57 protein-coding genes and 1 pseudogene (2 of these 58 cut by a window edge) are annotated in these 57671 nt (G+C 48.8%); 22 read left to right on the top strand and 36 right to left on the bottom strand.

Going from position 1 to position 57671, the window contains the following annotated elements; all coding sequences use genetic code 11:
• The 8 genes from AC1VOR_RS00550 to AC1VOR_RS00515 form a co-directional block, all read left to right on the top strand.
• On the top strand, positions 1-710 hold the final stretch of the coding sequence (locus AC1VOR_RS00550; RefSeq protein ID WP_482615075.1) for a sugar ABC transporter ATP-binding protein. The gene continues 802 nt to the left of window position 1, outside the view; the window shows 710 of its 1512 coding nt (coding positions 803-1512); the start codon falls outside the window, past its left edge; its stop codon occupies positions 708-710.
• Positions 707-1669 carry an ABC transporter permease gene (locus AC1VOR_RS00545; RefSeq protein ID WP_482615073.1) on the top strand — a complete coding sequence of 321 codons (963 nt, stop codon included), beginning with the start codon at positions 707-709 and terminating at the stop codon, positions 1667-1669. The genes AC1VOR_RS00550 and AC1VOR_RS00545 overlap by 4 nt, the downstream gene beginning before the upstream one ends.
• Positions 1666-2616 (top strand): ABC transporter permease, encoded by a 951-nt coding sequence (locus AC1VOR_RS00540; RefSeq protein ID WP_482615071.1) that lies wholly within the window; start codon positions 1666-1668, stop codon positions 2614-2616. The genes AC1VOR_RS00545 and AC1VOR_RS00540 overlap by 4 nt, the downstream gene beginning before the upstream one ends.
• A 5-nt stretch (positions 2617-2621) precedes the next feature.
• On the top strand, positions 2622-3647 hold the full coding sequence (locus AC1VOR_RS00535) for an autoinducer 2 ABC transporter substrate-binding protein (protein ID WP_482615070.1): 1026 nt from the start codon (positions 2622-2624) through the stop codon (positions 3645-3647).
• A 27-nt stretch (positions 3648-3674) separates the two neighbouring features.
• Complete coding sequence (locus AC1VOR_RS00530; RefSeq protein ID WP_482615068.1) at positions 3675-4184, top strand: ureidoglycolate lyase; 510 nt, start codon at positions 3675-3677, stop codon at positions 4182-4184.
• 11 nt (positions 4185-4195) lie between these two features.
• Positions 4196-5506 (top strand): ArgE/DapE family deacylase, encoded by a 1311-nt coding sequence (locus AC1VOR_RS00525; protein ID WP_482615067.1) that lies wholly within the window; start codon positions 4196-4198, stop codon positions 5504-5506.
• 52 nt (positions 5507-5558) lie between these two features.
• On the top strand, positions 5559-6287 hold the full coding sequence (locus AC1VOR_RS00520) for a glutamine amidotransferase (RefSeq protein ID WP_482615066.1): 729 nt from the start codon (positions 5559-5561) through the stop codon (positions 6285-6287).
• Positions 6288-6459: 172 nt separating this feature from the next.
• Positions 6460-7080, top strand: coding sequence for a hypothetical protein (locus AC1VOR_RS00515; RefSeq protein ID WP_482615064.1), 621 nt, complete (start codon positions 6460-6462; stop codon positions 7078-7080).
• A gap of 195 nt (positions 7081-7275) precedes the next feature.
• Here the strand turns inward: AC1VOR_RS00515 and xerS (AC1VOR_RS00510) are convergent, their stop codons facing one another.
• Together xerS (AC1VOR_RS00510) and AC1VOR_RS00505 are read right to left on the bottom strand one after the other, a co-directional pair.
• On the bottom strand, positions 7276-8355 hold the full coding sequence (gene xerS, locus AC1VOR_RS00510) for a tyrosine recombinase XerS (protein WP_482615062.1): 1080 nt from the start codon (positions 8353-8355) through the stop codon (positions 7276-7278).
• A 120-nt stretch (positions 8356-8475) separates the two neighbouring features.
• Positions 8476-9081, bottom strand: coding sequence for a YdeI/OmpD-associated family protein (locus AC1VOR_RS00505; protein WP_482615060.1), 606 nt, complete (start codon positions 9079-9081; stop codon positions 8476-8478).
• Positions 9082-9268: 187 nt separating this feature from the next.
• Between AC1VOR_RS00505 and AC1VOR_RS00500 the strand changes: the two genes are divergently transcribed.
• Positions 9269-9448 (top strand): small acid-soluble spore protein H, encoded by a 180-nt coding sequence (locus tag AC1VOR_RS00500; protein ID WP_018753937.1) that lies wholly within the window; start codon positions 9269-9271, stop codon positions 9446-9448.
• A gap of 101 nt (positions 9449-9549) precedes the next feature.
• On the opposite strand, the gene AC1VOR_RS00495 is transcribed toward AC1VOR_RS00500, so the two are convergent.
• The 4 genes from AC1VOR_RS00495 to AC1VOR_RS00480 all read right to left on the bottom strand — a co-directional run bounded on the left by AC1VOR_RS00495 (position 9550) and on the right by AC1VOR_RS00480 (position 13771).
• Entirely contained in the window at positions 9550-11526 is a 1977-nt protein-coding gene (locus AC1VOR_RS00495; RefSeq protein WP_482615058.1) for a GTP-binding protein, read from the bottom strand.
• 12 nt (positions 11527-11538) lie between these two features.
• Complete coding sequence (locus tag AC1VOR_RS00490) at positions 11539-12897, bottom strand: DUF711 family protein (RefSeq protein ID WP_482615056.1); 1359 nt, start codon at positions 12895-12897, stop codon at positions 11539-11541.
• An 18-nt stretch (positions 12898-12915) separates the two neighbouring features.
• Positions 12916-13185, bottom strand: coding sequence for an ACT domain-containing protein (locus AC1VOR_RS00485; RefSeq protein ID WP_018753935.1), 270 nt, complete (start codon positions 13183-13185; stop codon positions 12916-12918).
• Positions 13186-13288: 103 nt separating this feature from the next.
• Positions 13289-13771, bottom strand: coding sequence for a MerR family transcriptional regulator (locus AC1VOR_RS00480; protein ID WP_482615054.1), 483 nt, complete (start codon positions 13769-13771; stop codon positions 13289-13291).
• 219 nt (positions 13772-13990) lie between these two features.
• Here AC1VOR_RS00480 and AC1VOR_RS00475 point away from each other — a divergent pair, with 219 nt between their 5' ends.
• Positions 13991-14845 carry an SDR family NAD(P)-dependent oxidoreductase gene (locus AC1VOR_RS00475; protein ID WP_482615053.1) on the top strand — a complete coding sequence of 285 codons (855 nt, stop codon included), beginning with the start codon at positions 13991-13993 and terminating at the stop codon, positions 14843-14845.
• A gap of 23 nt (positions 14846-14868) precedes the next feature.
• Positions 14869-15723 (top strand): SDR family NAD(P)-dependent oxidoreductase, encoded by an 855-nt coding sequence (locus tag AC1VOR_RS00470; protein ID WP_482615051.1) that lies wholly within the window; start codon positions 14869-14871, stop codon positions 15721-15723.
• 56 nt (positions 15724-15779) lie between these two features.
• Here AC1VOR_RS00470 and AC1VOR_RS00465 read toward each other — a convergent pair whose 3' ends face one another.
• The 6 genes from AC1VOR_RS00465 to AC1VOR_RS00440 form a co-directional block, all read right to left on the bottom strand.
• Positions 15780-16340: a GNAT family N-acetyltransferase gene (locus AC1VOR_RS00465; RefSeq protein WP_482615049.1), complete on the bottom strand. Its 561-nt coding sequence runs from the start codon at positions 16338-16340 to the stop codon at positions 15780-15782.
• 98 nt (positions 16341-16438) lie between these two features.
• Positions 16439-17308, bottom strand: coding sequence for a VOC family protein (locus AC1VOR_RS00460; protein ID WP_482616359.1), 870 nt, complete (start codon positions 17306-17308; stop codon positions 16439-16441).
• A gap of 153 nt (positions 17309-17461) precedes the next feature.
• Positions 17462-17896 (bottom strand): Rrf2 family transcriptional regulator, encoded by a 435-nt coding sequence (locus AC1VOR_RS00455; protein ID WP_482615047.1) that lies wholly within the window; start codon positions 17894-17896, stop codon positions 17462-17464.
• 167 nt (positions 17897-18063) lie between these two features.
• Entirely contained in the window at positions 18064-18531 is a 468-nt protein-coding gene (locus AC1VOR_RS00450; protein WP_482615045.1) for a hypothetical protein, read from the bottom strand.
• A 121-nt stretch (positions 18532-18652) separates the two neighbouring features.
• Positions 18653-19738 carry an AI-2E family transporter gene (locus AC1VOR_RS00445; RefSeq protein ID WP_482615043.1) on the bottom strand — a complete coding sequence of 362 codons (1086 nt, stop codon included), beginning with the start codon at positions 19736-19738 and terminating at the stop codon, positions 18653-18655.
• An 81-nt stretch (positions 19739-19819) separates the two neighbouring features.
• A complete protein-coding gene (locus tag AC1VOR_RS00440; RefSeq protein WP_482615041.1) occupies positions 19820-20092 on the bottom strand; it encodes a hypothetical protein in 273 nt (90 codons plus the stop codon).
• A gap of 69 nt (positions 20093-20161) precedes the next feature.
• Here AC1VOR_RS00440 and AC1VOR_RS00435 point away from each other — a divergent pair, with 69 nt between their 5' ends.
• Both AC1VOR_RS00435 and AC1VOR_RS00430 read left to right on the top strand, forming a co-directional pair.
• A complete protein-coding gene (locus tag AC1VOR_RS00435; protein WP_482615040.1) occupies positions 20162-21562 on the top strand; it encodes a TrkH family potassium uptake protein in 1401 nt (466 codons plus the stop codon).
• Positions 21563-21649: 87 nt separating this feature from the next.
• On the top strand, positions 21650-22882 hold the full coding sequence (locus AC1VOR_RS00430; protein WP_482615039.1) for an aminopeptidase: 1233 nt from the start codon (positions 21650-21652) through the stop codon (positions 22880-22882).
• Positions 22883-22967: 85 nt separating this feature from the next.
• Here AC1VOR_RS00430 and AC1VOR_RS00425 read toward each other — a convergent pair whose 3' ends face one another.
• From AC1VOR_RS00425 to AC1VOR_RS00415, 3 genes are all read right to left on the bottom strand, one after another.
• Positions 22968-24248, bottom strand: a complete 1281-nt coding sequence (locus AC1VOR_RS00425) for a hemolysin family protein (protein WP_482615037.1) — start codon at positions 24246-24248, stop codon at positions 22968-22970.
• Positions 24249-24814: 566 nt separating this feature from the next.
• Positions 24815-25267 (bottom strand): spore coat protein GerQ, encoded by a 453-nt coding sequence (gerQ, locus tag AC1VOR_RS00420; RefSeq protein WP_482615036.1) that lies wholly within the window; start codon positions 25265-25267, stop codon positions 24815-24817.
• Positions 25268-25291: 24 nt separating this feature from the next.
• Complete coding sequence (locus tag AC1VOR_RS00415) at positions 25292-25714, bottom strand: cell wall hydrolase (RefSeq protein ID WP_059053066.1); 423 nt, start codon at positions 25712-25714, stop codon at positions 25292-25294.
• A gap of 268 nt (positions 25715-25982) precedes the next feature.
• Here AC1VOR_RS00415 and AC1VOR_RS00410 point away from each other — a divergent pair, with 268 nt between their 5' ends.
• Positions 25983-27308 carry an FAD-dependent oxidoreductase gene (locus AC1VOR_RS00410; protein WP_482615035.1) on the top strand — a complete coding sequence of 442 codons (1326 nt, stop codon included), beginning with the start codon at positions 25983-25985 and terminating at the stop codon, positions 27306-27308.
• A gap of 149 nt (positions 27309-27457) precedes the next feature.
• Here the strand turns inward: AC1VOR_RS00410 and AC1VOR_RS00405 are convergent, their stop codons facing one another.
• The 4 genes from AC1VOR_RS00405 to AC1VOR_RS00390 form a co-directional block, all read right to left on the bottom strand.
• Complete coding sequence (locus AC1VOR_RS00405; protein ID WP_482615034.1) at positions 27458-27877, bottom strand: DUF2500 domain-containing protein; 420 nt, start codon at positions 27875-27877, stop codon at positions 27458-27460.
• Positions 27878-28084: 207 nt separating this feature from the next.
• Positions 28085-28279, bottom strand: coding sequence for a hypothetical protein (locus AC1VOR_RS00400; RefSeq protein WP_482615033.1), 195 nt, complete (start codon positions 28277-28279; stop codon positions 28085-28087).
• A 244-nt stretch (positions 28280-28523) separates the two neighbouring features.
• Positions 28524-29834: a WD40/YVTN/BNR-like repeat-containing protein gene (locus tag AC1VOR_RS00395; protein WP_482616357.1), complete on the bottom strand. Its 1311-nt coding sequence runs from the start codon at positions 29832-29834 to the stop codon at positions 28524-28526.
• Positions 29835-29933: 99 nt separating this feature from the next.
• Positions 29934-30920: a polysaccharide deacetylase family protein gene (locus tag AC1VOR_RS00390; protein ID WP_482615032.1), complete on the bottom strand. Its 987-nt coding sequence runs from the start codon at positions 30918-30920 to the stop codon at positions 29934-29936.
• A gap of 318 nt (positions 30921-31238) precedes the next feature.
• On the opposite strand from AC1VOR_RS00390, the gene AC1VOR_RS00385 reads away from it, so the two are divergent.
• On the top strand, positions 31239-32165 hold the full coding sequence (locus AC1VOR_RS00385) for an L-lactate dehydrogenase (protein ID WP_482615031.1): 927 nt from the start codon (positions 31239-31241) through the stop codon (positions 32163-32165).
• A gap of 181 nt (positions 32166-32346) precedes the next feature.
• Here the strand turns inward: AC1VOR_RS00385 and AC1VOR_RS00380 are convergent, their stop codons facing one another.
• Together AC1VOR_RS00380 and AC1VOR_RS00375 are read right to left on the bottom strand one after the other, a co-directional pair.
• The gene (locus AC1VOR_RS00380; protein WP_482615029.1) at positions 32347-33441 is read right to left on the bottom strand and encodes a DUF3900 domain-containing protein; all 1095 of its coding nucleotides are present in this window, start codon (positions 33439-33441) and stop codon (positions 32347-32349) included.
• Between the two features lie 38 nt (positions 33442-33479).
• Entirely contained in the window at positions 33480-33935 is a 456-nt protein-coding gene (locus AC1VOR_RS00375) for a CBS domain-containing protein (protein WP_059053050.1), read from the bottom strand.
• Positions 33936-34138: 203 nt separating this feature from the next.
• On the opposite strand from AC1VOR_RS00375, the gene AC1VOR_RS00370 reads away from it, so the two are divergent.
• Both AC1VOR_RS00370 and xerS (AC1VOR_RS00365) read left to right on the top strand, forming a co-directional pair.
• Positions 34139-34795 carry a spermine/spermidine synthase domain-containing protein gene (locus tag AC1VOR_RS00370; RefSeq protein WP_482615028.1) on the top strand — a complete coding sequence of 219 codons (657 nt, stop codon included), beginning with the start codon at positions 34139-34141 and terminating at the stop codon, positions 34793-34795.
• Positions 34796-34861: 66 nt separating this feature from the next.
• Positions 34862-35944, top strand: coding sequence for a tyrosine recombinase XerS (xerS, locus tag AC1VOR_RS00365; protein ID WP_482615026.1), 1083 nt, complete (start codon positions 34862-34864; stop codon positions 35942-35944).
• Positions 35945-35978: 34 nt separating this feature from the next.
• Here the strand turns inward: xerS (AC1VOR_RS00365) and lpdD are convergent, their stop codons facing one another.
• Genes lpdD through AC1VOR_RS00350 form a run of 3 tightly spaced genes read right to left on the bottom strand, consistent with a single transcriptional unit; the run spans position 35979 to position 37985 of the window.
• Positions 35979-36323 (bottom strand): prenylated flavin chaperone LpdD, encoded by a 345-nt coding sequence (lpdD, locus tag AC1VOR_RS00360; protein WP_482615025.1) that lies wholly within the window; start codon positions 36321-36323, stop codon positions 35979-35981.
• Positions 36324-36360: 37 nt separating this feature from the next.
• Positions 36361-37293 carry a dihydroorotate dehydrogenase gene (locus AC1VOR_RS00355; RefSeq protein ID WP_482615023.1) on the bottom strand — a complete coding sequence of 311 codons (933 nt, stop codon included), beginning with the start codon at positions 37291-37293 and terminating at the stop codon, positions 36361-36363.
• Positions 37290-37985: a dihydroorotate dehydrogenase electron transfer subunit gene (locus tag AC1VOR_RS00350; protein ID WP_482615021.1), complete on the bottom strand. Its 696-nt coding sequence runs from the start codon at positions 37983-37985 to the stop codon at positions 37290-37292. The genes AC1VOR_RS00355 and AC1VOR_RS00350 overlap by 4 nt, the downstream gene beginning before the upstream one ends.
• A gap of 176 nt (positions 37986-38161) precedes the next feature.
• On the opposite strand from AC1VOR_RS00350, the gene AC1VOR_RS00345 reads away from it, so the two are divergent.
• Positions 38162-38914 carry a polysaccharide deacetylase family protein gene (locus AC1VOR_RS00345; RefSeq protein ID WP_482615020.1) on the top strand — a complete coding sequence of 251 codons (753 nt, stop codon included), beginning with the start codon at positions 38162-38164 and terminating at the stop codon, positions 38912-38914.
• Positions 38915-38973: 59 nt separating this feature from the next.
• Here the strand turns inward: AC1VOR_RS00345 and AC1VOR_RS00340 are convergent.
• The 4 genes and pseudogenes from AC1VOR_RS00340 to AC1VOR_RS00325 all read right to left on the bottom strand — a co-directional run.
• A pseudogene (locus AC1VOR_RS00340) lies at positions 38974-39321 on the bottom strand (3D domain-containing protein); the annotation flags it as partial.
• A 446-nt stretch (positions 39322-39767) separates the two neighbouring features.
• A complete protein-coding gene (locus AC1VOR_RS00335; protein WP_482615017.1) occupies positions 39768-40490 on the bottom strand; it encodes an amino acid ABC transporter ATP-binding protein in 723 nt (240 codons plus the stop codon).
• Complete coding sequence (locus tag AC1VOR_RS00330) at positions 40477-41139, bottom strand: amino acid ABC transporter permease (RefSeq protein ID WP_482615016.1); 663 nt, start codon at positions 41137-41139, stop codon at positions 40477-40479. Before AC1VOR_RS00330 ends, AC1VOR_RS00335 begins: the two co-directional genes overlap by 14 nt.
• A 98-nt stretch (positions 41140-41237) precedes the next feature.
• Complete coding sequence (locus tag AC1VOR_RS00325; protein ID WP_482615015.1) at positions 41238-42089, bottom strand: transporter substrate-binding domain-containing protein; 852 nt, start codon at positions 42087-42089, stop codon at positions 41238-41240.
• Between the two features lie 257 nt (positions 42090-42346).
• Between AC1VOR_RS00325 and AC1VOR_RS00320 the strand changes: the two genes are divergently transcribed.
• A complete protein-coding gene (locus tag AC1VOR_RS00320) occupies positions 42347-44092 on the top strand; it encodes an alpha-glycosidase (protein ID WP_482615013.1) in 1746 nt (581 codons plus the stop codon).
• 71 nt (positions 44093-44163) lie between these two features.
• Here AC1VOR_RS00320 and glgA read toward each other — a convergent pair whose 3' ends face one another.
• The gene (gene glgA, locus AC1VOR_RS00315; protein WP_482615012.1) at positions 44164-45600 is read right to left on the bottom strand and encodes a glycogen synthase GlgA; all 1437 of its coding nucleotides are present in this window, start codon (positions 45598-45600) and stop codon (positions 44164-44166) included.
• On the bottom strand, positions 45597-47516 hold the full coding sequence (gene glgB, locus AC1VOR_RS00310; protein ID WP_482616355.1) for a 1,4-alpha-glucan branching protein GlgB: 1920 nt from the start codon (positions 47514-47516) through the stop codon (positions 45597-45599). Before glgB ends, glgA begins: the two co-directional genes overlap by 4 nt.
• A 151-nt stretch (positions 47517-47667) precedes the next feature.
• On the opposite strand from glgB, the gene AC1VOR_RS00305 reads away from it, so the two are divergent.
• On the top strand, positions 47668-48888 hold the full coding sequence (locus AC1VOR_RS00305; RefSeq protein ID WP_482615010.1) for a glucose-1-phosphate adenylyltransferase: 1221 nt from the start codon (positions 47668-47670) through the stop codon (positions 48886-48888).
• Positions 48889-48981: 93 nt separating this feature from the next.
• Here AC1VOR_RS00305 and AC1VOR_RS00300 read toward each other — a convergent pair whose 3' ends face one another.
• The 5 genes from AC1VOR_RS00300 to AC1VOR_RS00280 form a co-directional block, all read right to left on the bottom strand.
• The gene (locus AC1VOR_RS00300; protein WP_482615008.1) at positions 48982-50427 is read right to left on the bottom strand and encodes a sensor histidine kinase; all 1446 of its coding nucleotides are present in this window, start codon (positions 50425-50427) and stop codon (positions 48982-48984) included.
• A complete protein-coding gene (locus tag AC1VOR_RS00295; RefSeq protein WP_059053023.1) occupies positions 50424-51122 on the bottom strand; it encodes a response regulator transcription factor in 699 nt (232 codons plus the stop codon). The genes AC1VOR_RS00300 and AC1VOR_RS00295 overlap by 4 nt, the downstream gene beginning before the upstream one ends.
• Before the next feature lie 33 nt (positions 51123-51155).
• On the bottom strand, positions 51156-52409 hold the full coding sequence (locus AC1VOR_RS00290) for a hypothetical protein (RefSeq protein WP_482615006.1): 1254 nt from the start codon (positions 52407-52409) through the stop codon (positions 51156-51158).
• A 17-nt stretch (positions 52410-52426) separates the two neighbouring features.
• Positions 52427-53161, bottom strand: a complete 735-nt coding sequence (locus tag AC1VOR_RS00285) for a phosphonate ABC transporter ATP-binding protein (protein WP_482615004.1) — start codon at positions 53159-53161, stop codon at positions 52427-52429.
• 101 nt (positions 53162-53262) lie between these two features.
• Positions 53263-54453: an MFS transporter gene (locus AC1VOR_RS00280; RefSeq protein WP_482615003.1), complete on the bottom strand. Its 1191-nt coding sequence runs from the start codon at positions 54451-54453 to the stop codon at positions 53263-53265.
• A gap of 120 nt (positions 54454-54573) precedes the next feature.
• On the opposite strand from AC1VOR_RS00280, the gene AC1VOR_RS00275 reads away from it, so the two are divergent.
• Positions 54574-55494 carry an ArsR family transcriptional regulator gene (locus AC1VOR_RS00275; RefSeq protein WP_482615002.1) on the top strand — a complete coding sequence of 307 codons (921 nt, stop codon included), beginning with the start codon at positions 54574-54576 and terminating at the stop codon, positions 55492-55494.
• A 159-nt stretch (positions 55495-55653) separates the two neighbouring features.
• The gene (locus AC1VOR_RS00270) at positions 55654-56421 is read left to right on the top strand and encodes an HAD family hydrolase (RefSeq protein ID WP_482615000.1); all 768 of its coding nucleotides are present in this window, start codon (positions 55654-55656) and stop codon (positions 56419-56421) included.
• A gap of 24 nt (positions 56422-56445) precedes the next feature.
• On the opposite strand, the gene AC1VOR_RS00265 is transcribed toward AC1VOR_RS00270, so the two are convergent.
• Positions 56446-57671: the 3' portion of a type IA DNA topoisomerase gene (locus tag AC1VOR_RS00265; RefSeq protein WP_482614999.1), read on the bottom strand. 1051 nt of this gene lie beyond the right edge of the window; 1226 of the gene's 2277 nt are visible here — the last part of the coding sequence; the start codon falls outside the window, past its right edge; its stop codon occupies positions 56446-56448.

The following is a 57671-nucleotide window of genomic DNA, read 5'->3' as shown; positions in this document are numbered from 1 at the left end:
CATTAGATGCCGAACACAAAATCAATTTTGAACTCAGAAAAGGGGAAATCCTCGGTCTGTTTGGAATTCCAGGCTCCGGTTCTCACACGGTTGCTGAACGTCTATTTGGTCTTAAGCGTGGCACTGGGGAGATCATTATAAATGGCAAGCCCGTTCAGATCGCTACGCCCCGCGATGCCAAAGAGCATAAACTGGCCTATGTCCCGCCGGACAGACACCGTCAGGGAATTATCAAGCCGATGTCTATACGCAAGAACATTACGTTTACGTTGTTACCTAGCTTATCCAAAGGTCTGGCCTTGAACAATACGGCCATTCAGCAGGTGAGCAGTGAATATATGAACAAGCTCAGAATCAAAGCGCCCCATGATGAGCAAGCCGTAGACTATTTAAGTGGAGGCAATCAGCAGAAGGTTGTCATTGGCAAATGGCTTGCTGCCAAGCCCGATATTCTTATATTGGAAGAGCCTACTCGCGGCGTGGACGTAGGAGCCAAAGCCGAGATTTATAGCATCATCCACAAGCTGGCCGAAGAGGGGTTAAGCATCCTGCTGATCTCTTCTGAAATGCCTGAGGTGCTCGGGATGAGCGACCGAATATTGGTGTTATATAAAGGCGATATCGTACACGCATTTGCCCACGGTGAAGCCGATCAGGAACAATTGCTGCAGCGAGCATCCCACCCCCGTATGGAAGGAGACGTGTTATGAAACGTTTGCTCGGTGTACACGAAGCACCCATTCTAATTTTTACCTTACTCGTTATTGTCTTATTTTCCCTCGTTACTCCCGACTTCTTCCAACTGGATAATTTCAGGCTTATTCTGGATCAGAATATCTCCATGTTTATCGTAGCGATTGGCATGACGATGGTCATTTTGCTGGGAGGTATGGATTTATCCGTGGGTTCCGTTCTGGCTGTAACCGCGACCTCGGTCGGGATATTCTTGAATCATGGCATGCCCCCGTGGGTAGCCGCTATGCTGGGCATTGGCATCGGCGTTCTCTGCGGCATGGTGAATGGATATTTTATAGCCTACAGAAAAATCCCGGATATTATTGTTACCTTGGCTACGATGTATATATTTCGCGGAATAGCCGTTGGCATCAGCGGGGGAACATGGATGAACAATTTCCCGCCAGGTTTTCGCTTTTTTGGACAAGGCACGTTCATGGGCATCTCATTTCCTCTACTGGTTGCCATACTCTTAATCGCTATATTCATTTATCTCCTGCTCTATAGCCGTACAGGCCGAAGAATCTATGCGGTTGGCGGCAACTCTTCTGCCGCAAAGCTGGCGGGAATCAATGCAGCTCGGACGAAATTCATGGTGTATGTCTTTACCGGGATGCTGGTGGGCATTGCTTCGGTCATATTCGCCGCCAAGGTGGGAAGCGTGCAGGCGTCAACGGCGGGCAATTCGCTCTCCTTTGAGGTCATGGCTGCGGTGTTGATTGGCGGAGGGAGCATTTTCGGTGGAGTAGGTACTATTGCAGGAACTATGCTTGGCGTTCTCTTCATGGGCATCGTGAAGAATGGCCTGATTATAGCTAAGGTATCTCCGTTTTGGGTGGATGCGGCGACGGGGTTCCTGATTATACTCGCCATCGTCATTAATACCCTGCAAAGAGCAAGGCAATCCAAGGGGAAGGAAGGGGATTTAATATGAGAGTGTGGATAGATCGGTTACCACTTGCACTTCGGACCAATAAACTAATCGTTCAATTGCTCCTGTTATTGTTCATTCTGGTCTTGTTTAGCTTCTTATCTCCCTATTTTCTTTCTGTAACAAATTTCATGAATGTCCTGAATCAGATGGTAGAGGTTGGGCTCATTGCTATACCGATGACGTTAATCATTATTTCGGGAGCCATGGATTTATCGGTGGGTTCCATCCTTGCCTTCTCTGCGGTGGCCATGGGCGTTGGGTTTGAAAACGGCCTGAACATCTGGCTATGTGTATTGATTGGTTTGTTCACAGGTCTGGTATGCGGTGCTATTAATGGCTATCTTATTGCAAGACACAAAATGCAGGCCATCGTCGTCACCATAGGGATGCTGGTCATGCTTCGCGGCCTCGTATACGTCATGAATGAGGGCAGGCCCATCAGTGGATTTCCGGATTCCTTCTACTTTCTAGGTCAACAATATATTGCCGGAATTCCCTTCAATGCCATCGTACTCGTCATTCTGTTTCTCATCGCTAATTTCTTCATGAACAAAACGCGTTTTGGCAGTTATGTGTACGGAATCGGTAATAACGAGGAAGTGGTGCGTTATTCGGGTATATCCGTCACTCGTATTCGATTCGTTCTGTTCATGCTAAGCGGATTGTTCTCGGCCATTGCGGGTGTATTCCTGGTATCGCGGCTGGCCAGTGCCGAAGCGACATCAGGTACCAATATAGAGCTGGATGTTATTACAGCTACTTTAATAGGAGGTACACATATTTTTGGAGGGAGGGGGAGCCTTACCGGAACTTTTGTCGGGTTACTGATTATTGTATTTTTGCGAAATGGACTCAATTTGCTAGGTGTTTCCGTATTGTATCAAGCCGTTATCTTAGGCGCGTTACTACTGCTTGCAGTAAGCAATAAAAAATTTAGTGGAGAGTGAATCCTATGAAAAAAACAACATTGGCATTACTGACAGGTCTACTATCATTGAGCTTGGCTGCTTGCGGCAATTCTGCAAATACACAAACGGGTACAGGTGGGAATTCTCCTGCTTCCGGAGCAAAAACCTACTTCATTAATCCTAAATCGATAGGTCCTGCTTATTGGGCGGCCGCTGAGAAAGGCGCCAAACAGGCTGCCGAAGATTTAAAAGTAGAGGTGGTATTTAATGCACCTACTGAAGCAGACTCCTCGAAGCAGATCAATATGATACAGGATATGCTGACACGCAAGGTAAGCGGAATCGGTGTATCTCCCAACGATGCTAAAGCAGTAGGTCCCGTCTTCAAGAAAGCAAAAGATCAGAATGTACAAATTGTTACCTGGGACAGCGATGCTCCAGACACAGACCGTCAGTATTACGTAGCACCTGCCACGGACGAAGAGATTGGCGAGCTTCTGGCAAAAACCATTGGTGAAGAGATAGGTGGAAAGGGCAAGGTGGCGTTCATGGTTGCCGGACTGGGCTCACAAAACCAAATTGCCAAATCCGATGCAGCCAAGGCTTATTTTACGGCTAACTATCCAGACATCGAACTGGTCACCACCGTATCCAGTGATGATGATCAGCAGAAAGCGTACGCCAATGCCCAGAACCTGATCCAGACTTATCCGGATTTAAGAGGAATTATAGGCTTTGCGGGTGGAGAACCCCCGGCTGCTGCTGAGGTTGTTGAGCAAGCCGTAAACGCAGGGACATTAGAGCAAGGTCAGGTCGCTATTACGGGCATTGCTGTTCCGAGCGTAGTGAAGAATTACATCAAGAACGATACGATGAAGACGAGTATTATTTGGGACCCAGGCAAGCTTGCTTATACTACCGTCTATGTTCTGGATCAATTAGCTCAGGGCAATGAGATTCAGGATGGCATGGAAATTCCGAATGTGGGGGCTGTTAAGGTAGATGGCTCCAATGTTTTTATCGGCATGCTTGAAATAACAAATGAAAATGTGGACAGCTTCGATTTTTAATTCTGGCTGCTGAAAGGGCTAATAACTATGGAAATTCAAGTACAAATAGAGAAATTATCCTCTGAAAGTTTTGCCCCATACGGTAAAGTGGTTGATATTCCGGCGACTGCCCCTTCCAAAGAGGGAGATGGCTGGGATTGCTGGAGCTATATCCAAATGCTGGACGTATCAGAACCTATTGGATTTGGCCTCGTAGAGACCAGACAACGTGAGTTCATCGTATCGGCTATGGAGCGGCATGTGAGCCGGGAAGAATTGTTACTCACCTTTGATCGGGAGATTATCCAGCCGGTGGCTCTCTGCAAAGATATCAGCAATCCAGAGGAGCAGCCAGATTCAAATACTGTGAAGTGCTTCCTTATTAAACCCGGACAAGCCATCGTTATCAACCGAGGGGTCTGGCATAGTCCAGCTTACCCGGCATCTGCAGATGCCCGTTATCTATTCGCCATCGAGAAGAAGAAGGATGCCTTTGGCGATGAGATGATTAACCCATGGGTCGATTTCACTAATGGAGATACTATTCGATTCAAGTAAAGGAGAAGCACATGACGCATGAACAACAAGTAATGAACTGGATTGACGAGCACCAGGAGGAAATTATTACATTTTTACAGCAGCTCATTCAAATTCCCAGCGTTAATCCATGGTTCTTTGACGAACCTGCTCCCTCCAAGGAGAAGGAACTACAGCAATTCATCTCAAGTAAACTCGCAGGACTCGGTGCAGAAATCGAGATGTGGGAGCCTGATAGTGATGAGCTAACGCAATATGAAGGCATGGCGGGGTATTATCCGGGAAGAGACTTTACAGGACGCCCTAACTTAGCCGGGACCTTCGGAAAGGGAACAGCGGGCAAATCCCTGTTGCTCTTCGGACATATCGATGTGGTGATGGCAGGGTCCAAGTGGTCCGTTGACCCATTCGAGGGGACAATCATTGACGGCAAGATGTACGGCCGCGGTACCGTGGATATGAAGGGCGGCGTTGCTGCCATGATTATGGCCGTGGAAGCTGTGCTTCGCAGCGGCTTGAAATTGAAGGGACCTGTCGTAGTGGGAACGGTTGTTGATGAAGAGGCGGGCGGAATGGGCGCGCTGGATTTTATCCACCATGGCTACCGAACCGATGCATGCATTCTGACAGAACCTACCTCGCTTACTATTGCGCCGTTGTGCAGAGGAATCTTGTGGGGGAAAATCCGCATTCAAGGGCGCAGTGGACACATTGAGATGCCGCAAGCGGACTGGAAGGATGGAGGAGCTGTAGATGCTATCAAAAAGGCACGGATTATACTTGAAGCCTTTGACCGTTTGAATGAACGCTGGGCCTCGACCAAGACACACCCTTATCTGTCGATTCCTTGCCAGGTGCATGTGGCTCAACTGAATGCCGGAGAGTACCCAACCTCCTTCGCTAATGAAGCAGAAATCGTATTTAACGCACAGTATCTGCCGAGAGAGCGTGATGAAAAGCTGGTCGGGGGGAATGTGAAGAAGGAATTAATCGAATTTATACGCGAGACAGCCATGCAGGACCCTTGGTTAAGTGAGCATCTGCCAGAAATAGAATGGATGGTGGATGCGGACTGCGCAGAAACGGACGTAGCTCATCCCTTTGTCCAGACGTGTGTACAGTCCTTAAAAGCGGTTGGGGAAGAAGGCATTATTGAGGGCCTGGGCTTCCATACGGACATGGGTTGGCCTGTTAATGTAGGCATTCCGACGATTAACTTTGGCCCAGGCGATCCAAGTCTGGCCCATCACAGCGACGAATTCATCCCCTTAGAGGAACTCATTCAAGCCGTGAAGATGATAGCAAAAACGACGATCGACTGGTGCGGGGTCGAGGAAGCTTAATTCGGCAATAGTCCAATCTACATGCGAAGCGAAAACGCGGAGGGAGACCAACATGAAAATATTATTTGTAGGGGAATCCTGGGTGGTTCATATGATCCATACCAAGGGATATGATAGCTTTACATCAACAAAGTATGAAGAAGGAGCGACCTATTTATTGTCTTGCTTGAGAGAGCAGGGGATTGAGGTTACCTATATGCCGGCCCATGAGGTTCAGGTTCGTTTTCCCAAGTCCCTAGAAGAGCTTAAAGCTTATGATGCCATTGTAATTAGTGATGTAGGCGCGAATACGTTCTTGCTACAGAACCCAACCTTCTATCAAATGGAGATTATCCCGAATGCCCTGGATCATATTCAACAATTTGTCGCTGAAGGGGGAGGACTGCTGATGGTTGGCGGTTACTTGACCTTCATGGGCATTGAGGGCAAGGCGAATTATGCCAATACCGTGTTATCCGACGTACTACCGGTCGTTATGCAGCAAGGGGATGATCGGGTTGAAATGCCGCAAGGCTTTGCTCCTACAGTGACACAGTCGCATCCCTTGGTGGACTTTGGAGAATGGCCACGGCTATTAGGTTATAATAAGCTCACTGCCAAACCAGAAGCTAAGGTGTTACTTGGCCATCAAGAGGATGCCATCCTTACGGTTGGCACCTTTGGGGAAGGGAAGACCGCAGCCTTTGCCAGCGATTGCTCACCTCACTGGGGCTCAATGGAATTCATGGAATGGGAGCATTACTCGGCCTTTTGGTCGGGTCTCATTAAATATTTGAAATAGGTAAAGACGGGGCCGTTCTTGAGTTGGTACGTGGTACGGATCTAATCGGCTATTAGTTATGATAGAAACCCAATCCCGAGGGGATTGGGTTTTCTTTTCCAGATCTAGAACTGCAACATTATCGCTGCTCTTACGTTAATTTAAGTACCAATAGTTAATGGAAGGATTCATTATGAAGCGGATCACTTTTTTCTCATTTATTATTATTGCAATTATGACAACCGGTTGTGCCAGCTCTATTGAAGAAGCTGTTCCAGCTAATTCTCAAATAATGATCCAATCAAATATTCAAATCGTAAAATTTGATAAAAATCAGCTTGTAAACGAATCAGACGTCATTATATCTGGAACGGTTATTTCACAGGAAGTACAAAAGAATTTCGAAGGATTCCCTGCAACAGACACTACAATTAAAGTACAAAACGTTTTTAAAGGAAATCCTGGAGAGACTGTAGAAATACGAGTAGACGGTGGAGAAACGGAGGATATGATTTATGAACTTGATAAATCAATGAATCCAGATTTACAAATTAATCAGGAAGTTATTGTATTTCTAAGTGCTAATAAGGGATCAAGAACCGATAAAGACGAATTTGGATACTATATTGTGGGTCAATCCCAAGGTAAATTTATCATTGCAGATCAGTCCAATAGTTATATTGAAAATAAGGCTGGCACTTTAAGATTTGATTTCAAAGAATTTAGAAAAGAAATTAGTTCAATCGAAAAATATAATAAGGAAAATAATACACCTAGATTGTATCTACCTGAAGGAACTGAAAGCAACATTTAGTCTTAAGCCGTCTTATACTTAGGAAACTTGTCGAATGCCTTAGCACGAGTAACGTTGATGTTATTCGTGCTTTTTATTGTACTAAAGGTATGTAAAAAACATATGTACAAAATACGGGTTTTGTGAAATAGTCATAAGTAAAAAGTAAAATAGAAAAGACTATACATTTTTATTAATGTTAGTCTTCCGTCTTTTCTATTCTTTAATTTGATCCATATTATTTACAGCCGTTCTCATCTCTTCATCTGTAAGATGCGTGTAGATCATCGTAGTCTGGATAGAGGCGTGGCCCAGTTGGTTCTTCAGCCGTGGCACATCATTGTTCTCCTGGTGGTATCTTGTCGCAAAGGAATGTCGCAAGGAATGCACGGTCAGTGCCGGCTTTCCGAAGGCTGTTGCGTATTTCTCGATCAGCTTCTCAATGGCTCGTGGTGTTAATCGCCGGTTCAAGCCTTTACGCCCGATTGGCGCTGCCATAAACAAAAACGTCTCTGATTTCTCCGGCTTATACCTGGACTCACGGATGATCAAATAATCGTTCAAATCCGCCAATGCCTGCTGACTGAAATAAACGTATTGCTCCTTGTTACCTTTACGGATGACTCGCACCTGGCCTTTATTCATATCCAGGTCTTCAAGGTTTATCCCGGCAACTTCCGATAACCGGAGTCCGGAGCCAAGAATTAATGAGACGATAGCCGTGTCACGTTCCCGATTGAACTCATGAAACCCGAAAAGTCGTTTATTATCGCGGTTCTGAACGCCAAAATCATAGGCAACAAACTGACGAAACAATTCAAAATCATCTGAACGGAGAATCTTGCCTTCGATGCGATTAGCAATGGTTTCCTGACTTTCCTTCATGGCATTAAATTCAATCTTGGCCATCACATTTCGCGTAAGATAAGGCTCTAAAGCTTCGGTTTCCGCCTTATTTTGCAAATAATCAAATAGAGACTTTAACGCCGATAGCTTGCGGTTAATCGTATATTTAGAATTATTTAGCTGATACTCCAGATAAGTAAGAAAGCTTTCGATCTCACGAACCGTCAGCTTCTCTAATACTGATAGTTCCACGTCCTTGCGAGTAGGGGCCACAAACTTCTCAGCCACCAGCCAATCGAAAAAAATAATAAAGTCGTGGCAATAATTCAGCAGCGTGGTGTGCGATAATTTCCGCTTACGCGTATCTATGTATTCATTTACATACCAAGGCAAATCAATCAGCTTATCGTCAATACGGCTCATATAATGTGCTTTAGCGGCTTTATCCATAAAATGCACACCTCCTGATAGTTCCATTATAATTACTGTATAATTATTCGTCAAATTATTATTTTACGTAATAATAAATATGAAATGATCTCATCAGATCATCACTCCTTCCATCAAGCTTCAGTCTACAAACCTCACTTCGTTTTGTCTCAACCATCCATTTTCTAATAACCGCCCACCATCATGCCATTGGCCATACATTTTATTTTCGCGAGTATACTTCAGGAACTTCTCAAGTCTGCTATGGAATACGTCTGGCTGATTTTTGTAGCTTTGAATCGTGTCAATGCGAATTCTCTGATAAAGGTTCGGGAATGCCAAAAAATTCTGATAGGTCTGATCATCCGATTTTAGTTGCTCCAACACGTATTTATCTATGACAAAAGAGTTCGGGTCCATATCCGGGAGCACTAGCCTGCCCTGCTCTCTCATCAGTCCCAGATTCTCAAGACGGCGCACGCGTTCCTTATTTAATTCCGTCCATGAGCTTTTGTTACTTCTGGGAGATATCCGTTGTGCCAGATCACCTTCCGGCAACTTCTTCTTAATCCCATCAATCCAGCCAAAGCATAATGCTTCCTCAACCACGTCCAGATATAAAAGCTTGTCCGGAACTGGAGTCATGCTAACTATAACCCAACAGGCTTTCTCCGTTGCCGCGTGTTCTTCCAGCCAGTGCCTCAGTTCTTCTCGCGATGCTGTTTTGAGCAAGTTGTGAATTTCCATGACTGTTGCACCTCCGTCAATCAAATTATAATAACCATTAATTCATGTCATGAAATTATAAGGGTCAGAGCATGATTTCATCAAACATCGGGCTTTATTATAACACAACGATAGCACGCGCATAGAGCTAGATTGGGCCGGATAACCTAAAGCATGCCCTACAATACAACTTTGGAGGAATGAATCCATGAATAGCCAGCGAGCCAAAGACATCGTTGCTTCCCCTACTATGGTTGAAGTAACTTGTGACGGAGTTCCTATCTATATTCAGCATGTCGACGAACAAAACAAAACTGCAAGAATTTATCCGTTAGGTCAACCTGAAAATGAACAAGAGGTCGCTCTTTCCCAACTACACGAACTGTAAACCAATAGGAGGCGATGCCGGGTGGCGTCCCTCCTATTGTCATTCAATTAATCCCTTCGCAATAAAGTTAACATAACATTTATTATGTTTTGTCAATCCATTTAACTATTTCTCTTGTTATTCTGCACCGTTACATGCATATGACTCTTTGCTTCATCCCATGGCACAGCATAACCTTGACCTTTAGCGCAAAATATGGATGTTGAGGTATAGGCCGGGTCCGCGTTCTTATCATAATTTCGTCGGGCGATGGCCTCTTCTGCCTGATGACAAGGCTCATATCCACCGAATTTCAACGATAACGCGCCTTTTCCGTGTGTTAACGAAGCTAACTCCGTACTGTAATTCATGAAGGTTGCTACTGGGACGACTCCAGTGATACTTGCCATGGACTCGGAGGTCTCCGGAGCTTCGAAACGGCCGTGTGCCTGCTGAATATCAGTTAAAATTTTGCCCAGGTACTCTAGGCCAACCTTAATTCTGAAATGATACACCGGCTCAAGCAGGACATTCTCGGCTTGCTCAAGCCCTTGACGTATCGCACGGAACGTAGCTTCGCGGAAGTCTCCCCCGCTGGTATGCTTATGATGTGCCCGGCCGTTTAACAGGGTAATCGTCACATCGGTTAGCGGCGCACCTGTCAGCAAGCCATGATGCTCCTGCTCCAGGACATGCTGACCCACCAAATGTTGATAGCCAGTGACAAGATCATCCGGATGACAATCATTGACGAAGATAACACCGCTATCTCTAACCGCAGGCTCTAGACGCAGATGAACCTCTGCATAGTGACCGAGCGGCTCAAAATGACCATACCCATATACAGGTCCGGCTAGGGTCTCCTTGTACAATATTTCTGGAGCACCGAAGGTAACCCGCATGCCGAATCGCTCCAGCAGCACCTGCTGCAATACCTCTAAATGGATGTTGCCCATAACATGAACATGAAGCTCCTGCAGCGCCTCATCCCAGCGAGTACCTAGGGTTGGGTCTTCAGCATCCAACTGACGAAATACCCCAAGCACCTCTTTAATATGAAGTGGTGGCTCAAACCCCACACGGGATTGCAGGGTCGGAGTCAGTTCTGTGTCCAACGTATCTAGACATGCACCCAAGCCTTCACCGGGAGCCGCTGTACCAAGTCCGGTCACAGCAAACAAATCTCCCGCCTCCATCTGTTCCGCCTGAACGTAACCTCCACCATTATACTTACGGATAGATGTGATCTTATCCTTCTGGCGGTCGGTCTTCGGCCCATATTCCAGGAGTTCCCGGACGCTTAGCCTTCCTTGCAGTGCTTTGATGAAGGTAATCCGTGTCCCTTGCTCATCATAGCGAATTTTGTGTACCCGCCCGCCGAAGGGAAGTTCCCCATCATAGGTGGTTACCGTCAAGTTATCGAGCATTTTGAGGAATTCTGCAATGCCTTGATCCAGTAGCGCAGACCCTTGCAAGCAAGGGAACGCCTGCCCTTCCTGGATCAGCCTGATCAATACCGCACGCCAGGCCTCGTCAGACAGGGTTCCTTCCAGATAGGCTCCCAGCAGCTTGTCATCTCGCTCGGCCATCCAGGCTTTTTGGGTATCCTGCAACGGTTCCTCATAGCTCCAACCGCGTAAATCCAGCACATTCGGAGTCAGCTCCTGGCGGATGTCGCTTAGCACCTGCTCCGGGTCCGCACCTGTACGGTCAATCTTATTGATAAACAGAAACGTCGGAATGCCATAGCTGCGCAATAATTGCCATACAGTCTCCGTATGTCCCTCTACGCTCTCCACCGCACTGATGATAATCACTGCATAATCCAGCACCTGCAAGGCTCGCTCCATCTCAGCCGAGAAATCGACGTGCCCTGGGGTATCCAGCAAATAATACGTCGTGCTCCCATAGCGCATCTCCGCTTGGTCGGCAAAGACGGTAATGCCCCGTGCTTTCTCGATCTCATGACTATCCAGAAAAGCATCCCGGTGATCGACCCGCCCCCGGCTGCGAATTGTTTGCGTATGGTAGAGCAGTGCTTCGGCAAACGTAGTCTTGCCTGCATCCACGTGGGCAAGCAGTCCGATCGTTTTCTTCATTATCTATCCCGCCTAGTTCTTAAAGCTATGAATCGGTGCCGGAATACGTCCACCACGTTGGATAAACGGGGCACAGTTGAAGCTGTTCACTGGCATGACAGGCGCATAGCCCAGTAATCCACCAAACTCAACGATCTCGCCAACTTCCTTGCCAATCACCGGAATAATCCGCACGGCGGTCGTTTTGTTGTTAACCATGCCGATGGCTGCTTCATCAGCAATGATACCGGAAATAGTGGCACTGCTTGTACTACCTGGAATAGCGATCATATCCAGGCCCACGGAGCAAACACAGGTCATGGCTTCAAGCTTCTCAAGCGTCAACGCACCACGCTGTACCGCTTCAATCATGCCGTGGTCCTCACTAACAGGAATGAAGGCACCGCTAAGGCCACCGACATAGGAAGAAGCCATAACGCCGCCCTTCTTGACGTTATCGTTCAGAATAGCCAGTGCCGCTGTAGTACCGGGAGCCCCGGCTTCCTCCAGCCCCATTTCCTGAAAGATTTCAGCAATGGAATCACCAACCTCAGGTGTAGGCGCAAGGGATAGATCAATAATGCCAAAGGGTACGCCAAGCCGCTTGGAGGCTTCCTGTGCCACAAGTTGCCCTACCCGGGTCACCTTGAAGGCCGTGCGCTTGATCGTTTCGCAAAGGGTCTCAAAATCCTTGCCCTTCACATCCTCCAGTGCACGCTTCACTACACCAGGACCACTGACCCCTACATTGATTACGCATTCCCGTTCTCCTACGCCATGGAAAGCCCCGGCCATGAACGGGTTGTCCTCCACCGCATTACAGAACACAACCAGTTTGGCGCAACCGATTGATCCCAGATCTGCGGTCCGCTCAGCCGTCTGTATGATGATTTCACCCATGCGTTTGACCGCATCCATATTGATGCCGTTGCGTGAGGAGCCAATGTTGACCGAAGAGCATACGCGCTCTGTAACAGCCAACGCTTCCGGAATGCTGTCAATCAGAATGCGATCCCCTTGCGTAAAGCCCTTTTGTACCAGCGCCGAAAATCCTCCGATAAAGTTGACGCCCACCTGCTTGGCCGCTCTATCCAGCGCTTCGGCTACTGGGACATATGTATCGGTCTTGAGCCCGCCTGCGGCGATGGAGATCGGAGTCACCGAGATTCGCTTGTTCACAATCGGCACGCCAAATTGCTTCTCCAAATCCTCCCCCGTCTTCACCAAGTGCTCGGCACTGCGGGTTATTTTATCATATATTTTCTGATTGAATATGCTCATATCCTCATGCGCGCAATCCATCAGGCTAATGCCCATCGTAATCGTCCGCACGTCCAGATTCATTTCCCGGATCATGGTATTCGTTTCCTGTACCTCTACGCGTGAAATCATGGTGTTCCCTCCCCTTTCTCAGATCCGGTGCATCGTATTGAAGATATCCTCATGCTGGAGCTTGATTTCTACGCCAATGGCTTCGCCCAGTCCCTGCAGTTCCTCTACCAGCCGTTCAAATTCCTTGGATGCCGCCGAGATATCCACGATCATCATCATGTTGAAATACCCCTGAACAATCGTCTGCGAGATGTCCAGAATGTTGACACCGCTATCTGCTAGATACGTACATACCCTTGCGATAATCCCTACCTTGTCCTTGCCCAGTACAGTAATGATTCCCTTCACTGAAGCTTCCTCCTTTAAGTTCAAACCCTGCCGCTAGCTTATCTTGGCGAGTGCCTATTTCGCTTATTATGGCAAAAGTCGAGGAATTGTTCAATAACTAGGTTCACTGTGGAAAATAACCCCTCTCTAAGGGAGATACGGTTTTGCGTTTGGTTTTCTGCCCAGCAGGTTCCGAATGAGCCCCAGGGTCTTCGACCGCACACTCCTGACGGTAACTCCCTTGCACAAGCTTAAGGTCAATAAAGTCCACCACTTGCTGCAACGAAGCAATCTGCTCGACAATATGCTCCCGGTGCATTTTCATAAAATCCACCAGTTCCGGATAATCTCCAGGGTCTGCATCAACGGACACTTGCAGGAAGGGACGCATCTCCTCCAAGGGCATTCCCGTCTTCTTCAGGCAGCCGATCAGCTTAAGTGTCTCGATATCCTTTGTATAGTAAATTCGGTGGCCATTTTCCTTCCGCTTGGCGCGTGGCAGCAATGAAATCTTTTCATAATAGCGAATTGTATCCTCAGAAAGGCCTGTTCGTTCGGCCGCTTGCTTGATGGAAAAAACCTCAGTGTCCGCATAAGTCATACTCATAGCCCCTATTCCTCCTTTAGTTTGTTAAGTCAAAGCCTATTCTTATTCCGAACCGTTTGCTTGACGTCATTATATAACCTGGAGTTAACTCCAGGTCAAGCAATCAAAAAAAATATTTGTACGTGAATGTGGCTGCTTGACTTGGAGTCGACTCCAACATCTACACTGTTCCCTACTGGCAGCCTTACGATGCTGCTCAATTACATGGGAGGGATACACATGCTTAGAAATACAAGAGAACAAGTGGCTCTGATTACGGGGGCCAGTTCGGGTATCGGACTTGAATTGACCCGCAAATTACTGGATGAAGGTTGGCAGGTCATTGCCTTGAATCGATCTGCGGTGCCATCGGGCGACATACCGCTGCAACAAGCCGTCCAGAGCGGGCAGCTTCGTGTTTACACCGTGGGCGATTTAGCCGATTATGAGAGCTTACGGTATGCCCTGCAAAAGGTTCGGGAGAAGGAGCCGTTCATCGATGTACTCTTTAATAATGCCGGAGGAAGCTTCCACGAACTTACCTATAGTCGTCAGGGCCGGGAAACGCACTACGAGCTCATGACCGTTGTTCCGTATATCATCACCATGGAACTCAAGGAACTTCTGCTGAAGGGAAATCTTAAAACCGTCATTAACACCTCCTCTACGGCCCTTAATATGATTAAATCCTTCGATCTTGAACAATTGCAGCGTCCGAAGAAGTTCCGCAAATTGTTGGGACCTTACGCAGCCTCCAAGTTGGGGCTATCGCTATGGACAGAAGCCGTAGCACCCTTACTGGCCAAGGAAGGCATTCTGATTCGCAGCATAGACCCAGGAAGCAATAACACGCTCCGCAAAGGCAAGAAGTCCGGCCTACCCATCTGGCTGGAGCCGATTATGCGCTATTTCTTCGCACCCCCGACGCATGGAGCCAGCTTGCTGCTTGAAGGTGCCTTAGGGGAACACCGTGGCAAGACAGGTGTATTTGTGAACAAAGGAAAGATTCAGTCGCTGACTTTCAGAGCCTATGCCAAACCACTACTTGAACGGCTCCAGCAAATTTATACAGAAGAATATAAGTTTATACGCTGAATATTAAACGGGAGGGATAGGTTATGCAAAGTAATACAAGCCACCCCGTTGCATTAATAACAGGGGCCAATTCGGGCATCGGGCTGGAATTAACCAGGAAGTTACTAAATGAAGGATGGCAGGTCGTTGCCTTAAATCGATCCGCGGTGCCATCTGGCGACATGCTACTGCAACAAGCGGTAAATGAGCGAAAACTGCGAATTTACAAGGTGGCCGATCTTGCCGATTATAACAGCTTGCGGCGTACACTTCAGGAGGTTCGAGAGGGAGAGCCCTTCATCGACGTAATCTTTAATAATGCCGGACAGAGCTTCCCAGAACTTACCTATACGCCGCAAGGTCGCGAGACACACTATGAGCTTCTAACCATCGTACCTTATCTCATTACTATGGAACTTAAGGAACTGCTGCTCAAGGGCAAGCTCAAAACGGTAATTAATACCTCCTCCTCCGCACTCAACATGCTCAGAACATTTGAGCTTGAACAACTGGAACACCCGCCAAAGTTCCGCAAGATGCTGGGACCTTATGCCGCTTCCAAGCTGGCACTGTCCTTATGGACGGAGGCACTAGCGCCATCGCTTGCCAAGGAGGGGATTCTGATTCGCAGCGTTGATCCTGGTAACAACAATACGGTGCGCAAGGGCCAAAAGTCCGGACTGCCTATCTGGCTAGAGCCGCTCATGCGCTTCACCCCACCCCCGACGCACGGGGCCAGCTTGCTGTTTGACGCTGCCTTAGGGGAACACCGAAGCAAGACAGGTGTATTCCTTATTAAAGGGAAAATTCAGTCGCTTCCCTTCAGGGCATTAGCCCAACCCGTGCTCGAACGAGTCGAACAGATCTATCGGGAGGAATTCCGCAAAGTTCATGTATGACAAAAAGAGCTTTGTCCCCGGCCTGAGAAGGTCAAGGACAAAGCTCTTTGATTTGCCTAACGTTGCAGCCTGTCTTGATATTGCTTCTTAAGTAAAGCGAATAGAACGGCATCCACGAACTGATTTTTCTCGAAGAAACATTCCTTCAAGTAACCTTCCTCGTAGAAGCCCACCTTCTCCAGCAAATAACGGGACCGGATATTATCCGGATCGATAAAGGCTTCTACCCGATGTAATCCACGATCCTCAAACCCAAAGCGCAACACCTCTTGCAGCACCTCGCTCATGACGCCCTGCCCCCAATAGGCAGGATCTAGCTCATAACCGACCTCGGCCTTCTGATTCGTCTTGGACCAGTTATGGAATCCACAGGTGCCAATCACCCGGCTGCTCTTGGATTTGACAATGATAGCCCAGCGATAGCCTCGACGCTCCGTGTAGCGACTGTTCCAGGTCTGAATCAGTTCCTCCGCCTGCCGAAGCTCTACAAATCGTTCCAAGTCATAATATTTGGTCACTTCATCCGTCGAGAAGTATTTAAAGAGATCTGCGGCGTCTTCCGAAGTTAGCTTTCTGAGAATAAAGCGTTCTGTCTCAAGCTGCGGGAACAGTTTCATGACGGTCCGTCCTTTCTCCGTAGACTTCTTGCTAAATCCATTATAGAGGAAGGAACAGGACGAAAGAAAGAGCCAACCATTCCATCATGTCAAACGAATCAGGCTGCAATCACCTCAAGCTTGATGCCAATGCCAAAGGGGTCATGCAGGGAAATGCCACTAAGCTCCCGCTCATAAGGAACGTTTGCTTCCTCCAGCCGGCTTATAACCGCCTCCAGCGCGGAGGCGTCAGGCAGCGTTGTCGTGAAGTAGCGAATGCCCACTGCATCCTCCGGTGCCGGTGGTGCTCCCGCCCCTGCCCACAAATTAAGACCGATGTGGTGGTGATAACCACCAGCAGCGATAAACAGGGCAGCCTTACCGTAGTGGGCAGTCACTTCAAAGCCAAGTACCTGAGTATAGAATTGCTCCGCCTTCTGCAAATCGCCCACATGGAAGTGAACATGCCCAATTCGTGTTCCGGCAGGCAATCCGTTCCATTCCGCTGATTCAGAAAGAGTTAGCAAACTGTCTACATCTACGGTGTCGGTGGTCATAACGTATTCCCCACCGCTATCCTTCTGCCACGTATCACGTGGACGGTCTGCATAGATTTCAATTCCATTTCCGTCAGGGTCGTTGAAATACAGGGCTTCACTGACCAAGTGATCCCCTTGCCCCACAGGGACTTGATGCTTAATCAGGTTCCGCAGAGCCAGCCCCAAGGACACACGATCCGGCAGTAAAATAGCAAAATGATACAAACCCGATACAGACATTTCCCGCAGGACCCGGTATTCAGGGTTAGCATCCAGAATTAACAGCGATTGTTGGCCATCCGTAGTAAGCTCGGTAGTCTGATCATATTGTTTAAGTACCTGAAAACCCACTGTTTCACGGTAAAATTGAAGTGATTTCTCCAAATCTCTAACTTTCAAGCGTACGGTGCCGATCTGAGCGGCGGGATGAATAGGTATTGGATAAGACATCATACAGCGCCTCCTTATTTGTTGTAATCAGTATAGTTACAGGTTGGTGATATGTCAATCACTTATTGTGCCTTAGCCCCGCCTGCTCATACAAAAAAATGCCCCTGTTAGGGACATTTTAAGACAACACTTTAAGACAGCCTTATATCAAGCTTATCCGACTTCCGATTTAGAAGATAGGTCATCCACGATATCCCGAAGCGTCACTGCCGCCAGTGTCTTCTCCATCGCCTTCTGCGCTGAAGAGAATACTGGCTCAATCGCGGACTGAATGTTACGCCCGACCGGGCAATTTGGATTAGGGCGGTCGTGTACTGCAAACAGGCCATCCTCTTCCACCACGTTAACCGCACGATAAACATCAAGCAGCGTAATGTCCTCCAGCTCATGTAACAGCTTGGTTCCGGCCACACCAGCCCGCACTTCCACCAGTCCCGCCTTATTCAACATACTCATGATGCGGCGAATCACGACTGGATTGGTATTCACGCTACCGGAAATATATTCCGATGTGCTCACACCCTCCTTGTTAAATTCAAGCAAGGACAAGATATGGATAGCAACTGAGAATCTGGAGCTGATCATCATAACAGCACTTCCCCCTTTCCACTTCCTTGTAACAATATTAGTTACATATATAGTGTTATGTCAATAGGATTCCCGACAAGCCAAGAAAGAAGCCGCCTAACCGTACAATATAATCACGGTCTGACGGCTTAATTCCGTTCTTTCTCAAATGGACCATTCCCAGACAATCATCCATAAACATGAATATCACGGATTTGCTTGGCCTGCTCGATATACGGACCTTCAGACAAGTTGTTAAAGGCCAGGTGCGTCGCCCGCAAACTGAGAAGCTGATCCCCCGGCTTCAAGCCAAATTGCTGCCAGGTGTGCAGAGGCAATGTAAAGTAATGGCTGCTATTGAGATGAACCCAGCAGAAGGTACGTTCTTTGAATGTGATGGTCTCCCCTTCGGGGATCCTGAACCGTTGGAGCTCAGGCATGCTGGCAAAAATAGAAGCCAGCGGCGAGTTTGCAATTAACTCCTTGCATACGACGCTAAAGCCTTTGACCGTATTGCGCCCTGTCATTAAAATAATGTTGGAATCCGGCTTAATATGGTACTCATGTAGGGCTTGATCCGGAAGGTAAAACGATCCGTCAGGAAGCACTTTGCTCCATGCGTAAAAAAACTTCCCGCCTTTGGCATTGACTGCCATGCATATCATCCCCCGAGCGTATTAAATATCTTTTTTGTAGGTTAATCATCGCCCAATTGCGGGGGATGGAGATATGATTTTAATCACGCTTTCATAAAGGTGATACTAACGATACAGGCCTTTATTCCGGTAGTTTTTCAATTCTAGAGGCAAAATAAGCTTTATGTGCTCTCAGCACCACGATCTTAAGCATCATATAGACCGGAATCGCCAGGATCATTCCCAGAATACCGGCAAAGTCTCCTGCTACCAACAGTAGAATGATTGTCGTAAGTGGATGAATGTTAATGGTCTTGCCGTAGATATATGGCGAGATGAGATTACCTTCCACCTGTTGGGCTATCACCACAATAGCAATGACCCCGATCACCATGGAAGGCGATACGGTAAACGCCACAATGACACAGGGAATGGCCCCGAGCAGCGCACCGAAATAAGGAACGAAATTGAAGAGCGCTCCGACTACAGCCAGCAGCAACGGGTATGGCAACCCGATCAGCCAGAACCCGATGAAGCTCATCAAGGCAAGTACCACGGCACTAATCATACGTCCGGCAATGAAGCCCTTGAGCATGTTGTCAATATCATGAATAACGCTACTCCCATCCTTGCGGTACTTGGCGGGCAGCATACGTATCAAGGCCGGGGTAACCCGCTCATCTTCCTTGAGCATGTAATACAAGAAGATGGGAACAGTACCGACAACAATCACAAAATCATTCAAGAAGGTGAAGAAGTGAGACAGATATCCAGAGATGGCTTCCACTGCTGAATTCAAATGCTCTGTAATCTTGTTCATCAGCTCCGGGCTACTCTCGTTGGCCACCATGGAGAAAAACGTACTCTCCCGGATATTTGTCATTTGCTTCTGCAAGTTACTAATCAACCGGGGCACGTTATTCATGAACTCGATAATCTGATTTTGCAGGGGCGGCCACACCACGATAAGGAACACCGTCAGTACGCCAGCAAACAGCAAATAAATCAGCAGGATGGATAAAATCCGGTTTAGCTTCTTGCCATCCAGGAACTGGACGATCGGTCGCAACAAATAATACAGAAATCCCGAGATCGTAATCGGGACAATCAGTATACTTACCAATGTGAGCAATGGATTGAAAATAAAGCTGACCTTGGACAGCAAGTAGATCATCGTCAGCACCAGAATAATGCCAAGCGTTGTACGGTAGAATGGATGTTGCAGCATGTGATGCTCCACCTCCCTCCTTCTTGAATTTGAGCATTCCGGTGAATCCGTTTGTTCTGCCGATTACTTAGCTCACCTGATTTAATTCTCCGGCAGGGCATTCCAGGCGGCATCCAGCAAAGTATCGAACCAGCTATCCTCCTGCTCGATCTTGGCATCCACGTCAAGAAGTTGCTCCTCCATGCCAGGCTCTCCGGCATAATGCAGGCTGTAGTCCCAATCATGCCCCCGCTTGCTGAAAAAGGAGATTTCGTAGCCGACCTTGTGGCCTTCGACCTCAAATATGGTCTTGCCGATATAGGTCCCATCCTCTTGCTTCTTCATTTGTGCGCTTACAATATGTATTTCCTTCATACATTTAGCAACTCCTTTATGCTGTGAATAACTTTTTGGCATTGTACATTCTTATTGCAATATCGTACCATGTTTTATGTCAATATCAATACACAGAACTTGTATAGAGGTGGATCACCCTTGCCAAAACCAAAAAAATCGCTACTCTCTCCTGCCAAAGTATTAACCTTTGGATTTGCCCTGATGATTATGATCGGCACGTTTCTGTTATCGCTTGCTCCCGCTTCGGTGGAAGGACGGAAGCTCGATCTGATTGATGCGTTCTTCACCGCGACTTCAGCCACCTGTGTTACGGGTTTGACTGTGGTTGATACAGGAACGCATTTCAGCTTGTTCGGGCAGATCGTCATCTTGCTACTGGTGCAGATCGGGGGACTGGGCTTCACAACCATAGGCACGCTAATTCTCCTGGCCTTCAACCGTCGCATCTCCCTGCGAGATCGGCTCCTGCTCCAGGAGGCCCTGAATTACCATCAAATCGGCGGACTACTGCAATTGATCCTGCGCGTTCTCGCCTATTCCCTGACCATAGAAGCGGTCGGGGCGTTGCTGCTTGCCGCCAGGTTCTCCTACGATATGCCGGTAGGACAAGCCGCGTATTATGGCATTTTCCATAGTATTTCTATCTTTAACAACGGAGGCTTTGATCTGTTTGGCCAAATTCATGGTCCCTTCAGTGGCCTTGCGGAGTATGCAAGCGATCCGTTTGTCAATATCGTGGTTATGGTCTTGATTTTTCTTGGCGGGATTGGGTTCATTGTCATTTCTGACTTGCTGGGCTATCGGCGCACGCGCCGTCTGGCCTTGCATACCAAAGTGGTCCTGACCATGTCGGCCATCTTGACCGTGGTTGGAGCCCTGCTCCTGCTGATTAACGAGGCTGGCAACCCTGACACCATGGGAACCATGAACTGGATAGATCGTGTGTACGCCAGTATCTTTCATTCTGTCAGCTCCAGATCCGGAGGCGTCAGCACAGTCACCATCGCCAATATGGAGCAATCCAGCCAGTTCCTTCTGATACTATTGATGTTCATCGGGGCGGCTCCTGGCTCCACGGGTGGCGGAATCAAGGTGACGGTGTTCGCCATTCTGCTGGGTGCTATGTATACGATGATTAGAGGCAAGGAGGATATCGTCTTCTTCCGTCAGCGCTTGTCCAAGGGTTCCATCATCAAGGCGATTACCCAAACCTGGCTGGCTACTTTCCTGGTCGTCTTCGTCGCCATGACCCTGTCTGCGCTGGAGGACCGCTCCTTCCTGGCGCTGTTGTTCGAGACGACCTCGGCCTTCGCCACCGCGGGCCTCAGCCTTGATCTGACCCCTAGGCTAACCGATATCAGCAAGGTTATTCTGTGCATCGTCATGTTTCTTGGGCGGATAGGTCCGCTGACATTAGCTTACGCCTTCACTTCTAAATCCAAAAAGGAATTATTAAAGTATCCTGAAGGCAAAATTATTATAGGTTAATCTGCGCCGAGAGGTCCCGAATTACAATTGTTATTCGATTGGTGTATGATAGAACAATAACTTATTTAGTATGGAGGAGAGTTCGATATGTCCGATTTTCAAACCAAACTGGAGAAATATGCAGAATTAGCAGTCAAAATAGGCGTCAACGTCCAGCAAGGACAGACCCTTATTATCAATGCCTCCATTGATTGTGCGGAACTGGTTCGCCTGATCGTCAAGCAAGCCTATAAAGTGGGTGCTCGCTTTGTTAAGGTGAACTGGAGCGACGACACGGTCACTCGTCTTCGCTATGACTTGGCGGCCGAGGAATCCTTCCTGGATGAGCCGAAATGGTATGCTGGAGAAATGCTGGAATACGTGAAGAATGGTGCTGCCGTACTGCACGTGATGTCCTCTGACCCCGACCTGCTGAACGGTGTGTCTACACAGCGACTGACCAATCACCAGAAGGCCTACGGTAAAGTGATGAAGGAGTATCGGCAATTGCAGATGGCTGACAAGTTCAGTTGGTCCATTGTAGCGGTGCCATCCAAGCCATGGGCGGATAAGGTATTCCCTGAACTGGCAGAATCCGATCGCGTTAACGCGCTTTGGGAGACGATCTTCCGGACCGTACGTCTCGATCAACCAGATCCAATCGCGGCCTGGAAACGCCACATCGATAACCTTAAGGAAAAGTCCGAGTATTTGAACAACAAACGTTATAAGAAGCTTCATTACATAGCACCAGGCACCGACCTGACCATTGATTTGCCGGAAGGGCATCTGTGGGTAGCTGCGGAAAGTCATAACGCACAAGGGTATACTTTTCTTGCCAACCTCCCTACGGAAGAAGTATTCACCGCTCCTCACAAGTCGGGGGTGAACGGTACTGTAACTGCAACAAAACCGCTCAGCTATCGGGGTACGATTATCGATGGCTTCTCGCTCACGTTCGAGAACGGACGTATTGTGGATTACAAAGCTGCTGTAGGCCAAGATGTCTTGCAACAGCTTATTGAATTGGACGAAGGCTCACGCTCTTTGGGTGAAGTGGCATTGGTGCCACATAACTCCCCTATCTCCCAGTCCAACATCCTGTTCTACAACACGTTGTTCGACGAGAATGCTTCTAATCACTTGGCGATCGGTAATGCCTATGCCTTCAATCTCGAAGGCGGCAAGGACATGAGTCAAGAGGAACTTTCTGAGCGTGGTCTTAATGCCAGCTTGGCGCATGAGGACTTTATGATTGGCTCGGCCAAGATGGACATCTTCGGCGTCACTGCTGACGGCAAGGAAGAGCAAATCTTCCGGGAAGGCAACTGGGCATTCTAATAGAGGCCTACCCACTCTCATAGCGATAGCACGCAAAAAAACCGGATTCCTCATCATGAGGTCATCCGGTTTTTATTTATTATTATCAGGCGCCTGCTTCCTCCAGTGGCATTAACTGCTGCCGGAGAATCTGAACGCGGGAAATTCTCTTGTTGTCGGTCTCTTCCACAATATAAGTATATTCGCCGTACTCAACGGCATTGCCGATCTGCGGCGGGAGAATATCAAGCCGGGCGTAGAGCCATCCCCCGATAGTATCGTAATCCTCAGAGTCCAGGTCCAGATTGAAATGATCATTGATCGCTTCGATCAGCAGCAAGCCGTCCACGGAATACACTTCGGTATCCAACTGCTCAATGGCAGGACGCTCCTCGTCAAATTCATCCTGAATCTCCCCGACAATCTCCTCTACGATATCTTCCAGCGTCACCATCCCGGAAGTTCCTCCATATTCATCGATCAGAATAGCAATTTGCGACTTGCCTCTTTGCATGCGTTTCATTAGATCGCTGATCGGAATGGATTCGGGAACGGCCATAATCGGCCGAATATGGTCGCGCAGATGGCGGGAATGAGAACGAATCAAATCCTTGACATGAATAAATCCGATAATATGGTCCTTATCCTGATTACATACGGGATAACGGGTTCGTGTGCCTTCCAGGGCAATCTCCAGGTTCTCCTCCAGCGAGTGCTGGGTGTACAGGCAAATCATTTCCGTCCGGGGAATCATAATCTCCCGAGCGGTAGTATCAGCGAATTCAAATATGTTGTCCATGAGCGACATTTCTGTGCTGTCGATCAAGCCGCTTTCGCTGCTCTCCTTCATCATAACGCGAATTTCCTCTTCCGTATGCAGCGACTCCTGCTCCGAGACGCGGGTCATGCCGAACATGCGTAGCAAACCACTTGAAAGAAGATTTAACACCCAGATGAAGGGATACATCAGCCGGTAAAAAACACGCATCGGCCAAGCCAACCATAACAAGATGGTTTCAGCCTTGCGAACGGCGATCGTTTTCGGGGCCAATTCCCCAAGCACAATATGCAGGACGGCAACCAGTACAAAGGCAACGGCTAGCGATATGATATACACCGGCCTCTCGCCGAAGCCCATCCACTTAAACAGTGGTCCAAGCATGCGGGCAACCACCGATTCTCCAAGCCACCCCAGCCCAAGCGAGCTAAGGGTAATTCCTACCTGGCATGCCGATAAATATCCATCTAGCCGACCTAACAAATCCTTGGCGATTTTGGCGCCTCTGCGCCCTTCTTCCGCCAATGCGTCGATTCGCGAACTCTTGACTTTGATAATAGCAAATTCCGCTGAAACGAAGAATCCGTTAAGCAATACCAATAAGATCATCCATCCTACAGAGAAAAGACTCGGTAAAGGGTCACTCAATACATTTCCTATTCCCACTGATGAGGCGGTGAATAGGTGCACCTCCTTCGTGATTTGAAATTGATTGAATCAAAACTTACAATAATTATCAAATTCCGCATCAACTTCCCAATAGACCCATCTCCTTTGATTATATATTATACACTACACAGTCAACCGCTGCCGTATTCCTGTCGAACGGGCTGTAGCCTAAGAAAAAACATCTAAAAGTGCGTGTTCAAAAAGTCGAGTTTTCAGGACCAAAGCTTATGCTTCCGATGTGCGTTTTTTCAAAACGCTTGAGTTGGATGAAGCCAGGGACGTGAGTAGCGGGGCTACACGTTTTCGGAGAAAACGACTTCGGAAGCATGGGTACGTGAGCAACTCAAATGTTTCTGTAAGAAACATACTACGGAAGCCTATGCTTGGCCCGACTGAATTCAAGATTCGATGTCGAGTCCACTCCTTGAACAACTTCGTTCTGGGAACGCGACTTTTTGAACAACCTCTAAAAGAAAAGAACACCCCTTGGGTAAGGGGTGTTCACTCTAGCGACGTCTTGTTGGCGGAGCGCCAATGGTGCCAGGATATTGATAGGTCAGAGGTTCATCAAAGGTGGCATAGTCGAAGTTCACCATGAGCATAATCGTACGCACACCCGTCACCGGGTCGCTGATAATGATGTGGTCACGCCCGGCAGCCTCAAGCACGCCTTTGAATATCTTGGCATTCCATTCGCTGTTATTTTCATATGTCATGTAGAAGGTGCCGACCTTGCCCAGATTCAGGCGAAGTATGTTCTCGATATAGGATTGCTCGTAGGATGTTACAGGTACAGGAACCGCGGTACCACCGGCGGTCATTGGACTGCCGCTAGGAATCTGCGGCGGGATGATGCCTCCTCCTGCTGACATCATCGGGTATCCCATCCCCTTATAATGAGGGGCCGGTTGGTTAGGACCCATGGGATAGGCCATCGGCCGGTAAGGCTGTGTGAACATGTAAAAATTCCTCCTCTTAATTGATTAGTAAACGGTAGGACAATCCTCCGCAGTTGGTGCAAAGAAGCAATGAGCTTTGAATCTGCCGGTATTTTGCTGATTGTACCAGGTCCCGGGGCAATCCCCGGCCGGGCGGAAGAACCATAGCGCATTGGACGCCGGCCACACCCGCTCCCCATCAATGATTCGCTGCGCCAAGCGAATATCACGATCACGTGCTCTCTGATAGAAATATCCCTTCTGCGTGGCTTCAAAACCGCCAGGACTTTGAAAAACCATTCGGTTCATATCGCGAATATCACGGAAATCAAGGCAATCGCCAAGAATGCGGTTAACGCCGACATTCCCGACCATCAGCATTCCCTGTTCGCCTTCTCCTTCCGCTTCTGCACGCATCAGGCGCGCCAGCAGCCTGACGTCCTCGGAATTGGTCTTGATTACAGCCAATTTGGTACCTCCTTCCTCCCTGCTGAACGCTATATCTTATGTGCAGATGCCCATCTTGGTGCCTAAGAAGGGGAGAAAACAAACCACCCATTTGCTGGAAGTACAGGCTGTTGAATGCGATTACAAAATTGAACAAATTGTGTCCATTTCTATGGACGCGCTTACATGAATAGCATATACTGAAGGTAAATAAAGTTTGTTTATAGGTTTGTGTCTTTTTCTTTATAAAACGCTTGGCTTCATAAACACCTTTTAGGAGGTTTCCCCCATGAGAATTGCGATTATTGGCGGTGGGCTTGCCGGACTGACGGCTGCCGCTTACCTATCGAATCACGGTGATACGTCCGGTACGGTATTCGAACGAAGCCCTCAATTGGGCGGCCGCGCTTTTACTTATGAGAAATCGGGATTTACTCTGAATTACGGGGCACATGCGGTATACGGAATAGATCGACACACGCTCCAAACCATGGAAGATGAATTGGAATTGAAGTTCCAGAACAAGCAGGTAGACAAACGTAAGGTCGTTTACGCTAAGCACGGACAGTTAACCCCGGCTCCTCTTGATTTTGTCAATGTCATGAAGACCCAGGTGCTCTCTCCGCTGGAGAAGATGCGGTTTGTGGCCGAAATCGCTGCTGTCATCGGTAACATTCATCAATTGAAGCAGCACCGCACCTTGGGAGACTATCTGGAACAGTCGACGGCATCGGCAGATGTCAAGGAATTATGGGAGCATTTGGTCTGCTCCAACTTCTTCATTACACCCGAAGAGGCCAGGAAAGTGCCGGGTGATGTTATCGCGGATTACTATCATAATTTGTTCCTGTCCAGCCGTCCCGTCAGCTACATTGTAGGCAGTTGGAGTACGATTACCCATCAACTCACCGAGAAGATTGGTATGAACCCAGATTGGGATATTGCCACCAAGGAACCGGTGGAGTCCATCGAAATGCAGGATGGCCGATTCATATTGAATACAAAAACGCGGCAGCAGCTTGAATTCGATCAAGTTGTGTTCGCCATGCCTGTACAGCAGATCAACAAGTTGCTGGAAGGCTCGGCGTGGAGCGACTTTATGACTCCTTATCAGAATAATACCGCTACCGAGGTGCTGGTGTACGATATCGGGTTATCCAAGGTCGTAGCTCGTCCGTTCCATTATATCAGTGACATGGATCGCAAAATCTTCGTTAGCGATGTATCTGCAACGGACTACACGGCGGCCCCAGTCCATGGCCAATTGCTCCAGGGAATTGCCTACCTGAACGACGATTTCAAAGAGGAACAAGAGAAGAAGGAATATCTAGAGCAGAAGACCAAGCAGATGGAGTCCCTGTTTGATACGTATTATCCGGGGTGGCGTGATTGTCTTGAGGTGAAGCGTGTATCCAAGAAAGCAATGGTTGCCAGTGTGAAAAATGTTAGTGGCAATAAGCTGTTGCCCAATCGCATGGAGGGGCTCCCCTTCTATTTCTGCGGCGACGGCTGCGTAGGCAAGGGAGAGCTTGCTGAACGGGCATTCTCCAGTGGTCGCGCAGTAGCGCAGATGCTGCTGGAAGAAACAGTTGATACAAAAGCTCTGGCTTATTAATTCATCATAGAAAAGCAGAAGCCTTCACGGAAGAAGCGGGTTTCCCTCTGTGCTTCCGTCAGGCTTCTGCTTTTTGTATTGTCCGAAAGTTCCAACGATATAGCCTTCCTTTCATTTTTGGTAAGAATGTTGCTGTATGGGTCCAGCTCTTAGCCGGAACTATGGTATCTGCGATATTCCTGGGCCTCTGTCACATACGTACGCAAAACCCGCTCAAACCCGTGATAACGACGACCCTGAAACGTCAGCTTCCCCTCATCCCCTTCTGCACTTTGGCCATACTCCAGACCAGAGACAGCAAACTCCAGGCGATCGCCGCTCTCCACCTCGAACGTGAGATAATACTTGGTGTCAGACCGGTTGACGGAAGTATCCGTATCATGTCGATGCGTCACCTCGGTGCGCTTACCGACAATCACAGAGGTCACGCTTAGCACAGGCTGTCTGCTATTGCCCAGACTGCGCAGCAAGCCACCCGTTGCGGTAAGTACAAGTAGGCCCACAAGGACGAATAGCAAGATCGGCAAGCCACCCTCCATCATTTCGAACATTTCCGTCCAAGGCTGCATAGCTTCATCCCTCCTTACTAGAGGTAGCGTTTGATGCTGTCTTCCCTTTCTCTCCTTATGTATATGCCTGGCCTGCGAGAAACTTGTTATTCCACGTGTCCGGAAAATATACCACTCTTGTCCATAAATTTAGGGACAAAACAAAAAACCTCCAAATCCCGGTTACGGATGGAGGTCTAATCGTGATTCAAGCTGGGTCTGATTAGCTTAAGCATAATACTGGAACAGCAATTGACGGGTTTCTTCTGCACCGCCCAGTTCTCCGTTTAATTCTGCGTCAAGTCCTTGTTCTGCCCAGCAAGCCTTACACATTTCCTCAGTCGTACACAGATGAGCGTCTTCACAATTGTAGCAGAATTGAAGGAAGTTGCGAGTTACCGTTTCTTGAGCTGTTGTTTTCATAAAGAATCCACTCCTGTCAATTTGTTTTGGAGCTTAGCTCCGGGCTTACGTGTCTTTATTTGTGTTTGTTGTTCCTTACAAGTTAAATATATCACAAAGTCTGAAATATACAACGTGATAAATTTCACAATATGATGAACGTCACAAAACTATTTTACTGCACCCTACAAAAAAGGCATGACAACGGGCGTCATGCCTCCACTTAGTCCACTTCGTAACCAAAAACTGTTTTCTGGATTGCCTCTTACAGTACCCGCCAGCTTTGTCCTCCATCCTTCGTTTGCAGCAATAAGGACCGTTGCTGATCCTCCTTGGCTACAAGTAACCAACCAACACGTGAAGTGAAGAATTGCAGCTTTACAATTTCAGGGTAGTCCTGCAAGATGTTCTGAAGCTTGCGACTCTCCGGCAAGGGCTCCCAATGACTTCCTTGATCGTTGGTGTAGTACACCGTGGAGTCAAGAATTGTCCAGCCCTCCTCACTATTTAGGAAAGTAGGCGCAAGAAATTCATTAATGCCTTCCTGCCAGGACAGCATAAATGGTACCAAGGACCAGGTATGCCCGGCATCCTCCGTGAAATAACCGTTATATTTGGTGGAGTCTTCACGACTACAACCAATAGGAACCCAACCTTCCTGTTTATTCTCCGAGAAGAAGGAAATCGTCCCCATGGTAAAGCTGTCACAGGTTGTGTATTTATCCTGGTCAAAGAATTGTCCGTTCTCCTCCCAGGTTAATCCCCCATCCTCAGTCATATAGAGCTTGGGATAGCCTTCCTGAGTATCCCCGATAAATCCGTGTCGCACGCTTGTAAAGGTTAACGAGAGATTGTCTTCGGAAATGGATTCATCACTTCGGCTTTGATCCGCATCACTGGAAAGGCTTAATCCAAAGCCATTGTCCAGCCCGAGCGGGTTCTCGAAGCTCTGTCCTCCATTCTCTGTAGCATATAGTGAATAGCGTTCTTCTGCGATAGAACCCCCGGTGTCAGAGAGCATCCAGCCATAAGCCGGATCGGTAAAGTACATCGCCGAGACTGCATTATTCTCCGGGAAGGAGTTGACCTTCCACGTTGCCCCTCCATCTGTAGTGCGCAACATAATCGTATCCTCAGAGCCTTTGGCATTGCGTACAATAAACCCGTGATTCGGGTCGAGGAAAAAAATATCCTTACCGTACTCCGGCGTTTCCGCGAACTGGAGGGAAGCCGCAGGCGATATATTTGTCCAGGTCTTACCGTTATCCTGCGTCATATATAACCTTAATTCATTGCGAGTACAACCCCAGGCCAGACCCGTTGTTGCACTAAGCAACTGAAAATCGGTGAGCCGAGTCTGAATCTGATAACGATTCTTCCCGTCTTCCGCGGGGGTCTGGGCAGAAGGTGTCCCCTGATTCTCAGCTACTGGAGGATTAATCACCGTAATCGTCTGCCCTTTCTCCGGAGGATCGTCGTCCTGTATCGGTACGGCAGCCGGAGGCGGTTCGTTCGTGCAGGCCGTCGTCAACAGCAAGCCACAAGCTAGCGCTGCTCCGGCGAACTTGCGCCACATTTTCAAAACCGAACTACCTCGCTTTCTACGTTGAATTTGATAAATGAGTACGCTTTGTACATTTATTATAGCATAGCCATTCAGACAGCAAGTTAGCGGCTAAAGCCTTGGGTCATTGTCGAAATTGACAGAAAAATGCTGCTCTGGCTTATACACTGCGAACGCATAGCCTTTACCTTGCAAATACTCAATAATTTGGGGGAGCATAGCCACCGTCTGCGCCTTCTCATGCAATAAAATGACCTCCGTATCTCCCTTCACCTGCCGCTTGATTTCTTGTAAAATCAGCTCCGGCTTGGCAGCATTCTTCCAATCCTTGGAGTCTACCGTCCAGTCCCACATTTTGAAGCCTGCTTCGGCAATCTTATCGCGAAAAGCCTCGTTGATCTCAGGTTTACTGCCATAAGGGGCACGAATCAAGGCGGGTGAAGTCCCGATCAACGCCTTGACCATTTCTTGTTCTTTGGTAAATTCCGCGATAAAATGATCGGCATTTCCACTATCGTACAGCTTCTTTTTGCTGTGACTCATACTATGCAAGCCGATGTAATGGCCTGCCTCTGCTGCCTCCTTGACCACTTGTTGATGACCACCAAGCTGGTTGCCAATCATAAAGAAAGTGCCGTGAACCTGATAGCGTTCCATAATTTCCATTAAAGGCTCCGTGTATTTCCCAGGACCGTCATCAAAGGTCAGATATATCGTTTTTTGAACTTTGGGAGTATCCGGCTTGTTGACTTGCTCTACAACCGTATTGGAAGGCTGCTGAGCTGGGGGTGGAAGCCTGACAGTATCGGGAACGGAGTTCTGCGGTGCAGGTGCCGAGTCTGCAACTTGCTCCGGCTTGTCAACCGAAGTTCCCCCCTCCGATTTCCCTTCCGAGGCAGCCAGACCCGGGGGTACCACTTGTTCCGCAAGGTAGTGCTGATTCGGCTTCGAGCTAGGTAGTAGCGGAATAAGAGCTGCTGCAGTCAAAGCCATGGCCGCGAGCGATAAGGTCACAGCCGCAATAACGACAAATTTTGCAGATTGGGTGCGTTTGGTGCGATTTGTGTGTTGTTCTCTTCTGCTGATGTAAGACGGCATAGCTTATCACCGGATTCCTCTCTCTTTTCTCTATGTACTAGAATAATATAAATAGAGAGCTTCATCCTTACAGAATCGTTAATCTGTGGTTACAAAGTAATAACAAATTCCAGATATTTAATAGTTAACATAACATTTATTATGTTATTCACTGTTTAAAAAATGAAAATCCTCTATTTTACTTTAAATTGGGGGTATTTATGGAGTACAATGGAAATTGGTACAAATGTGCATTTCTCGTCGGCTAATGACGAGGTTAATAATCTCAATATTAGCGTAATCTAAAACTTGCAGAATACTACCTTAGGAGATGAGAACATGAAGAACAAATTACGTTCCAGTCGGGTCGTTATTATCGGAACCGGAGCAGTGGGCTCCACGACCGCGTACACACTGCTGCTGCGAGAGCGTATTTCGGAGCTTGTATTAATTGATGCGAATAAGGAAAAGGCACTCGGCGAAGCACTCGATATGAATCATGGACTGCCCTTCACCGGTGGGGTCAAGCTTTGGGCCGGGGATTACAGCGATTGTGCCGATGCCGATGTTATAGTCATTGCAGCCGGCGCTTCTCAGCGTCCTGGAGAGACAAGAATTGATTTACTTAAGCGTAACGCCGATATATTCGATAGCATTATTCAGAACATTGTGAAATACAACGATCATGCCGTCATTCTGGTTGCCACGAATCCGGTGGATATTTTATCGTATGTAACTTTGAAGAAGAGCGGCTTCCCCTCCAATCGTGTCATCGGTTCGGGTACGCTGCTTGACAGCGCTCGCTTCCGTTATTTGATCGGACAGAACAAGAAGATCAACCCGCGTAGTATTCACGCCCACATTATCGGCGAACATGGCGATTCAGAGCTTCCACTCTGGAGCCTGGCTAACGTGGCTGGCATCGGGCTGGAGTTCTCGGCTGAGGATCAGGAAGAAATATTTAACAGCACGAAGAACGCTGCATACGAGATCATCAATGCCAAGGGAGCGACCTCCTATGCTATCGCACTGGCTCTGGACCGGATCATTGTCTCCATACTGCAAAATGAAGCCTCCGTCCTCAACGTCTCGACGTTATTGAAGGATTACAATGGAGTATCGGACGTCTATCTTGGAGTCCCAAGCATCGTGGACCGCAGCGGGGTCCGTGAAGTGCTGGACCTGCAGCTTAGCGATGAGGAGTTGGCACAATTCCATGCATCAGCGAACAAGCTTAAGGGTGAAATCGCCAAGCTGGAGCTATAACAATTCTTACAAAAGAACCTTCACAACCACTTCTTGAGGAAGGGTCGTGAAGGTTCTTTGCTTTTGCCATATATTTGTGAGTTAAGCCCCATTACATGGGAGATTCCTTCTATAGTTAACAAGATTAATTAATATAATTCATCTCATTAAATAAATATTGAATTAACTGTCCTTCTCCCCTCTAAAACGGTGGCAGTATATCGTCTTCCTCAGTTTGTTTCTTCTCCAGCAGGCGCTCTGCTACGCGTTCAAAGGGCTCAGGCTGTAACAGTTCCACCGGTGAGAAGGCCTTATCGAACGTGAAGGAATCCCCTTCAAGAATAACGGCATAGCGGCCGTTCAATCTGGCGATATGAATCTGATCGCCAAAATCGGCCAGCCGCCCCTTCACCAGCGTGTCACCGATGCGGAACTTAAGCTCGATTTCCGGCTTAATCTCGATAATGCGTTCCGCCGCCTCATAGACCTGCTCTGGCTCCCATTTGTCTTGAATGTCCCGCTTCTCGCTCGCCGCCCATAGCTCCAATTCCTTCTCGACTTGCTGGCGCTCTTCCCCGCCTTCATCAGGCCATTTCGTCTCTACAAAGGTCTGGACGTATTCCAATACCTGCTCGTTCACAATCTCGGGAATGGACAACTCGTAGGTAACGAAGCGAAGAAAATCCTCGAAATATTTGGCGTGAGAGGATTGATGGATTTTCAGCTCCCATTCATCAACCAGGCCCTCTTCCTCCATATACGGGTATTGAATGGATTTCATATTCCGGGCACTAATGGCCATCTCCACCTGACTGATCAGGCTGCGTTCATCGGAGATACGGGCGATCTTCGGTTCGAAGTCACATTTAAGCACGAAGATAAATGGAGGCTCTGAATAATTGTCGAGATCGGCTTGGACGACGATCAACGCACCGCCACGGACTGCACTTGCATCCAGATAACCCCGGACTAGATCGTCGCAGGCATTTTTATAATCCTCTTTATTATCCGCAGCTCGCAATCGGGCGAACATGTTAAAGTTCGGATTGCTATCCAGTTCATATCCCGGCTCCACGATAAAACGGCCGATCTTCGTCGGCGCTTGCTCCACAGCTGGATTCTTATCTACCTTGCGCTTCGCGATGCGCTTGAATTCACCGTCCAGGAACAACTTGATCTCGCTATCCAAATACTCATAACCGTCCAGCGTTTGATAATGCTTGTAGTTCTTTCCCTGCCCCTCCTTCCCCTCGACCTGTATAACAAAAAAGGATAAGTGCTTAACACTAAATTTCATTATTGCGTAGCTCCTTTGAAGTGACTTTCCAAAATCAATTATAATAAGGATTTGAAAGAGTGCCTGATGACATCCCCTCGACTGATGATCCCAACCAGAACGCCATTGCGCTCCACGGGCAGCTTCTTGATCTGCTTTTTCCCCAGGATTGCCGCAATATTCTCTAATTCTTCATCCCATGACACTTTAATGACTTTCCTCTTGCCTATTTCCATTACGCTGAGATCAAGCAGGCGCTGCGCCCGTTGCTCGAAGGCTTCTGAATCTCCTTCAAATACCGCTACATAGTAGAACGAATCGACGACTACATCCCGGTGCTTGCCAATATAACGCATAATGTCTCCATCACTGATGTAAGACACGATTTCATTCCGCTCATTCACAATGGGAAGGCCGCTGATCCGGTACTCCATAAACCTCTGAATTACCGAACGGACCGTATCGCTCTCTTTGACCTTATATACTTGCTTGATCATGATTTCATGGGCCTGCATAGCCACATCCCCCTTATCTAATGGAATTATACAACGACATGACAGCTTGTCAAATGACTTGTGATGTATTCATTTTTCTCCACATCCATGCTATGGTACGATAAGTTTATGTCGATCAGCGGGGCTTCGCTCCAAAAAGGCAAGGCAAACAGATTTAGTTTACATAACAATAATTATGTTCGATTACAAGGAGGATACAAACTATGAATGATGTAGATTGTCCCGCCCAAGTCATTGAACGGGCCAATACGCCTCGCGGCGAGATTCAGTTGCAACGCCGAGGCGAGTATTTCGAAGTCATCAGCAATGGTACCTTCCTGATGGCGACCTATAATGGTGAGTCAGAGCGGTTATTGGTTCGCCGCGCGCTACAGCTCACTTCCCGGCGAGATCACGTGCTGATCGGCGGTTTGGGTGTAGGCTTTTCATTGCAGGAAGCCCTGCTTGACCCAACCGTCCATACCGTCACCGTTGTTGAGATTGAAGATAAAGTTATTGAATGGAACCGGACTATACTGGCCGAGGCATCCGGACAGGTCTTGACTCATCCCAAGACGAGATTAATCCATGCCGATCTAGTCACGTGGCTACGAGAGACTCGCGAGACATTCGACCTGATCTGTCTGGATATCGATAATGGGCCGGATTGGAAAGTATTTGACGGCAATGCCTCTTTATATGACGGTGAAGGCCTAAAGGCCCTGCGTGCCCGGCTGCGAGAAGGAGGATGCCTGTCCTTCTGGAGTGCCACCCCTTCTCCTGATTTCGCCAGACGACTGGAGGAATTCTTCGGACGCGTGGAGAGTTGCGAGGTACCGCAAGCCCATGGCGATCCGGATTATATTTTCCTGGTCCGTTAGCTACTGTAGCCCATACCGACCGTAGACTGCCCATGATTCACCACGCTTTTAGATTGGAGGGTATTGATGAAAATTCAAAGGGTCATTGACCGCAGGAAGCTGGATGAGAAGGTAGTTAGCTTGCCTTGGTTCGTTCAGCAATTTATTGACTATAAGCTACCCGACCTTTCCCCTTCCACTTTGCTGGAATACGTTCGGGATTATGAGCAATTTCTGACCTGGCTTCGGGCCGAAGGACTAACCTCGGCAGTGAAGAATGCTGATATCACATTGCTTGATCTGGAAACCTTGCATATGGAGAGTATTGTCGGCTATCGACTACATTTAACTACTCGTACAGAAGGCACGAACTCTAGAATCACGGTCTCACGAAAAATGTCTTCCCTGCGCTCCTTGTTCCATTACTTGAGCCAGATTGCCGAGGATGAGCATTTCTATCCCTTGCTGAAGCGTAATATTATGGCCAAGGTAGAAATCAAGCGAATTCACAAGCCCAAGGATACTGCGGCCAAGCTAAAAGGAAAGATCCTGGAGGAAGACGAACTGATGGAGTTTATTGCTTACGTCGCGGAAGGTTATGGTCAGGATATCGCCGATAACAAGCAAGCCCTGTACGGTTATAGACTGAACAGAGAACGCGATGCCTGCATCGTCAGCCTGATTCTGAATTCCGGGCTCCGCGTGTCTGAAGTCGTGAATTTAAATATAGATGATCTGGATTTGGCCAATAAGCTGATTTACGTCTACCGTAAAGGGAATAACGATGAGACCTTCAAGACTCCCGTCTACTTCCGTGAGCAGTCCAAGGAGGACCTCGCAGCCTATCTCGTGCTGCGGCAGGAGCGTTATCATACGCCCAAGCGAGAGAAAGCCCTCTTCGTCGCCATTCCTAATGGCCAGAAGGAGGGCAAGCGCATGACCAAACGGGCCATGCAGGCTATGATTATCAAGTATGCCAAGCGTTTTGGCAAGCCGTACCTGACCATTCATAAGCTTCGGCATTCTTTTGCGACGGACTATTACTTGCAAAATGATATCTATAAAACCAAAGAGCAACTTGGACATGCCTCTACAGAAACGACCGAGGTGTACGCCCACCTTACCGACAAGACGATGTCCCAGGCCATCGAGCGTCGGACTGATGATTAACGCCGAACATATTGGAAAAGAAGCAGCAGCGTAATTATCCTTCAAACGGATTGTTACGCTGCTGCTCTTGTAAATACTGGTCAAGCCGTTCCGAAGCTTGCCGGGAGATGGCGATAATCTCTTCCTTCGTGAGATCATCATAATGAATGCCCATCACCACGGTCACGGTCCGCTGAAGCGCGGCCGCTGCACGCTGGGCAAACTCTCCGCTCAGCGTATGCTCCTTATGTCCAGGCACCGCAGAGGTCTGCACCTCTGTTCCTTCGCCCGTTGCATAGGCGGTAGAAGCTGAGCCGATATGCGCTACGCCACCCGTTATCACAAGCAGCAGATCCCGGCCCACAGGAATCGCCTTGAGTTTGATATCCTCGTAGTCCACGTTGCCGTTCCTCCTATAGAATAAAGTTATCTTTATTCTATAGGATTCCGCGGATTTCGTCCAAGCTGCTGATTCCTTCCTGTTCCATGAAGACCTCCAGGCCTGCTACAAGCTGTTCTCCGGCCCGCATTTGAACAAAATTATGCGTCCCTACCTGAATGACGGTAGCTCCAGCCATAATAAACTCAATGATATCCTCCGTGCTGCTGATCCCCCCCATCCCTATGACAGGGAACGTTACCGCCCGGCACACCTGATGCACCATACGAAGGGCAATCGGCTTGATAGCAGGACCGGACAAGCCGGCATACAGATTATCGAACATGCTGCGCCGCTTGTAGATATCGATTTTCATAGCCGAAAAAGTATTAATCAGTGATACACCGTCTGCCCCTTCCTCCTGACACATCACTGCCATGCTTACAATGTCTTCGGCATTGGGCGACAGCTTGACCACCAGCGGCAGTGTAGTGACTCCGCGCACCTGACGCACAACCTCACGAGCTATCTCAGTATGGATTCCGTAGGCCATACCGCCCGCCTTGACGTTGGGGCAGGAGATATTAAGCTCGATCATATCAACGGCCTGACGTCCAGCCTGTGCTCGCCAAGCAGCGTCCTCCTCAATCAACCGGGCCCCTTCCACATACTCTTCAATCGTGTTGCCACCCAGATTGGCAATACGGGCCAGATCCAGCGACTCCCAGCGTGGACATTCTTCTTGCAGAAATGCAGCTACGCCCGGGTTCTCCAGACCAACACTGTTAAGCATGCCTGAAGCGGTTTCCGCTACGCGAATACCATCATTGCCGGCCTTGGGATGAAGGGTGAGTCCTTTTCCAGATAGACCACCTAACTTGTTGATGTCGTACAATGCGCCATATTCCTTCCCGAATCCAAACGTGCCGGAGGCCATGACAATCGGGTTCTTAAACTCTACCCCCGCGATACTAGAAGAAGTATCTATCATTGGAATACCACCTCCTCGGCAGGGAATACCGGACCATCCGTACACGCCTTCTTCCGTCCATCCTGGCATTTGACGCTGCACACCAGACATGCACCTATGGCGCAAGCCATCCGGTTCTCCAGAGATACGTAGACCTTGGCCTGTGTGCCACTCTCCACCTGTTTGCGTTGAACAGCATGAAGCATGGGATGAGGACCGCAAGCCACAATCGTATCATAGGCATGAAAATCAACCTGATCCAAAATAACTCCGCCCACGTCCACGATTACCTGTCCCATAGCGGCTTGCTTGAATTCCTCCACCATATAGGGCTCACGGCTAAAGCCGAGATACACATCTGCTTCCGGTACTTCCTTGAGCGCATAATAAAAAGGAGCAATACCGATGCCCCCCCCAATAAAAGCCGTTTTCCCTTTCGGCAAGGTAAATCCATTGCCAAACGGCCCTTCCAATGCCAAGGGATCACCAGGCTTCAATGCCGATAATAAGGCCGTTCCCTCACCAGCTGCCAGAATCAAGAACTCAATTCGGCTGCCGCTTATATTGAAGATGCTGATCGGACGCGACAGCAATGGATAACGCTCACCCGCGCGGAGCATATAAAACTGTCCCATTTTCCCTGTAAACTGCCCTTCGGCCTCTAGCTTGAAGACCCCTTGGGCTACCTGCTGATTAGCTATCACCGTTGCCATGAATCCACCTCGTTCTTTTGTTCGCTTCATCACAGAATGCCAGTTTTTCGCGCCAACAGTCTGTGATATTTGTCACTACGAGTAGCTAAGGCATAGCTGAACACCCTAATGTTCCGAAATTTCATAAATTTTAAGCAAATGGACATAACAATAGGACGATGAATGGAGGTGCAGCATTGCCTGATTTGCGCAAGAAATGGGTGTTGTTTCTCACCCTGGTGTTGCTCGTTACTGTTCCAATCAGTACCGCTCAGGCCTCCGTGCGCGATAAGCCTTCCAGTCTGGGAGAGCTGCGCAAGAAATACTCGGAGACCTTTAAATTTCGCGGTCCGGATACGAAGCAGGTAGCCCTTACCTTTGATGATGGTCCAGATCCCCGCTTCACACCGCAAATATTGGAGATCTTGAGCCAAAAAGGGGCCAAAGCCACCTTCTTCGTCGTTGGGGCAAGGGCGAAGAAATTCCCAGCTTTACTGGAGCGAATGCACCGAGAAGGTCATCTTATCGGAAATCATTCCTTCAACCATCCCCCTTTCCGCAAGCGTACGGTAAAACAGTTCGCCAGCGAAATCGAACGCACAGAGCTGGTTGTTGAGCGAACCGTAGGCTATCGTCCCAAGCTGATTCGCCCGCCCTATGGGGAAATCAACGAGGAACAGGTCAAGTGGGCTAAAACAAATGGCTATAAGATTGTCAACTGGAATGTGGATTCACTGGATTGGAAAGGGCTAAACAAGGAACAGATTAAAACGAATGTGCTACAGGCGACCGGTCCGGGTTCAATCATTCTGCTCCATGCCGGGGGCGGAGTTGGCTCTGATCTGTCCGGGACTATTGAGGCCCTGCCTGACATTATAGAAGCGCTACGTGCCAAGGGCTACCAATTTGTTGATTTGGCCGAGCTACTTCAGACCAGCGCTTCCCGGTGATATGATATAACAAAAGAGCTCCCATCAAGGAGCTCTTTTGTTTTAATGCTTGTTTAATTTTAATCCAGTACATATAATTTCACATCTTGGTAGCCAAATGTTTTGACGAAGGAACGGCTGCCTGGAATGAAGATATCAATGCGGTTACCCTTAATGCCTCCGCCCTGATCCGTAGCCGTAGCCACAAAAGCTTGATCCGGCAAACCATCATGGCTGTGTCCAGTCACCAGAACCTTGGTTCCCATCGGAATTATTTTGGGATCAACGGCAATCGTACCCAACTTCAACGGATTCCCCAGATAATCCACGGCTCCCCATTTGCCATTCTCGCTGGCGGCCTTACTATAGGCTGACGCTTTGACCTGTATTGTATTGGAGTAAGTAAACGTCTTGCCCCAAGCTACAACGACCTCTTCGGAGACGATGTTCAGCTTGGATACGGCTTTATGTACCGATTCGGCATGTGCCGCTGTATTTTGGAATAAAAGGGTTACACTTGCAGCAACAATGGCTGCCTTGGCGATTTTGGTTCTGATATTACTGTTCAAGGTTGTCCCTCTCCTTATATATCATTTGCCGGTTCGCTTTCGGCCTTCATGAATATATCACAATTTTGTAACCAGTTGGACAGGTAAATGCGACCAATTGCCCTCACCCCCCTATTACAAAGGTGGTAAGAGTCATGCAGATCCATTAATGATAACCATAGTTTGGATGGGAAATAGCACCAACAGGTATAATTTATGAGCCATAAACGTTACATTTTATTCTTCATTTTTGACTCAAAACAAAATCAGGATTACATAACAAAAAAAGCTGCCGAGATCACTCGACAGCCATTTTGAACTAACTATTAAAGCACTTTACTCAGGAAATCCTGGGTACGTTGGTGCTGCGGCGAGCCGAACACCTGTTGCGGGGTACCCTGCTCCAGAATAACACCCTGGTCCATGAAGAGAATACGATCCCCTACCTCACGAGCAAAGCCCATCTCGTGGGTTACGATAACCATCGTCATCCCCCGTTCAGCCAGCTTCTTCATGACGTCCAGCACCTCGCCCACCATCTCGGGGTCAAGTGCGGAGGTAGGCTCGTCGAACAGCATCACATGCGGCTCCATAGCCAAGGCACGTGCAATGGCGATCCGTTGCTTCTGTCCACCTGATAATTGAGACGGATATCCGTCTCGCTTATCCTCAAGTCCAACCGTACGTAACAGCTCTACGGCAGAAGCTTCCGCTTCGGCCTTGCTTTTCTTTCTAACGCGGATCGGTGCCAAAGTAATATTATCCATGACGGTCTTGTGCGGGAACAAGTTGAATTGCTGGAACACCATGCCCATCTTCTCGCGGGTCTGATTGATGTTATGACGCTTATCGGTAATTAACTCCCCTTCAAAGCGAATTTCGCCTTCCGTCGGAGTCTCCAGCAGGTTCAAACAGCGGAGAAACGTACTTTTTCCCGAGCCACTAGGACCAATGACTACGACAACTTCTCCCTTGGAAATCTGGAGATCAATGCCCTGCAAAATATGCAACGCTCCAAACTTTTTATGCAAGCCCTTAACGTTGATCACTGGTCTTCAACTTCCTTTCGAAAATCCCGAGGATGCGGGACAGGGTGAAGGTCAACACAAAGTACATGACGGCTACGATGAGGTACGGAGTCATACCATCATAAGTAATCGTGACTACCGATTGGGATTGGAAGATCAGTTCCGTCGTACCAATAATTGAGACAATGGAGGATTCCTTGATAATCGTAATAAATTCGTTCCCGATGGCCGGCAGCACTGATTTGATCGCCTGAGGAATAATGATATGGCGCATCGCCATTCCTTTGGTCATCCCCAAGGAACGAGCCGCTTCCCCTTGGCCCCGGTCTACGGCCTGAATCCCCGCCCGGAAGATTTCAGCCAGATAAGCCGAGCTGTTGATGGACAATGTGATTGCACCGGACTGAATGGGGCTAAAATTAATATCGAACACAAAGGCGAGTCCATAATGAATAATCAATAACTGCACCATCATTGGCGTACCACGCAGAAATTCCACCCACGCATGGCCGAAGAACCGAACAACACGCCATGAAGACATCCGCAGCATGGCGATACCAAGCCCCAAGATAAAGCCACATACTACACTGATGGCTGCCAGCAACAGCGTATACTGCACACCGGCCAGAAAATAACTTCGATATTCCACAAACATTGAGATGAGTTCCATAAAACCTTCATTCCTCCTCCGTTACCTTAACCCTTTAACCAAAAAAAGAGAAAATAGCGAAGAATGCTCCGCTATTTTCTGCAAGGTAACAATTGCGATTATTTCTCAGCTAGCGCACTCGCTTCTGTAACGAATCGGTCGATGCTGCCGTCACCCAGCAAGCGGTCGAGCGTTGTGTTCACTTGATCAAGCAGTTCCTGATTGCCCTTCTTCACACCGATAACGTAACCTTCATCTTCGTTCTCCACCTTAGCATCGGTAATGACCAAGCCTTCTACATTCTTCACGAAAGATTCAGCAACAGGACCTTCCAGAATGGCCGCATCTACACGGTTGGTGTTAAGTTGCATCACAATATCATTGATTTTGGCCAGCGCTGTCAGCTTGGCATTTGGAATCTCTTGAGCAATACCCTCTTGAATAGAGCCTAGCTGTATCCCAATCTTGGCTCCTTCCAGCGATTCCATGGTAGCAAATTTATCTTTGTCAGCCGCACGGGTGACAACCGCTTGCTCTGCTGTGTAGTAAATTTTCGACATGTCGATTTGCTCGGCACGCTCTGGGGTTGGGCTAAGTCCCGAAATGACAAGATCAATCCGGCCGCTAGCCAGTTCATTTAACAGGGAGTCAAATTTCAAGTCCTTGATCTCCAACTCCGCGCCCATGTCCTTGGCGATCTCCCTGGCAATTTCGATATCGAAGCCAACAATCTCGTCCGCACCTTGTTCATTCTTGATATGGAACTCATATGGCGGGAAGTCTGCGCTTGTACCCAGAATTAACTTCTTGGCACCATCCGTTTCCGGCTGGGAGCCTTGAGTTTCATTTTGGCTTTTGTTGTTCCCCGTTGTATTGGCAGCTCCGTTATTACTATTTTTTTCCTGACCACAAGCGGCCAAGACCATCGTAAGCATCATAACCGCTGCTAACAATATACCCCATTTTTTCATAGTATCTCTCCTGTTCTTCTTTCCATATTCACATTTACTCTGGGTAATCACTGGGCTAATTATAAATCAGTTTGTATATATATGCAAAGGTATTTTCATAGCCTTCATCATATAGTCACACTTCTTCTTCCCATCCCATGGCAAACCGCTATTTGTTTATAATACTTTGGTCAATTATCCCGATGCTCATTCATGGGGATGTGAGAATTGGGAATACTGGCAGAAGACAGATTGATCTTGAGGAGGTGCGCCGCTTTATGCTGCTTGAAGCACTTTACCATGTTCCCCGCGATAAATGGGCCTATGCCTACGATGCTTCCACCATTCATCTACGCATTCGTACCAAGCGGGATGACGTCGCACAGGTGGTCGCCTTAACTGGAGATAAATATAATTGGAACGGGACCTTTCAGGAGTTGCCCATGGAACGAACCGCGCATGACCGCAGGTTTGATTATTGGGAGGTGGCTGTTCGTCCACAGTTCAAACGCTTGTCCTATGCCTTCAAGCTAAGCGCTGAATCAGAGACAATCTATATGCTCGATTCCGGCCTGCAGCCCGAGGCCCCCTCTCCGCCCAGTGAATGCTTTGAGTTCCCATATATTCATGCTGTCGAAGTGGCACAAGTGCCCGAGTGGGCCAAGCAAGCGGTATTTTATCAAATTATGCCCGAACGATATGCGAACGGAGATCCCACTAACGACCCTGAAGGTACATTAGCATGGGGAGGCAAGCCAGCATGGGATAATTACTTTGGGGGGGACCTGCAGGGTATCCTCAATCATTTGGATGATCTGACGGATTTGGGGATTACCGCCATTTACATGACTCCCTTGTTTGTGGCTCCCTCCAATCATAAATACGATACGATGGATTACAAGCACGTCGATCCGCACTTTGGAGATAATGCCCTACTGCACAAGTTGGTAGAGCATTCCCATGAACGAGGAATTCGTGTGGTCCTGGATGCGGTATTTAACCATTGCGGCGAGCAATTCCCGCCGTTCCAGGATGTATTGAAGCATGGCGAAGCCTCTCGTTATGCAAGTTGGTTCCATATCAATCGGTTCCCGGCCACCGTCGAGAACGGAATACCGACTTATGATACGTTCGGATTCTTTGGCAACATGCCAAAATTTAATACGGCCAATCCGGAGCTAAGGAATTACCTGCTGGGGGTAGCGGAATATTGGATTAAGGAAATCAAGCTGGACGGCTGGCGACTCGATGTGGCCAATGAGGTGGATCATCACTTCTGGCGCGACTTCCGCCGCATCGTCAAGCAAGCTAATCCGGAGGCTTATCTAATCGGTGAAGTATGGAGCGATTCCCTCAACTGGTTGCTGGGTGACCAATTTGATTCCGTCATGAATTACCCATTTGCGGATAAGGTGCTGGAGTTCTTTACGGGGAATGCGGATGGAGCAGCCTTCTCCAATGAAATGGGAGCGCTGATTATGCGTTACCCGCATCAGATCAACGAAGTGATCTTCAACCTGTTATGCAGCCATGATACCGCCCGTCTGCTCACCCGCGTAGGTGGAGACAAGCGGCGACTCAAGCTATGCGTCGTATTCTTGTTCACCTATATTGGCACACCTTGCATCTTGTACGGTGATGAAATTGGATTAACTGGTGAGGGTGATCCGGACAGCCGCAAATGCATGGAATGGGAGCCTGACAAGCAAGATCGTGAGTTATATGACTTTTACAAGCTCATGATTGGACTGCGCAAGCATAATCCCGCCTTGCGTCAGGGACATTTCCGCTTCCTGCATGCCGACGAAGGTGATCCTAATATCATCTACGAGCGGATGGATGAGCACAAGCATTTTACTGTATGGATGAACAATACGGCCAACCAGGCTGTATTAACCCACCCGATGCAGACCAACGACTGGCGGGATGCCTTAACGGAAGAACAGGTAAATCCCGCCGATGGTCAGATGAAGATCACGCTTGAACCCTACGGTTTCCGAATTTTGTACAGGTCCTTTCATTAAAATATAACGCTCAGAATCACCGGCCAACTCTAAAAATAGAGAAGCTGAGGATATCTGAGCGTCTTTTTTGATTATCGTTCCGCTAGCACATGCTGATAAATCTCCACATATTGCCGAGCTGAATGATTCCAGCTATAATCCCCGGCAAACGCATGATCAACAATCTGTCTCCAATGTTCGGGACGATGATAGAAGGTAGTCGCTCTGCGCAAGGTGTGCAGCATATCATGGGCATTATAATTATGGAAGGTAAACCCGTTGCCCTCTCCCGTAAACTCATTATAAGAGCTTACCGTGTCATTAAGTCCTCCGGTCTCCCGTACCACCGGAATCGTGCCGTAGCGCAGCGCCAGAAGCTGGCTAATGCCACATGGCTCGAACCGCGATGGCATTAGCAGCAGATCGCTGCCCGCATAAATACGCCGCGACAAAGCCTCGCTAAAGCGGATTTCCACGGCAAGCTTGCCTGGATGGCGGCGAGCAGCTTCCCGGAACCACGACTCATAGATCGGGTCTCCCGTTCCAAGCAAGACAAATTGCACTTCATCCTCCCATAACCACTCATCCAATACTCGTAGCAGCAGATCAAGTCCTTTGGGTTCCACCAGGCGGGTAATCATGCAGAAGAGCGGAACATCGGCCTTCTCCGGTAGACCCAGCTCGCGTTGTAGGGCCAGCTTGTTGGCTTGCTTTTGCTTCAAACTGTGACTGTAACGGGCAAATAGCTCCAAATCCGTCTCAGGATTATACAACTCCGTGTCGATACCATTGACAATACCCGATAAGCGTCCGCTTAAGAAGCGCAGCAAGCCATCCATCCCACAGCCGTAATGCTCTGTCTGAATCTCTCCCGCATACGTAGGGCTGACCGTCGTGATATGATTCGCATAAACGAGGCCCGCCTTCATAAAGCTGACGCTACCGTAGTACTCAACGCCCTCGGGAGTGAAATAATGCCATGGCAAGCCCAGCAAATCCGGTAGAATCTCTTCCGGAAAGTTCCCTTGATAGAGCAGATTGTGAATGGTATAGACTGTGCGAATATCTTTGTAGAATGCTTGATGCCGATAGTGCTCCCTTAGCAGCAAGGGAATCATTCCCGTATGCCAATCATGACAATGAATGATATCGGGCACAAAGCCGGTAAGGGGCAGTAACTCCAGCACGGCCCGGTCAAAGTAAGCAAACCGTTCTCCATCATCTCCATGTCCATAAATGCCATCGCGGCGGAAATACTCCTCATTATCAATAAGATAAATAGGCAGGCCATCCCAATGAACCAGCGCCAAGCCACCGTATTTCTGACGCCAGCCTACCGGGACATTTTTAGTCCCTATTTGCGCAAGACGGCCCAGCACAGCATCAGAAAGTGCCTTATATTTAGGCAGCATAATCCGCACGTCATGCCCGGCTTCAATCAATGCCTTGGGTAAGGCTCCAATGACATCAGCCAAACCGCCAGTCTTGACCAGGGGTGCAGCTTCCGCCGCAGCAAACAGGATATTCATCGCTTGTTCCTCCTCATCGGCTCTTGGCGCTTCCATATGGTTATACTCAGCGGCGGGAGACTCACCCTGAGGCTATGCCGCTGGTTATACCAAGGTACTCTCTCACTGCTGCGGCTGGTTGACCGCATCCTTTCCTGGCCACCAAACCGCCATTCCTGACTGTTGAATATTTGATCGTACCCTCCTGGCCATGGAACGCCTACGCGGTAATTCGCTCTTTCCACCGGTTGAAAATTCACCAGAATCACGAGGGTATCTCGCCTCCGCTCAGTCTTTCGCATATATGCAATGACACTCTGCTCACCAGCATCTGGACATATCCACTCATAGCCAGCCGGGTCATGATCCAGCTTCCAAAGAGCCCGCTCTCGCAAATATAACCGATTCAGCGCCGCACTGTAACGTTGCATTCGGTGGTGAGCCGGATAATCCAGCAGATGCCAATCCAGCTCCTCCTCATCTCTCCACTCCACAAACTGGCCAAACTCGCCCCCCATGAACACCAGCTTTTTACCCGGAGAAGTGAATTGATAGCCCAGTAGCAGCCGAAGTCCGGCGAATTTCTGTTCATAGCTGCCCGGCATTTTGTCCAGTAGTGATTTCTTGCCGTGCACGACCTCATCATGGGACAACGGAAGCGTGAAATTCTCGGTATGGGCGTACCAGATAGGAAAGGTAAGCAAGGAATGATGCTGGGGACGCTTAGCAAATGCAGTCTCCACATACCTCAGCGTATCGTTCATCCATCCCATATTCCATTTATAGTTGAAGCCCAGTCCGCCCTCATGCACAGGCGCGGTCACCTTAGGCCAGGAAGCTGATTCCTCCGCCATCATTAACGCCTGAGGGAAATAGTGGAATACCGCCTTGTTTAACTGCTGCAAGAAATTGACTCCCTCCAGATTCTCCACACCGCCTTCCGCGTTGCGCGTCACTTCCCAGGAGGGCTTCTCGAAGTCCAACCTGAGGATGCTAGTCACTGCATCTACACGCAAGCCATCGAAATGATACACGTCCAGCCAATAGATAGCGCTTGAAATCAGGAAAGATCGGACCTCGGGTTTACCAAAATCAAAAGTTAACGTCCCCCATCCCCTCTTCTCCGCTTTGGCGGGATCACCATATTCGTACAACGGCGTACCGTCAAACCTCCGCAATCCATGAGCATCCTTCGGAAAATGTCCTGGAACCCAATCCAGCAGCACCCCGATTCCTGCTTGATGGCATCGATCAACGAAGTACATCAGATCATGCGGCTTCCCATAGCGGCTTGTCGGAGCAAAATATCCCGTAGTCTGGTAACCCCAAGACAAATCGTACGGATGCTCGCACAAGGGCAAAAGCTCGATATGGGTGTAGCCCATTTCTAGGACATAAGGTATCAGTTCATCCGCCATCTCCCGGTAGGTGAGAAGCACGCCCTCTTCTTTCTGCCGCCAAGTCCCGAAATGCAACTCATAGATACTAAGCGGTCGCTGGTAAGGTGCTGTTCGGCTACGAATCCAGGCCAGATCCCCCCACTCATACCCATCCAGAGAAGTGACAACCGAAGCTGTCTTGGGCCTGATCTCAGACTGAAAAGCAAAAGGATCGGCCTTCAGCGAGGTGGAGCCATCGGAAGCTGTTATTGCATATTTGTAAAAACTTCCCTCCGGTACGTCCGGCAAAAAAAGAGTCCATATCCCGGAATCGGGCATCTTATGTAATACATCACGCTTCTCGTCCCATTCGTTCCAGTCTCCCACCACGGCGAGCTGGCGAGCACGAGGAGCCCATACCGTGAAGCGCACGCCTGGCCGTCCATGTTCGGTCGTACGGTGGGCGCCGAAGGTTCGGTAACTATGATGCAGTGTCCCCTCGTGAAATAAATAATTGACCTCCGGGGATAAGGGACAACTTCGGCTTGGAGCAGACATAAGGGTCACCAACTTCCATTCCAAAAATTTTTTCAGCGTTTTCCATAAAATGATGTAATATTTCTGCGTTATTTCCATAATTTATTTCATCTACATTATATCCTTTAGTGTATGTGCTACTCACACTAAAACATACGGGAGGGAATCAAAAATGAGGAAAAAGGATTGCATTGCTATGCTGCTTGCGGGCGGAGAGGGACGGAGATTATCACCGCTGACAGCCAAGCAGGCCAAACCGGCCGTGCCATTCGGTGGACGTTACCGAATTATCGATTTTCCTCTAAGTAATTGTGCGAATTCCGGCATCGATACGGTTGGCGTGCTGACTCAATATGAAGCCGAGTCACTCCACAATCATATCGGGGAAGGCGATCCCTGGAGGTTGCCACATACGGAAGACGGCGGAATCACCCTGCTCCCCCCATCCCGATGCGGTACGGAAGCCTATGCGGGCACAGCGGACGCCATTTTCAAGAACATGGCCTTTGTCGATAGTCATTCTCCCAAGCATGTGTTAATCCTGTCCGGAGACCATATCTATCATATGAACTATCGGCGTATGCTTGACTTCCATCTCACTAGCCAGGCGAAAGCGACCATCTCGGTCATGCCGGTGCCTTGGGAAGAAGCCCATCGCTTTGGTGTGATGTCGATGGATGACCAGCACCGTATTACTGAGTTTGCAGAGAAGCCTGCCCAGCCTGCAAGCAATCTAGCTTCCATGGGAATTTACATGTTCGAGTGGGAGTATTTGAAGCAGCACTTAGCGGCAGATGCTGAGAATGCCCGGTCCAGCCATGACTTCGGCAAGGATGTCATCCCGAGCATGCTGAAGGGCAGCGAGCCGCTTTATGCCTACCAGTTCAATGGTTACTGGCGAGATGTAGGCACAGTACGCAGCCTGTGGGAAGCACATATGGACTTGCTGGAAAATCGCTCTTCCTCTTTGCTCCATCAAGAGGAATGGCCTATGCTGACAAGGGAATTAACGACTAGTCTTAGTCTGGTCAGAAGACGTAGCCTACAGCCCTCCTCTACGCTGATTCATGAACAATGCCTGCTTGACGGCCACGCGGAACGTTCGGTTGTATTCGCCGGTACAGAGATTGCCCGTAACGCCTGGGTGAAGGATAGTGTCGTCATGCCAGGCGCCAAGATCGGCAAGCATGCTCTTATCGAGAATGCAATTATAGGCGAAGGTGCCATCATTAAGGACGGAGCCGTAATCAAGGGCATCGACGGCGAGATTGCTGTAGTAGGACCAGGTGAAATTGTAGCGGCTAAGCCCGCCTTGCGGCCACAGCCCTCCCGGCTGCTGCAGGAGGTTTATGATAACGCTCCGCGTCTGCGCGCCGAGGGATTACTCTCTTGAGCACCCGCTTTAAATGAACGGATAGCTTGAACGACAAAAAAGAGCGGTGCGGAACGAATCTGATCTCATGATTCGTTCCTGCACCGCTCTTGTTCATTCCGGGTTGCTCTCGTCTATAAAATGATTGTTACCCTCAGCAAGGTCCAGCAGTGGCAAAGTGACCGAGACTTTGGTACCAACCCCAAGCTCACTATGAATCTCCATCTCACCCTGATGCAACTCCACGAGTTGCTGGCTGATGGCCAGACCCAGCCCTGTACCGCCTCCCTGATGATTAACCTGGAAGAAGCGGTCTTTGACCTTATTCAAGTATTCCTCACTGATGCCGATCCCCGTATCGATGACCTCCACCAAAGCCTTACCGTCTTCCTTGCGACTGATCACCAGATGAATCCAGCTTTGTTCATGGGAGAATTTGATGGCATTGTCAACCACGTTCAGAAAGACCTGCTTCAACCGATTGCCGTCACCATGGATGATCACTTGACCTTCCGTCTTGTCCTCCAGCTTCAATTGAATTTGCTTCTGCTCCGCCTTCGCCCAAACATTAAGCATCGTTTCCTGAAGCAATTCCTTGAGATTGACCTCGCCAATGACCAGCTTCATCTCATTTTGCTGCAGCTTCGAGAAGTCGAGGATTTCCTCAACCAGACCGATCAGACGATCGGTTTCCTTCGCGATAATGCCCATGCCGATCTTGGTCTCCTCAGGATCAAAGCCACCGGAGGTTAAGGTCTCACTCCAACCCTTGATACCGGTGAGTGGCGTTCTTAGCTCATGGGAGATCGACGAAATAAAATCATCCTTGATCTGATTGCTTCGCACGATTTCCTCAGCCATATAATTAAGTGTGGAAGCCAATTCACCCAGCTCGTATTTGTAACTGCCCTTAATCCTCGCATCAAACCTGCCCCGAGCCATCTGCGCAGATACATCACGAATATTATTAATGGGCTTAACAATGGAGTTGGCCAACCCAATACTGAATAACGTAACCAGGGCGAGAACCGCACTGGCTACCCCAATGGACAGCAGGGTAAGGTTCAACAGCTTGGAGTTCACCTGCTCCATGGAGGTCACATAACGAACGATGTATTGCGTCTCTCCCTGGAACTGGAGCGGGCGCGACACGGCCATAACCGGTTCCCCGGTTGCCGGCTGGCGGCCAACCCACTTCCCCACACTGCCGGCTACAGCCTGTGGAACGTCGCTCGTTTGGATGGCTTTATCGGCTTGGAACGGATTGGTGCTGGCCTTGACCTCACCTTTCCGATCCAGAATCATCAGTTCCGTATTGTCCAGTTCGAAGGTACGCAGCATTTGCGTAAAGTAATCAGGGTCCCGCTCGGCATTCAAGCGTACAAATTTCTCAAAGTAATCCGAGGCCCAGATCGAATGATTCGACATATGATTATAAATCGCGTCGTAATAATACATGCGAATGGCCAGCGTAAAGATGCCTTCGATCATGAACAAAGTAACGAATACGACGATGAAATAATGTAATACAATTTGCCGGCCAATCCCTTTCTTAATCATTGCCCCTCGCCCTTCCACTTATAGCCGTGTCCCCACACGGTTTGCAGAAAGGCCGGTTCGGACGGGTTATTCTCAATTTTTTGCCGCAATCGGCGAATGTTGACGTCCACGATTTTCGGGTCGCCCATATATTCCTTGCCCCATACATGATCCAGCAAGAGATCCCGGCTTAGCGGGGTGTTCTCGTTCTCCAAGAAATACTGAATCAGTGAAAATTCCGTAGGGGTAAGCTCAATCATCTGACCCCCGCGTTTAAATTGCTTGGAGATCAAATCCAGTGAGAACGGGCCTGAACTGAACGTTACCTTGGCGGTGCCTTCGCGGTACACATTCACGCGACGCAACAACGACTGGATTCGCGCAATCAACTCCGTAGGGCTGAACGGCTTGCTCACATGATCGTCCGCACCTACGGAAAGAGCATACACCTTGTCCTGCTCCTGAACCTTGGCTGTCAGAAATATAATTCCAATTCGTTCATTGGTCTCCCGGATACGTCGACAGACCTCAAATCCGTCGATACCAGGCACCATAACGTCCAGCAGCGCAATGTCAATATCCGGCACGCTTTGCAGCTTACTTAGCGCCTCATGACCGTCTGCGGCCTCCAGAACATCGAACCCGTTGCGTTTCAGATTAATCACGATAAAACTACGGATGGACTCTTCATCCTCCAAAATTAATACCTTACTCAATGTTAAAGCCCCCTCTTTTCCAATGGACCCAAGTTAACGCTTAATTTCGGTTTCGCCTTTATTCACCTTCAAGTCCGTATGACTGATAAACCCGATTACTCTGTCAGCGTCTCGTGCCAGCAGTTCCCAATCCGCCTTGTTACGCTCCCATTCCGCTAAGGAGAAGAAGCGAATCTCTGCCACTGTCTCGTTGGTATCTACTTTGACGAACCAGAGATGTTCGTTCTTGTTGGACTTTGTATCGATCGTAACCGTGCCTCGCCATTCCTTCGGGAAGTTGAAATAGAATCGCCCGGACATATCCATGTACTGCTGCATCATGAATTTAAGGCCTTGCGCTTCATCCCACTGATAATAAGAGAACAACCAGGGAATTTCATCGAATGAAATATATTCCCAGCCCTTGGGCTTCTCCAGCATCCCGATCTCCAGCACTCCGTCGTTGTTCACATCCCCGCTCATGATAGGATATCCCTTCAACGTCATGTCCTGGGAAGGCAACAGGTTAACAAGTTGACCGTCCTTCATGACGATGACCGTAGAGAATGCGGAATGGTTACCCACACTGGCATCAAGAATGAGCCCTTTCAGGTTCGGCGTAATATTGCCGCTAACGGCATTATAATATTCGCTGACCGGGTCATTTAGCTCCAGATGACTGAGCTCCTTAAATGAGTCCTCATACTGGTATGTGGTAACTGTCGCCAATTGGTCACGCTTCAGGTTAATGACCGTAAGATCAAGCTGATTGTCCTGGTTAAGATCATCGACCATAAAATAGCTGTACGGCAAGGCCAATACCTTCTCTACCTCTTCACCATCATAGGTATATACGGTCAAGCCCTTCTGAAGTTCCTCCGAGCCGCTGGAGAAGCCGGCAATGATATCGAGCTTCCCGTCACCCGTAACATCCAGCAGGTCAAAGGTCTCCAACACCTGGCCTTCCCCATCGAACCTGGCTCTAAGCACCCAGGAATCGCCCTGTTGCTGCAGAATCATGCCGTGGATGCGTACCGCTTCCTCCGGCGTCTCGTAAAATACCACCGCTTCCATGACACCGTCATTGTTCAAGTCCAGCGTACGAATAGAGCTATTGTTGCGGATATCGCGCGGCGAAATAATCTCTCCGCCCTTCAGCTCTCCCTTAATAATGCTGATTAGCGATGCCTTATCCGAGGAGAGTTGCGGCGTCTCCATCATGGATTTGGGATCACTTATAAAATTGCATCCGCTCAGCACAAGCAGCAATAACAGCCCGGCCAAAGCAGGAAACCATCTTGTTATCATCAATGCTATCACTCATTTCATGCCAAATCGATTTGGCGTTTCTCCTCCGCGGTCAAACGGCGTCCATAAACGTCAAGTTCCAGTGTCCCCTCATGAATACCCCAAATACGTGTGCAATACCGTTCGGCCAGCTCCAGTGGTAAAGCCACGACCACCATTTTGTCCTGCGTGGTACAAAGCTCCTTGAGTGTATTCAGCACATGTTCGGCCGATTTGGGATCAAGCCCGATCACAGGCTCGTCCGCTGCTATGAAGTTGGCTCCATGAGCCATAGCCCGGCAGATAGCCACCCGTTGCCGTTCTCCCCCACTCAGCTTGCTAGCCTTGACATGGGCCTTGTCCAGTAGGCCGTATTTCTCCAATTCATCCATTGCGCCCATGTAATCATCCGAGCGGACCATGCCCGTTAGACGGCGAAGAAGTGGCGTTTGGCCCACTTGTCCGATAAGAACATTCTTCAAGGCCGTCTTCTCGGGATACAAAGATGGCGGTTGCTCCAGATAAGCACACTTAGAGCGGTATTTCGAAGTTCCAGCGCCTCCACCTTCTAGCACCTTCTGGCCACTCCAGGTATAATCGCCACGATTCCAGCGTTCGCGCAGTGCCAGGCAACGCAGCAGCATACTCTTGCCACTACCGCTGGCTCCCACTACGCCAATCATTTCTCCGGTGCTAAACTGGACGGAAATGTCACGAAGCACCTTTTTCTTATTCCCATCCACTGATTTGTGTAAGTGGTTAATTCTGATCATAGTCCGATTTCTCCTTTTGAACACGTACTTAGCTTGAAGCCATACGAATCCTTTATCCTCTAGTTTATTGGAAAAACCATTTAAAATCCATTACAGCCTGTTCACATTTGCACTTTTTTTGTCTGGTTCCCCCAAAATGCAAAGCCCAGCAGGGAAAATAGAACGTACGCCGCTCCTAAAAATACGAACAAAAGTGGGGCTGCTCCCCATTGCATAGCCATTCCGCCCAGGTTAGGCCCGGCGATGCTGCCAAAGTTAAAATGAAACGAAGCAATAACATTCGCCACTGGCAATAAGTGCCTTGGCAGCAAATCAGCCGCATAAGCGAGCCCCAGGGAGAAGAAGGAGCCTACCAGGCCTCCTGCGCCCATGAATAAAAGTAGTAGGGCAACAAAATGATTGCCAGCCAGCGGGACCGCCATAAACAGAACCCCTCCGGCCAGACCAGCCGTCATCAGCACTTTCTTTCGTCCAAAACGATCACTCAATAGGCCCAGCGGCAATTGCAGGAGCAGTCCGCCGATACCGAAGAACGGCAACAAGGAGGAGATGTCCTCGCTGCTCAGCCCGGAGCGCAAACCATATATCGGAAAATTGCTATTCATAGAAGCTTCCATATAGCCATACAGGAGTGCAGGAATCAGGGCAAACCAAGCCAGGCGGTAGATGTGCAGCACTTGCCGTGGGGCCCCCGCCTCCTCCTTCGAGCCAAGGTTGTCAGGAGATTGATTAGGCAGAAATACCACTACCAACACAACCATCACAAGAAAGAGCACGCTCAGAATGACAAACGGGATGGCCTGTCCATAGGACAACAGCCTGATCCCGAGCGGACCGATGCTGAAGCCTAATCCGTACGACATGCCATATAACGAAATATTGCGCCCCCGCTTCTCGGGTGGGGATAACAGTAACATCCACAATTGGGAGGTAAAGTGAATCGCGCTATCTCCAATTCCCACAAGAATACGCAGGACTAGCCAAATTCGCACATCTGCCACAAGTGGAAACAAAGGCAATGCGACCATCACCAGCACCACTCCGGACAATAGTAGCTTCTTGAATCCGGTGCGGCGCAGCAGGCGCTCAGCTACAAGTGACATAGCGAATGAGCCGACGTAAAGCGCGGCGGCATGTAAGCCGTTAACAGATGAAGATACTCCCCGTTGCTCCATAAAAATAGATAAAACCGGGAGCAATAGCCCTTGGCTAAGCCCGGCAATAATGATGACGCCAATAAGAATGACGGTAGGTGAAAAGATAGGTTTTAAGTAAGACGATGTTGTTTTCAATAGTAACGCTCCTTTAATATAACCCCTCACTTGCATAATCCTTCAACATTATAGTGGACAACCCCTCGCCAAACAAGCATAATAAGTCTGAATGCAACGATTATTGGGAGGTTTATGATCATGGCCTATGACGTGAAAGTAGATGTCTCTCCGGTCTACGAACTCATCAGCAGCTTTATGATATATACGACGCGCAAATGGGTGAGCAGCCTGGATGTGGGTGCCGAATGGATTACCGATATTGAACAGCGATTCACACCGGAGCAACGGCAGCAATTTGCCGAGGCGGCGCAATATCCGCTAACGGATTATGATGTGCTCTTCGCCTGGACCTTGGGTCGCCAGGACGGTGACGAGGTAACTCCTTTTTTGAACGAATTGGCACAAATTGATGCCGAGACGCTTTACGCACGAACAAATTCCTACATTCCCTCTGTGAGTAATGATACTATTGGCCGAATTCGCAGTAGTTATATTCCGCTACTGAAGGTATGGAATCAGCTTTATTTTCGGGAAGTAGAGCAGCGGCTTGTCTCCTTGCTACAAGAAGATTTTGACGAAAAAAGTACCCTGCTGCAAAAAATGGACGCCGACGCGCTCATCGAATATGCATCCGGGGGGCTGGTGCTGGAGCCACTTAAGCCCATTACAGAGGTCGTATTATGCCCTTCTATTCATTTCCGGCCGATCAATACATACGTCTTCTATGAAGGGGTTCTCTTCATTCAATATCCGCTTGATTTGCCTGAGCTTGACGAGGACGAGCCTCCGATGGTACTGAAGAGATTAACCCGGGCCTTGGCAGAGCCCCAGCGCTTGCGCTTGCTCCGCTGTGTAGCTGACAAGCCGAAGTCCATGCAGGAAATCATGCAGGACCTGGGCCAACCTCAGGAGCAACTTCTGCACGATCTGCTATTGCTTCGCGTAGCTGGCCTCTTACGTATCCATTTGCTAGCCCAGAACACGGAGAAATTCAGTATCCGCCCCGATGGTGCAGCAGAATTGCAGATGTTCCTTGAATCCTATATCCGGTTGTCATGAACCAATGGCAAAGATAGGTTACTTGCTTTAACCAAGCGCTTCTGCTTATGATAGGAACATACTTTATAGTGCGAGTTCAAACAACTCCGTCCTGGGAAGACGACTTTTTGAACATCCTCTTATAGACAAGCGTGCTTTGGATAAAGGAGTGACCTAATTATGAATTCAGCAACAACTCAACAGATTATATTTGATCTGGACGATACATTGGTACATTGTAACAAGTATTTTGAACTCATCCTTGAACAATTTGCCGATATGCTTACGGACTGGTTCAAGCCAAGTGGCATTACTGTGGCGGAAATCCGTGACAAACAAACGGAAATTGACGTAGCCGGGGTGCATCAGATCGGCTTCGCCAGTATCCACTTTCCCGAATCACTGATCGATACGTATCGCTATTTCAGCAAGACTACGGGCCGTCAGCTCCAGGCTCAGGAGGAAGCCCTGCTCATGAAGCTGGGCCTCAGCGTATACGAGCTGCCGATTGAGCCTTATCCTGGTATGGTCGAGACGCTGAATCTGCTGCGTAGTCAAGGCCACGAACTCCACCTCTATACGGGAGGAGAATCCGTGATTCAGCAACGCAAGATTGACCAAATGAAGTTAAGCGACTATTTTCAGGACCGGATTTATATCCGCCGTCATAAGAATGCAGAAGCCTTGGAGGACATTTTGCGATCCCGTCCCTTTGACCGTTCCCGGACCTGGATGGTAGGCAACAGCTTGCGTACAGATATCACCCCGGCGCTGACCGCCGGCATCGGAGCCATCCATATTCAAATTCCTAATGAATGGCTGTACAACATTGTTGAATTACAACAAGGCGCTAATCTTCAAATATATACCGTCTCTTCTTTGGAGGAAGTTCCGCGCGTTATTTTCGACCATGTTCATCAAGTACAACAGCAACAACAGACCTTGTAGGGTCGGTTGTTGCTGTTTTTTTGCTTAATTGCTATCCGCTTCAAGTAACTCCAGCTTGCCCGTGGCTCGGTCAGACAGCACCATTCGTGCCTTCACCTCTCCACCCGCCTGCTTGAAGGTCAGCAATTGAGTCTGCCCCTTGGCAAGCAAGGCGTTGAGCATCGATTGGGACACCTTCTTACCCTGGAATTCCTTCCAGATGACGAAGCCACAGCCTTGCTTGTAATGGGTGCAGCCGTAGCCCTTGCGGCCCTCAATCAATTGACCACCGCAACCCTCGCGTGGGCAAGGGGCCAAGGGCTGGAGTGAACTAGCGCTCTTGGCCTTCGCCGCCGTGGCTGTCGCCCGTGAGCCCGTAGAAGCGCCACCTGCGCTCCTGGAGGCTCTCCCCAGGCCGCTGGCATTGCTGCTTCTACCGCCGCGATTGGCACCCTTCTCCGCTTCCTCTGTACCGAACACAGAAGCGTCCGCCTTTTGCTGTGTCCTTACTTTATCAATAATGGAAAGCGTAAAGCGGCGGACATTATCCATAAACTTCTCGCGGGCAGCTTCACCCTTGGAGATTTGATACAACCGTCGTTCCCACTGTCCGGTCATTTCCGGCGAGGTCAACAATTCAACCCCGGCATGGCGAATGAGTTCCACTGCTGCTCGTCCCTTTTGAGTCACCGTGATTCTCTTCCCTTGCATCGTAATGTATCCAACCTTCTTCAACCGTTCGATGGTAGCCGCTCGCGTGGCCGGAGTGCCAAGACCCGCATCCTTCATCACTTCACGTAATTCCTCATTCTCAAGCTGCTTGCCTGCACTTTCCATCGCTTTCAGCAAAGTACCTTCAGTGTAATGCTTGGGCGGCTGCGTGGCCTTCTCCTTCGCCTGAGCATCGATACATTGAACGGGCAAGCTGCGATCAATATGAAAAGGTACGTCCGTCAATTCCTCGGCATCCTCTTCCTCGTCCTTTTTCTTCCCTTTTCCACGGCTGGACTTGGCCCCATCATCACCCGGCAAGCAGACCTTCCAGCCCAGAGAGAGCAATTCCTTCACATTCGTCTTGAACGTTTCACCCTCAACTTCGGTTAGAACCGTATGTTGCTTATACTCGGCCGCAGGATAGAAATGAGACAGGAAACGCCGAATGACCAGATCATAAACATTCTGCTCCTCCTTGCTCAAAGTTCCCGGCCTTCTCAGCGTAGGGAGAATGGCATGGTGATCCTCGACCCGGGACGGATTGCAGACCGCCTTGT

The sequence above is a fragment of the Paenibacillus sp. 1SOY10 genome (assembly GCF_056836745.1).
The sequence above is the reverse complement of the archived record's forward strand: the minus strand, read 5'-3'. Positions and strand labels throughout refer to the sequence as shown.

Excerpts from the sequence above, each read along its gene's own strand:
- AC1VOR_RS00330 (WP_482615016.1), bottom strand. The coding sequence starts at position 41,139 with ATGGAACTCATCTCAATGTTTGTGGAATATCGAAGTTATTTTCTGGCC.
- AC1VOR_RS00385 (WP_482615031.1), top strand. The coding sequence starts at position 31,239 with ATGAAGAACAAATTACGTTCCAGTCGGGTCGTTATTATCGGAACCGGA.
- AC1VOR_RS00430 (WP_482615039.1), top strand. The coding sequence starts at position 21,650 with ATGTCCGATTTTCAAACCAAACTGGAGAAATATGCAGAATTAGCAGTC.
- AC1VOR_RS00440 (WP_482615041.1), bottom strand. The coding sequence starts at position 20,092 with ATGAAGGAAATACATATTGTAAGCGCACAAATGAAGAAGCAAGAGGAT.
- AC1VOR_RS00455 (WP_482615047.1), bottom strand. The coding sequence starts at position 17,896 with ATGATGATCAGCTCCAGATTCTCAGTTGCTATCCATATCTTGTCCTTG.
- AC1VOR_RS00285 (WP_482615004.1), bottom strand. The coding sequence starts at position 53,161 with ATGATCAGAATTAACCACTTACACAAATCAGTGGATGGGAATAAGAAA.
- AC1VOR_RS00520 (WP_482615066.1), top strand. The coding sequence starts at position 5,559 with ATGAAAATATTATTTGTAGGGGAATCCTGGGTGGTTCATATGATCCAT.
- AC1VOR_RS00400 (WP_482615033.1), bottom strand. The coding sequence starts at position 28,279 with ATGAAAACAACAGCTCAAGAAACGGTAACTCGCAACTTCCTTCAATTC.
- AC1VOR_RS00290 (WP_482615006.1), bottom strand. The coding sequence starts at position 52,409 with ATGATAACAAGATGGTTTCCTGCTTTGGCCGGGCTGTTATTGCTGCTT.
- AC1VOR_RS00355 (WP_482615023.1), bottom strand. The coding sequence starts at position 37,293 with ATGATAGATACTTCTTCTAGTATCGCGGGGGTAGAGTTTAAGAACCCG.
- AC1VOR_RS00540 (WP_482615071.1), top strand. The coding sequence starts at position 1,666 with ATGAGAGTGTGGATAGATCGGTTACCACTTGCACTTCGGACCAATAAA.
- glgB (WP_482616355.1), bottom strand. The coding sequence starts at position 47,516 with ATGTCTGCTCCAAGCCGAAGTTGTCCCTTATCCCCGGAGGTCAATTAT.
- AC1VOR_RS00405 (WP_482615034.1), bottom strand. The coding sequence starts at position 27,877 with ATGCAGCCTTGGACGGAAATGTTCGAAATGATGGAGGGTGGCTTGCCG.
- AC1VOR_RS00300 (WP_482615008.1), bottom strand. The coding sequence starts at position 50,427 with ATGATTAAGAAAGGGATTGGCCGGCAAATTGTATTACATTATTTCATC.
- AC1VOR_RS00515 (WP_482615064.1), top strand. The coding sequence starts at position 6,460 with ATGAAGCGGATCACTTTTTTCTCATTTATTATTATTGCAATTATGACA.
- AC1VOR_RS00495 (WP_482615058.1), bottom strand. The coding sequence starts at position 11,526 with ATGAAGAAAACGATCGGACTGCTTGCCCACGTGGATGCAGGCAAGACT.
- AC1VOR_RS00380 (WP_482615029.1), bottom strand. The coding sequence starts at position 33,441 with ATGAAATTTAGTGTTAAGCACTTATCCTTTTTTGTTATACAGGTCGAG.
- AC1VOR_RS00425 (WP_482615037.1), bottom strand. The coding sequence starts at position 24,248 with ATGATCTTATTGGTATTGCTTAACGGATTCTTCGTTTCAGCGGAATTT.
- AC1VOR_RS00435 (WP_482615040.1), top strand. The coding sequence starts at position 20,162 with ATGTTTTATGTCAATATCAATACACAGAACTTGTATAGAGGTGGATCA.
- AC1VOR_RS00525 (WP_482615067.1), top strand. The coding sequence starts at position 4,196 with ATGACGCATGAACAACAAGTAATGAACTGGATTGACGAGCACCAGGAG.
- AC1VOR_RS00350 (WP_482615021.1), bottom strand. The coding sequence starts at position 37,985 with ATGGCAACGGTGATAGCTAATCAGCAGGTAGCCCAAGGGGTCTTCAAG.
- AC1VOR_RS00465 (WP_482615049.1), bottom strand. The coding sequence starts at position 16,340 with ATGAAACTGTTCCCGCAGCTTGAGACAGAACGCTTTATTCTCAGAAAG.
- AC1VOR_RS00470 (WP_482615051.1), top strand. The coding sequence starts at position 14,869 with ATGCAAAGTAATACAAGCCACCCCGTTGCATTAATAACAGGGGCCAAT.
- AC1VOR_RS00320 (WP_482615013.1), top strand. The coding sequence starts at position 42,347 with ATGCTGCTTGAAGCACTTTACCATGTTCCCCGCGATAAATGGGCCTAT.
- AC1VOR_RS00395 (WP_482616357.1), bottom strand. The coding sequence starts at position 29,834 with ATGTGGCGCAAGTTCGCCGGAGCAGCGCTAGCTTGTGGCTTGCTGTTG.
- AC1VOR_RS00530 (WP_482615068.1), top strand. The coding sequence starts at position 3,675 with ATGGAAATTCAAGTACAAATAGAGAAATTATCCTCTGAAAGTTTTGCC.
- AC1VOR_RS00490 (WP_482615056.1), bottom strand. The coding sequence starts at position 12,897 with ATGATTTCACGCGTAGAGGTACAGGAAACGAATACCATGATCCGGGAA.
- gerQ (WP_482615036.1), bottom strand. The coding sequence starts at position 25,267 with ATGTTCACACAGCCTTACCGGCCGATGGCCTATCCCATGGGTCCTAAC.
- xerS (WP_482615062.1), bottom strand. The coding sequence starts at position 8,355 with ATGGATAAAGCCGCTAAAGCACATTATATGAGCCGTATTGACGATAAG.
- xerS (WP_482615026.1), top strand. The coding sequence starts at position 34,862 with ATGAAAATTCAAAGGGTCATTGACCGCAGGAAGCTGGATGAGAAGGTA.
- AC1VOR_RS00475 (WP_482615053.1), top strand. The coding sequence starts at position 13,991 with ATGCTTAGAAATACAAGAGAACAAGTGGCTCTGATTACGGGGGCCAGT.
- AC1VOR_RS00390 (WP_482615032.1), bottom strand. The coding sequence starts at position 30,920 with ATGCCGTCTTACATCAGCAGAAGAGAACAACACACAAATCGCACCAAA.
- AC1VOR_RS00545 (WP_482615073.1), top strand. The coding sequence starts at position 707 with ATGAAACGTTTGCTCGGTGTACACGAAGCACCCATTCTAATTTTTACC.
- AC1VOR_RS00445 (WP_482615043.1), bottom strand. The coding sequence starts at position 19,738 with ATGCTGCAACATCCATTCTACCGTACAACGCTTGGCATTATTCTGGTG.
- AC1VOR_RS00535 (WP_482615070.1), top strand. The coding sequence starts at position 2,622 with ATGAAAAAAACAACATTGGCATTACTGACAGGTCTACTATCATTGAGC.
- AC1VOR_RS00500 (WP_018753937.1), top strand. The coding sequence starts at position 9,269 with ATGAATAGCCAGCGAGCCAAAGACATCGTTGCTTCCCCTACTATGGTT.
- AC1VOR_RS00375 (WP_059053050.1), bottom strand. The coding sequence starts at position 33,935 with ATGCAGGCCCATGAAATCATGATCAAGCAAGTATATAAGGTCAAAGAG.
- AC1VOR_RS00460 (WP_482616359.1), bottom strand. The coding sequence starts at position 17,308 with ATGTCTTATCCAATACCTATTCATCCCGCCGCTCAGATCGGCACCGTA.
- AC1VOR_RS00305 (WP_482615010.1), top strand. The coding sequence starts at position 47,668 with ATGAGGAAAAAGGATTGCATTGCTATGCTGCTTGCGGGCGGAGAGGGA.
- AC1VOR_RS00480 (WP_482615054.1), bottom strand. The coding sequence starts at position 13,771 with ATGAGTATGACTTATGCGGACACTGAGGTTTTTTCCATCAAGCAAGCG.
- glgA (WP_482615012.1), bottom strand. The coding sequence starts at position 45,600 with ATGAATATCCTGTTTGCTGCGGCGGAAGCTGCACCCCTGGTCAAGACT.
- AC1VOR_RS00505 (WP_482615060.1), bottom strand. The coding sequence starts at position 9,081 with ATGGAAATTCACAACTTGCTCAAAACAGCATCGCGAGAAGAACTGAGG.
- AC1VOR_RS00275 (WP_482615002.1), top strand. The coding sequence starts at position 54,574 with ATGGCCTATGACGTGAAAGTAGATGTCTCTCCGGTCTACGAACTCATC.
- AC1VOR_RS00270 (WP_482615000.1), top strand. The coding sequence starts at position 55,654 with ATGAATTCAGCAACAACTCAACAGATTATATTTGATCTGGACGATACA.
- AC1VOR_RS00370 (WP_482615028.1), top strand. The coding sequence starts at position 34,139 with ATGAATGATGTAGATTGTCCCGCCCAAGTCATTGAACGGGCCAATACG.
- AC1VOR_RS00450 (WP_482615045.1), bottom strand. The coding sequence starts at position 18,531 with ATGGCAGTCAATGCCAAAGGCGGGAAGTTTTTTTACGCATGGAGCAAA.
- AC1VOR_RS00410 (WP_482615035.1), top strand. The coding sequence starts at position 25,983 with ATGAGAATTGCGATTATTGGCGGTGGGCTTGCCGGACTGACGGCTGCC.
- AC1VOR_RS00325 (WP_482615015.1), bottom strand. The coding sequence starts at position 42,089 with ATGAAAAAATGGGGTATATTGTTAGCAGCGGTTATGATGCTTACGATG.